This is a genomic window from Pseudonocardia autotrophica (genome assembly GCF_003945385.1).
Lineage (GTDB): Bacteria > Actinomycetota > Actinomycetes > Mycobacteriales > Pseudonocardiaceae > Pseudonocardia > Pseudonocardia autotrophica.
Genome location: NZ_AP018920.1, coordinates 624794 through 682464, shown reverse-complemented (window position 1 = coordinate 682464; position 57671 = coordinate 624794). Strand labels below are relative to the sequence as shown.

The following is a 57671-nucleotide window of genomic DNA, read 5'->3' as shown; positions in this document are numbered from 1 at the left end:
TCCGCCGTCGCCGACGACGATCCTGCAGATGGAGCGGATGGGCTTCCGGATCGTGCACGTCTACGGCCTCACCGAGACCTACGGGCCGTACACGGTGAACCAGTACCAGCGGGACTGGGACGCGCTCGACGGCGAGGAACGGGCCCGGTTGCAGGCCCGCCAGGGCGTCGGGATGGTCTGCGCCGACCGGGTCCGGGTGGTCGACGAGCAGATGAACGATGTCCCGCGCGACGGCGCGACGATGGGCGAGATCGTGATGCGCGGTAACAACGTGATGAAGGGCTACTACCTGGACCCGGAGAAGACGGCCGAAGCGTTCGCGGGTGGCTGGTTCCACTCCGGCGACCTGGGAGTCGTGCATCCGGACGGCTACGTCGAGCTGCGCGACCGCGCCAAGGACGTGGTGATCTCCGGCGGCGAGAACATCTCGACCGTCGAGGTCGAGCAGGCGATCGTGTCGCACGACGCGGTGCTGGAGGCGGCGGTGGTCGGCGTCCCGGACGAGAAATGGGGCGAGGTCTGCAAGGCGTTCGCTGTGCTCAAGCCGGGACACACCGCCGAGCCGGCCGAGCTCATCGAGCACGTGAAGTCCCGGATCGCCCGCTACAAGGCGCCCAAGCACGTCGACATCGTCGACGAGCTGCCGAAGACCTCGACGGGCAAGGTGCAGAAGTTCGAGCTGCGCGAGAAGGAGTGGGCCACGCACGGCGGCGCCTCCCGCATCCAGGGTTAGGTCACGTTCGTTCGAGGTGGAACGGCCAGTCGGTTAGCATTGCTCAAGTGACTGTCGCGAGCAGGCTCCCGGTGCCCACCCCCGCGGGGCCCTCCGCGTTCCGGGTGGCCGCCGGGGCGGTGACCGTGACCACGGTGTCGGTGCTGCCGGTGTTCCTCACCGGCGCACTGGCCGTCCAGCTCTCCGCCGATCTCGGATTCGACCCGGCCGGCCTCGGCCTGGTCGTGGCCCTCTACTTCGGGGTCAGCGCCCTGTTCTCGCTGCCCGTCGGGATGGTCGTCGAACGGGTCGGATCTCGGCTCACCAGCCGGATCGCGGTCGCCGGCGCCGCGGTGCTGATGGCCGTCATGGCGGTGGGCGCGCGGTCGTACTGGTCGCTGGTTGCACTGCTGCTCTGCGGGGCGTGGTGCAACGTGATGGGCCAGCTGTCGTCGAACCTGACACTCGCCAGGACGGTGCCCGCGCACCGGATGGGGCTGTCGTTCGGCGTCAAGCAGGCGGCGATCCCGGCCGCGACCCTGCTCGCCGGACTCTCGGTCCCGGCGATCGCACTGACCGTCGGCTGGCGGTGGGCGTACGTGATCGGCGCGGTGCTCGCGCTGGCCGCGCTGGCCGCCTGCCCCCGTGCGGACGCCACCCCGCCCGCGCGACCGGCGAAGGGCGACCGGGCCACCGGCGCGCTCGCCGTGATCGGCGTGGCGGCCGGGCTGGCCGCCGGGACCGCGACCGCGCTGGGCATCTTCCTCGTCGCCTCCGCCGTCGACCGGGGCATCGATCCCGGTCTGGCCGGCCTCATCCTGACGATGGGCAGCATCGTCGGGCTCTCGGTCCGGATGCTGCACGGCTGGCTGGCCGACCGGCGCAGCGGCGGGCACGTCGCCGTCGTCGCGGGCAGCCTCGCCGCGGGCGCGATCGGATTCGTGCTGCTCGCCGTCCCCGGCACCCCGGCCCTGGTCATCGGCGTCGTCCTGGCGTTCGGGCTCGGCTGGGCGTGGCCGGGACTGCTGCAGTTCGCGGTGGTGCGGCTGAACCCGTCCGCCCCCGCCGCGGCCACCTCGATCGTGCAGCTCGGCGTCTACGCGGGCGGGTTCGCGGGACCGATCCTGTTCGGCTGGCTGGCCACGCACGAGGGTTTCCCGGTGGCCTGGTCGTTCAACGCGGGCGTGATGCTCACGTCGGCCGTACTGATGCTCGTCGGACGGCGGATGCTGCTCTCGCACGCGCGTCGCGCCGGCGGCTGAGCGGGTTCCACGACGGCCGAGCCGGGTCCACGACGGCTGGGCGGGTTCCACGACGGCTGAGGCCCTCCCCGGATCTCCGGGGAGGGCCTCGTCGTGCACCGGGCCGCGCTCGTGCGTGACCACCGGGTGCCGCCGTCGGCGGCACCGCTGCGCGCGGGTCGGCGCGCGTGTGGGGAATCGTCAGGTGCCGGAGCAGGAGACGACTGCGTACGGGCCGGAGCTGGTCGAGGAGGTGATCTCCTCGCCGTTGCGCAGGATCCGGCAGGTGATCTCGTCACTGCCACCCGAGTCGGACTGCGCGACCAGCGAGAGCGGCTGGAAGGACAGCGCACCCGCGTCGAAGGTGACCTCCGTGGTCCACGGGAGGGCGACCCCGTTCGCCTGCTCCTGACCGAAGTTCTCGTCCTTGATGTAGGTCACGCTGCCCGCACCACCGGAACCGGTGACCTCGTAGGTGATGACGTCGCCGTCCGCCGCGGCGACCGGCGCCGCGGGGGCGGCCGCGGCGTCGTCGGACGCCGGTGCCGTCGCCGCCGGAGCGGCCGCGGAGATGTCCGATGCCACCGACGCGAACGCCGAGACATAGACCAGGCAGACCAGCAGCCCCAGCGCCGAGAGCACCGTCCCGGCGATCGCGACGCCCCGGTTGTTCGCCTTCCCGCGGCTCACCCGCACGATCCCCAGCACACCGAAGATCAGGCCCAGGATCACCAGCGGCCAGGCGATCACCCCGACGAACGGGATCAGCGAGAACAGCAGCCCGAGGATGCCCAGCACCAGGGCGGTCGTCCCGAACCCGTTGCGCGGCAGCTCGACGAGGGCCTGCGGGCCGGAGCTGCCCCGCTGCTGCGGGACCGCGGAACGCTGAGCGGCCGTCGGCCACGCCTCGGTACCGGCCGGCGGAACCGGCGCGCCGGGGCGGGGGTTCCCGTACGGCGGGCCGCCGAACGGCACCTGCGGGTGGCCGTCGTAGTACGGGCCGGGCTGCCCGGGCGGGCCGTACTGCGGGGCCTGCGGATGTCCGGCCCGCTGCTGCGGGCCGGTGTGCCGCGGGTCCGGCCCGTACGGCTGCTGCTGCGGCGGCGGGTACTGGCCCTGGGCGACGTGGCGGGGGTCCTGCTGCGGCGGGCCGGGCTGGGCCGGGGCGCCGGAGGGGTTCTGCGAGGTGGTCACGCCATCCGTGTCGACCGGGTCCCGTCGGCCGTGTCACCGATCCTCTCGGTCTCAACAAAGTTGACGACCAATTCGGCCTCCGATCACCCGTTCAGGCGACCATGCACTGCTGGGTGGCAGCACGCAATGAAGACCGGACGGCCGCATCGGCCACCGCGTGCCCTCGGCATGCCGGGGTGCCACGATGCCGGGATGAGTCACACCGTTGTCGTCACCGGCGCTGCCGGGGCACTGGGCCGCGCCGTCGTGGAGGAGTTCCGGGCACGCGGGCACCGGGTCGTCGCGCTCGGCCGGCCGGGGCCCGGGCTCGACCGGATCGCCGCCGACGGCGTCCATCCGATCGGCGTCGATCTGACCGACCGCGGGGCCGTCGGCGAGGCGTTCGACCGGATCGACGACCTCCCCGGAACCGTCGGCACGTTGGTCGCGGTGGCCGGCGGCTACGCGCCCGGCGGACTCGCCGATGCCGACCCGGACACCCTGCACGGGCTGTTCGACACCAACTACGCCTCGGTCGTGTGGGCGGCGCAGGCCGCGGCCCCGCGGATCGCCGGCGCGGGCGGCGGCGCGATCGTCACCGTCGGGGCGAAGGCCGGTGCCACCGGACCGGCCCAGCTCGTGCACGGCACCAGCAAGGCCGCCGTGCACCGGCTGACCGAGCTGCTCGCCGACGAGCTGCGCCCGCAGCGGATCCGGGTCAACGCGGTGCTGCCGTCGGTGATCGACACCCCCACCAACCGGGAGTGGATGAGCGACGACGCGGTCGCCCGCGCCGTCACCCCGGCCGCGATCGCCCGGGTGGTCGCCTTCCTCGCCGGTCCGGACGCGGCCCCGATCTCCGGCGCCCTGATCCCCGTGCACGGCGACTCCTGATCCCGCCCCCACACGGCTGCGAGGATGGCCGCATGAGTACCCGACCGCTTCCCCTGTCGTGACCGGACTCGCACCGGCGGTACGCCGGGTCCTGGACTGGCCGGTCGACCACGTCGCGGCCACCGTCGTCGCCGCGGACGGCGCCGTGCTCGCCGAGGCCGGCGACACCGACCGGGAGTTCCCGCTCGCCTCGGTGACCAAGCTGCTGTCCGCCTACGCCGTGCTCGTCGCCGTCGAAGAAGGCGCTCTGGACTGGGCCGACCCGGCGGGCCCCGAGGGCTCGACCGTCCGGCACCTGATCGCGCACACCTCCGGGCTGGCCTTCGACAGCGACCGGATCCAGGCCGCCCCCGGCGAGCGCCGGATCTACTCCAACACCGGGTTCGCCGTGCTCGCCGACGCCGTCGCCGAGGCCACCGGGATCGGTTTCGCCGACTACCTGCACCAGGCCGTCTGCGAGCCGCTCGGCCTGAGCCGGACCAGGCTGGAGGGCGCGGCCGGCGCCGGCGCGGTCTCCACCGCGCAGGACCTGTCCCGGTTCGCCGCGGAGCTGCAGGCGCCCCGGCTGCTGGATCCGCGCACGGTCGCCGAGGCGACCACCGTCGCGTACCCGGGGCTGGACGGGCTGCTGCCCGGCTACGGCCGGCAGAAGCCGAACGACTGGGGGCTCGGTTTCGAGATCCGCGACGGGAAGTCGCCGCACTGGACCGGCGAGGCCTCCTCGCCCCGCACGTTCGGCCACTTCGGACAGTCGGGGACGTTCCTGTGGGTGGATCCGGCGGCGGGGTTCGCCGCCGTCGTCCTCACCGATCGGGACTTCGGGCAGTGGGCCGTCGACGCCTGGCCCGCCTGGACCGACGCCGTCCTCGCCGCGCAGCGGGCCTGACCGGGCACCTGCCCCGCCGCGGCCGGTCGCGCACGTCGCCGCCGCGCCGGTCGCGCACGTCGCCGCCGCGCCGGTTGCGCACGTCACAGTGCGCGCGGGACGATCGCCGTGTGACGGCGTGGTCGGCGGGTTCGGCAGGCTCCACCGTGCTGGTCGTGGACGACGACGAGCGCGTCCGCACCCTCGTCACCTGGCAGCTGGAGGCCGACGGTTTCGCGGTCGTCGCCGCCTCGGACGGCGCCGCCGCGCTGGACCGGATCGCGGCCGACCGCCCGGATCTGGTCGTCCTGGACCTGTCGCTGCCCGGCGTCGGCGGGTTGGACGTGCTGCGCCGGGTCCGCGGGGCGGAGAGCGCCCGCGGCGGGGCCGCGCTGCCGGTGATCGTGCTGTCCGGGCGCAGCGGCGAGACCGACCGGATCGTCGGTCTCGATCTCGGTGCCGACGACTACCTGGTCAAGCCGTTCTCCCCCGGCGAGCTCGCGGCGCGGGTGCGGTCGGTGCTGCGCCGCTCCGTGCCGGCCCGGCTCGACGACGCGGCCGGACCGGCGAGCGGGCTCCGGGTCGACGAGCCGACCCGGGAGGTGACCGTCGACGGCGTCCCGGTCGAGCTGACCGCCCGCGAGTTCGATCTCCTCGCGTTCCTGGCCCGGCACCCGCGGCAGGTTTTCAGCCGCGCCCAGCTGCTGGAACAGGTGTGGGAGGCGGCGCCGGACTGGCGCAGCGAGGCCACCGTGACCGAGCACGTGCACCGGTTGCGGCACAAGCTCCCCGGCGGGGACCGGATCCTGCGCACCGTCCGCGGCGTCGGCTACCGGCTGGAGAGCGGATGATCGGAACCGGAACCGCCTTCGATCTCGACCACGCCGACACGGTCGTGCTGCTGCAACGGCAGACCGAGCTGCTGGAGCGGATCGCGGCGGGCACCGCACTGCCCGAGGTGCTGGGCGGGATCACGGCGGCACTGGAGTCGCTCGTCCCCGGCGCGCGGTGCTCGGTGCTGCTGCTCGACGAGGCCCGCAGCACGCTGCACCACGGTGCTGCCCCGTCGCTGCCGCCGGAGTACTCCTCGGGCATCGACGGGATGACGATCGGTGCCGAGGCCGGCTCCTGCGGGGCCGCCGCGTTCCTGGGCAGTGCGGTCGTCGCCGAGGACATCGGGACCGACCCGCGCTGGCGGGGGTTCCGCGAGCTCGCCGCCCCGCACGGTCTGCGGTCGTGCTGGTCGTCCCCGATCACCGGCCGGGACGGCGTGCTCGGCACGTTCGCGGTCTACCACGACCGGGCGCACCGGCCGTCCCCCCGTGAGGAGCGCCTGGTCGGGCGGCTGACCCATCTCGCGTCGGTCGCGATCGAACACGCCGGGCTGTACGGAGCGCTCGCCGAGAGCGAGGAACGGTTCCGGCGCGCGTTCGCCGACAACGCGACCGGGATGGCGCTGACCGCACCGGACGGCACCGTCACCGAGGCCAACCGGGCACTGACCGAGCTCCTCGGGCGCGACGTCCGCGGCAAGACCGTCGGCGACGTCCTGGTCCCGGCGTCGGGCGGCGAGGCCAGGGCCCGGCGGCCGGACGGCACCGAGCTGGAGCTGGCCGTCACGGCGTCGGAGATCCGAGGTCCGGACGGCCTGCCGGTCCAGCTGTCGGTCGCCGTACTCGACCTGACCCAGCGCCGCGCCGCGCTGCGCGAGCGGCAGGCCCGGCACGAGGCCGAGGTCGCCCGCGCCGCGGCGGAGGCGGCGAGCCATGCCAAGTCCCGCTTCGTCGCCGCACTCGGCCACGAGCTGCGCACCCCGCTGCAGGCGATCTCCGGGTTCGCCGAGCTGCTCGGCACCCTCGACCTGCCGGCGGACCGGCGCGACGCGGCACTCGAGCACATCTCCGGTGCGACCACCCACATCCTGTCGCTGGTCGACGACGTCCTCGACGTCGCGCGGATCGAGGCGGGCGCGCTGCCCACGCAGCCGGTGGATCTCGACGTGCGGACACTCGCCGACGAGGTGCTGGAGCTGCTCCGGCCGATGGCGGACGAGCGCGGCGTGACCCTGCACCACGACGGCGGCGCCCCGGTGACCGTCCTGGCGGATCCCCGGCGGCTGCGTCAGGTGCTGATCAACCTGGTCGGGAACGGCATCCGCTACAACCGGCCGGACGGCCGGGTGGCGGTCACGGTGACGGCCGGGGCGACGGTCCGGCTCGTGGTCCGGGACTCCGGCCGCGGCATCCCCGAGGGGACCGCCGACCGGCTGTTCGTCGCGTTCGACCGGCTGGATCGCGACGAGCCCGGCGACGAGGGGGTCGGGCTCGGGCTGCCGCTCGCCCGCGGTCTGGTGGAGGCGATGGGCGGCTCGCTCACCCTCGACTCGGTACTCGGGACCGGGACGAGCGCGGTGGTCGTGTTGCCCGCCGCGCCGCACCGCTGACCGGCGCCGTACCGACCGGTTCGCTGTCGGCCGATCCGATCCGGACGGCCCTGGCGCGGGGTGCGTGTTCAGGCCGCCCCCGGGTGCGCGGTGCCGGCGAGCAGGGCCCGGACCTCGGCGGCGAACTGCTCCGAGGCCTCCAACTGCGCCCAGTGCCCGCACCCGGGCACCAGGACCAGTCGCGCGGCGGGCATCGACCGAGCGGCCCGACGGGAGCCCTCCGGATCGACCATCGGATCGTCGGCGCCGTGGAAGAACAACGCGGGAACGTCGATCCGGCCGACCTCCGACTGGAGATCGTTGCGCATCGACCGCGGTCCGAGGGTGGCCCGGTTGTAACGGAGGTACCCGAGGAATGCGCCCGGCCGCCGCGCCTCCCGCAGGAACTCCGCCAGCACCTCGGGCGGCAGGCTGTCCGGATCGGACACCACGCCGCGGACGGCGGACTGGACGAACGAGTTCGCCGTGCGGGACAGCGCGAGCAACACGCGTTCGGGCAGCTGCGCGGCCAGCCACGCCGCGAACTGGGTGAACCGGTTCCGCAGCACCGGGATCAGCCCGCCCGGCCCGATCAGCACCAGCGCCTCGACCAGCTCCGGATGCCGGAGCGCGAGATTCAGCACGACGTCGCCGCCCATCGACACTCCGACGGCGACCACCCGGGTCAGTCCGAGCCGGGCCGCCACCCGGGCTGTGAGGTCGGCCGTCCGCCGCGGGTCACCGACCGGATCGATCCCGGTGGTCCCGCCGAACCCGGGGAGATCGATCGCGAACACCTCACGGTCGACGCCGAACGCCTCGAACGCGTGGAACCAGGAGATCGCCGCATTGTCGGTGCCGCCTCCGTGCACCAGCAGCAACGGCGTGCCCGCGCGCTCCGGTTCGGGCACGGTGACCGAGCGCAGCACCCGGACCCGGCCGCCGTCGATGTCGATCGTGCCGGTACCGGAACCGGCCGGGACCAAGGTCATGACGCCCCCCGTGACTCGATGACCAGATTAGCAAAACTGGTCACAGATCGGACGACAATACCCGTACCGGGCCGGATCGACGCGGGGCCCGCACCGTCCCGGATCTCTCCCGGTCCCGACTCCTGCGCCGGGAATGATCCGGCGCAGGAGCCCGTTGGAACGACTGTCCGAGCCGGGCGACACGAGTCCCCGGGCCGCAACAGATAAAAGCCGCCGCGGAATACCGTCCGGCAGGAGCCGCGGTGCGCCACTCGCCGCGAGGCGACCGGCGCCCGGTTCGGACACCTCATCGAACCCGCCGACCCCTTGTCGAAAACCGCTTGCTCGCCGCTGCGAGCCCGATCACCATGGTCGGCGTCCGCCCGGTCCCGGGCGAGCAGGCACACTGAGTGAACGATGTCCAGCGAACCCGCCCCGTCCGCCGACGACCGTCCCGCACGCGGGACCGGTAGGCCTCCGCGTCCGCGCCGTCCCCGCAGGGACCCCGCCGACCGGCAGCCCGACATCAGAACCCTGTCGACCAACGACGAGGCCGCAGCACAGGCCGCCCCCGGGACGGAGGGCGCCGCGCGCGGCCGACCGGCCCGTGAGCAGCAGCGCCGACCGCGCCGCCGCGGGCCGCGGGGCCGGAACGCTGCCGTCACGGCGCCCGGCCCCACCCTCGTGGGTGGTCGTGGCGGTCCCGATCGCGACGACCACCCACGAGTGGCACCGCCCATCAGCTATCCCCCGACGCTGCCGGTCTCCGCGCGTCGCGAGGAGATCGCCGAAGCCATCCGGGACAACCAGGTCGTGATCGTGGCCGGCGAGACCGGCTCGGGGAAGACCACCCAGCTCCCGAAGATCTGCCTGGAGCTCGGCCGCGGCGTGCACGGCATGATCGGCCACACCCAGCCGCGCCGGCTCGCCGCGCGCACGGTGGCCGCCCGTATCGCCGAGGAACTGGGGGTCGAGCTCGGCAGCACGGTCGGCTGGAAGGTCCGGTTCACCGACCAGGTCGGCGACGCGACCATGGTCAAGCTGATGACCGACGGCATCCTGCTCGCCGAGCTGGCCGGCGACAAGAACCTGCGCCGCTACGACACGCTGATCATCGACGAGGCGCACGAGCGCAGCCTCAACATCGACTTCATTCTCGGGTACCTGACCCGGCTGCTGCCCCGCAGGCCCGACCTGAAGGTGATCATCACCTCGGCGACGATCGACCCGGAGCGGTTCGCCCGGCACTTCGGCGGCGAGCAGGCTCCCGCACCGATCGTCGAGGTGTCCGGCCGCACCTTCCCGGTCGAGGTGCGCTACCGCCCGGTCGTCGATCCCGACGACGCGGACGCCGATCCCGACCGGCAACTGGACGACGCGATCGGCGACGCCGTCGTCGAGCTGCAGCGCGAGGGTCCGGGTGACGTGCTGGTCTTCCTCCCCGGCGAGCGTGAGATCCGCGACGCGGCCGAGGCCCTCGAACGGCGCAACCTGCGCGGCACCGAGATCCTGCCGCTCTACGCCCGGCTGTCGACGGCCGAGCAGCAGCGGGTCTGGCAGTCGCACACCGGCAACCGGGTGGTGCTCGCGACCAACGTCGCCGAGACGTCGCTGACCGTCCCCGGCGTCCGCTACGTCGTCGACACCGGTACCGCGCGCATCTCCCGCTACTCGCGCCGGCTCAAGGTGCAGCGGCTGCCGATCGAGAAGATCTCCCAGGCCTCGGCGAACCAGCGCTCCGGCCGCTGCGGCCGGACCAGCGACGGCATCGCGATCCGGCTGTACTCCGAGGACGACTTCGACGCCCGCCCGGAGTTCACCGACCCGGAGATCCTGCGTACCAACCTGGCGTCGGTCGTGCTGCAGATGATCGCGCTGGATCTGGGCGAGATCTCCGAGTTCCCGTTCGTCGAGCCGCCCGATCGGCGCGCCGTCGCCGACGGCCTGGACCTGTTGCACGAGCTCGGCGCGCTCCGCCCGGACCGGCGCTCGCTGACCGCCGTCGGGCACTCGCTGTCCCGGCTGCCGGTCGATCCGAGGCTGGGCCGGATGCTGGTCGAGGCACATCGCAACGGCTGCCTGCGCGAGGTGCTCGTCATCGCCGCGGCGCTGTCGGTGCAGGACCCGCGTGAGCGGCCCACCGAGCAGCGCCAGGCCGCCGACGACCGGCACCGCCGGTTCACCGTCGACGGCTCGGACTTCCTGGCGCTCCTGCGACTCTGGGACCATCTCGGCGAGCGGCGGGACGCGCTGTCGGGCAGCAAGTTCCGCCGGGAGCTGCGTGAGGACTTCCTGCACTACCTGCGGGTGCGCGAGTGGTGGGACCTGCACGGGCAGCTCCGCCAGGCCGCCCGCAGCGCGGGAATGGACCGCAACGACCCCGATTCGCGCGCAGCCGGCACACCGCCCGTCGACGAGCCGCTCGACGCCGGGCGCGCCGACGTGATCCACCAGTCCCTGCTGGCCGGACTGCTCTCCCAGGTCGGCATGCAGGATCCGCTCGCCGAGAAGAACGCCCCCGGCAAGGCCGCCGCGAAGAAGGAACGCAAGGGGCCGAAGGACTACCTCGGCGCCCGCGGGGCGAAGTTCGCGATCTGGCCCGGTTCCGGGCTCGCGAAGAAGCCGCCGCGCTGGGTGATGGCCGCCGAGCTCGTCGAGACGACGAGACTGTGGGCGCGCACGGTCGCGCCGGTGAAACCGGAGTGGGTCGAGCCGCTCGCCGGACATCTCGTCAAGAAGACATATTCGGAACCGCGCTGGTCACGCAAGCGCGGCAGCGCCGTCGCCACCGAGCGGGTCACCCTGCACGGGCTCCCGCTGGTCGCCGACCGGACCGTCGCCTACGGCCGGGTCGATCCCGAGGTGAGCCGCGACCTGTTCCTGCGGCACGCACTCGTCGAGGGCGACTGGGAGACCCGGCACGCGTTCTTCCACGCCAACCGCGAACTGCTCGACGACGCCGAGGAGCTCGAGCACCGGGCCCGCCGCCGGGACCTGGTGGTCGACGAGGACACCCTGTTCGCCTTCTACGACGAGCGGGTGCCGGCCTCGGTGGTGTCCGGCAAGCACTTCGACCGCTGGTGGTCCGAGGAGGCGCGGCGCAGCCCCGATCTGCTCGACTACTCCGAGGAGCTGCTCACCACCGAGGCCGCGCGCGGCGTCGATCGCGAGCAGTACCCCGACCACGTGGCGGCCGGTGGGCTGTCGCTGCCGCTGTCGTACGCGTTCGAGCCGGGCCACCACACCGACGGCGTGACCGTCGACGTGCCGGTGGCGGCGCTGCACCAGGTCGATCCGACGCCGTTCACCTGGCAGGTACCCGGCCTGCGGGAGGAACTGGTCACCGCGCTCATCCGCACCCTGCCGCGGAACCTGCGCCGCAACTTCTCCCCCGCCCCCGACCATGCCCGCGCCGTGCTGGGCCGGCTGCGCGAGCACACCGCCGAACCGCTGCTCGACGGCCTGGAGCGCGAGCTCGGCCGGATGCGCAACGTCGAGATCCGGCGGGCCGACTGGGAGCTGGACCGGCTCCCCGACCACCTCACCGTCACTTTTCGGATTCTTGACGAGAACGACGTGGAGCTGGCCCGCGGCACCGACCTGGACCGGCTCCGGCGCGAGCTGGCGCCGAAGGTCCGGGAAGAGCTGGCCGCGGCCGGCACCGGGATCGAGGCCACCGGGCTGACGTCCTGGACGATCGGCGAGCTGCCCCGGGAGCTGCCGATCCGGCGCGGCGCGCACGTCGTCACCGGATACCCGGGCCTGCGTGACCGCGGCACGACGGCCGACGTCCGGGTCTACGCGACCGCCGCCGAGCGCGATCCGGCGCACCACCGCGGGGTCCGGCGGCTGCTGCTGGGCAACACGCCGAGCCCGGCGAAGCAGGTGCTGCGCGGGCTGGACAACCGGGCGCGGCTCGCACTGTCCCGCAATCCGCACGGCTCGCTGGACGCGCTGCTGGACGACTGCACCACGGCCGCCACCGATCACCTGATCGGCCGAGGCGGCGGTGACCCGTTCGACGAGCCGCAGTACCTCCGCCTCGCCGAGCTGCTGCGGATGCGGCTGCCCGCGACGACGCTGCAGGTGCTCGACGCCGTCCGCGGGGTGCTGGAGGTCTGGCACCGGGTCGGGGCGGCGCTCGCCGACCTGCGCGGCCCGGCCGCCCGGGACGGCGTCGCCGACGCGACCGTGATCATGAACCGGCTGGTCCGTCCCGGCTTCGTCACCGACGCCGGCGCCGTCCGGCTCGGCGACGTCAAGCGGTACCTGCAGGCCCTGGAGGTGCGGCTGGAGAAGCTGCGCACCGAACCCACCCGGGACGCCCGGTGGACCGCGGAGATGGCGCCGGTCGAGGCCGAGTACCGCGGCCTGCTCGTCGCCCTGCCGTCGGGGACGGAGCCGTCACCGCAGCTGCGCGAGATCGGCGCGATGATCGAGGAACTGCGGGTGTCGCTGTACGCGCACCCGATGAAGACCCGGTACCCGATCTCCGTGCAGCGGGTCGAGCGCGCGATCGACGAGCTGCCGCCGCCCGCCTGAGAAAACCGGCGGAGACTGTCGGGGGTCGGCGGCACACTCCATCCCATGAGCACCGACGCACCCATCGCCAGGTTCGCACTGTTCGCCCTGGACTGCCCGGAGCCGCTGGAGCTGGCCCGGTTCTACTCCCGGATCACCGGCTGGCCGATCGCCGAGCAGACCGACGCCGACTGGGTCGAGCTCGACTCCGGTGGCGCCGGGCCGACGCTGGCGTTCCAGCAGATCACCGAGGGCGGGTTCACCCCACCGGAGTGGCCGGGCCAGGAGCGCCCGCAACGGGGCCACGTCGACTTCGACGTACCGGATCTCGAGGCGGGTGAGGCCGCCGTGCTCGCCATCGGGGCACGCAAGCACCCGACCCAGCCGATGCCGGACAGCTTCCGGGTCTACCTCGACCCGATCGGCCATCCGTTCTGCCTGGTCAAGGCCTGAGCCCGGGCGGGGAGGGGCCGCGCGTCACCGAGCGGAGCCGGACCGGTGGTGTGAAGATCGGCGTCGACTCCGACGGCGAGGGGGCCGCGCACCATGTCCGCACCGACCACTCCGTACACCGAGCTCGGCGAGGCGCTGGGGACCGACTTCTTCTCGGTGCGCGACCAGTTCACCGAGGAGCAGTGGCGCCGGTTCGCCGACACCCGCTCGTTCGTCGACAGCGAGGTCCTGCACGACATCAACGACTACTGGGAGCGGGCCGAGCTGCCCTGGCACCTGTTCCGCAGGCTGCCCGAGCTGGGGATCGTCGGTGAGGACATCAACGGCTACGGCGCCGCCGGGATGAGCCCGCTCGCGCTCGGCCTGGTGCACATGGAGCTGCACCGCGGCGACGGCTCGCTGGGCACCTTCCTCGGTGTGCACGCGGGGCTGGCGATGAAGGCGATCGCGATGTGCGGCTCCGAGGAGCAGCGGCAGCGCTGGCTGCCCTCGATGTCCACGATGGACAAGCTCGGCGCATTCGCGCTGACCGAACCGGACCACGGATCGGACTCGGTCGCGCTGGAGACCACCGCCACCCGCGACGGCGACGGCTGGGTGCTGCGCGGCTCCAAGCGCTGGATCGGCAACGGGACCGTGGCCGACCTGGTGATCGTCTGGGCCCGGGACACCGACTCCGGTGAGGTGCTCGGCTTCGTCGTGGAGACCCCGGCGGAGGGCTACTCGGCCACCGTCATCCCGGGCAAGGTGTCGCTGCGCGCGCTGTGGCAGGCCGACATCACGCTCGACGGTGTCCGGGTGCCCGACGACAACCGGCTGGCCGGCGCCCGCACCTTCGCCGACTGCGCCGCGGTGCTCGCCACCACCCGCAGCACCTGCGCCTGGATGGCGCTCGGCCACGCCACCGCAGGCTACGACGCGGCGCTGCGCTACGCGACGGAGCGCGAGCAGTTCGGCAAGCCGCTCGCCGGGTTCCAGATCGTGCAGCAGCGGCTGGTCCGGATGCTCGCCGACCTGACCGGGATGCAGCTGTACTGCATGCAGACGGCCCGGCTCGCCGAGGCCGGGAAGCTCTCCCCGACCGTCGCCGGCCTGGCGAAGATGCACAACACCCGCACCGCCCGCTCGATCCTCGCGGAGGCCCGCGACCTGCTCGGCGGCAACGGGATCCTGCTGGAGCACCACGTCGTCCGGCACTGGGCGGACATCGAGGCGATCCACACCTTCGAGGGCACCGAGACGATCCAGACGTTGATCGTCGGGCGGGACATCACCGGCATCGGCGCCTTCGTCTGAGCCCGCCGCCGGTGCGTCCGGTCAGGCCGGCAGGTCCCGCGGTCCCGGCTGCTCGACCCCGAAGCGCAGGGCGAGATCCGCCCGGACCCGGCGGTCCGACCGCTCCTCCAGCCACCGCCGCCCGCGCTCGGAGCGCACCACCACCGTCGACTGCACGAGATTGCGCAGCACCTGCGACGGCACGATCCACGGCAGCGACACCGGCAGCTCCAGATCGCGCATGCCCTCGGCCCCCAGGAACAACCGCAGCAACGACAGCAACCGGCGCCGCTCCCACCGCCCGCGCAGCCCGGGCCGCTCGTCCCGCAGCCCGCCGACCAGTGCCCCGGTCAGCTCGGCCCCGCTCGGTGTCACGTCGCCCTGAGCCAGCAGCACGTGATGGTTGAACGCGTTCTGCTCCCGCTCGGTGGTGTACAGCCAGTCGTCGTCGACGCCCATCAGCCAGCCGATGTAGCGCCAGAGGTGCATGATCGCGTCGGCGTCGGCCCGCGGGACGTGCGTGCCGAGCAGCCGGCAGCCGAGGATCGCGGTGCTGTTGAACAGCCCGAGGGTGGACGCGAGATCGGACCGGTTGATCGGCAGTCCGTGCTCGGCGGTGTCCCACCGGTCACCGCGCTCGAACCGGTCCGCGACGAGCGCGTGCATCGCCCGGACGTGCAGTGTCGCCCGCCAGCCCTCCCCGCCACGGGCCATCCCGCCGGGCCGGCTCACCGCGAACCCCCACGCCTGGGTCTCGCCGAGCCGGCGCATCGCCCCGGCGCCGGTCAGTCCACCGGTCCGTACCAGCAGCTCCGTGGGGCCGCCGTAGCGGTAGCCGCCGATCAGCGACAGTCCGAGCAGCACGTCGTCCCGGCTGCGGCCGAGCCGCCGGTAGGCGCGTCCACCCCGTTCCAGCCGGTCGTGGTCGACCCAGTCCGGTTCGGGGGTGACGGCGGCGAAGAACTCCCGCAGTGCCTGCGGCGCGTCGTCCGATGGCCCGCCGGCCTCCAGCGACCGGTGGAACGCCCGCATCGTCACCCGCTCGGGATCGGAGCGTTCCCGGCCCATCGCGCGGGCCAGCGCGGCCCCGGTCTCGTCGCGGAGCAGCATCCGGCGGCCGATCTCGTCGAGCAGCTCCGGATCGGGCTCGCGCACCCCGGCCACCAGCGCGAGCGGCCGGGCGATCCGCGCGTTACGTTCCGGTGAGCTGCGAAAACGGCGGGGGTACACCGGGGAGATCGACGCCTCTGCCACCATGAACGCATGCTGACACGAGCAAGTGCTCGCGTTCAATGCGCGTACCGGGATCCGGCATGACCGCCCGCACCGGACGCCGGCGGGAGCCCCGCCAGGAACGCTCCCGGCAGATGGTGGAACGGATCGTCGAGGCCGGCCGCGAGGTGCTGGTCACCCGCGGATACGACGGTGCGTCCACCAACCGGATCGCGGCCGCCGCCGGCATCTCGCCGGGCTCGCTCTACCAGTACTTCCCGGGCAAGGACGCGGTGCTGGCCGAGGTGCTCGACCGCTACCTGGACGCGATGGAGGCTCGCGTCTCGCGCGCGTTCCTCGACGCCCTGAGCGGTGCGCCCGGGCCGGAATCAGGCACCGCACCGGCGGTCCGGGCCACCCTGGAGGCACTGCTCGACGCGTTCGCCGAGCAGCCCGACCTGGTCCGGGTGATCGCCGAGCAGCTGCCGCGGGCACCCGGCGGGCGGCGGGCCGCATTCGCCGGGCGGATCGACGACCTGGTCGCCACCGCGCTGCTCAGTCGTGGCGCGGCCGACACCGGCACCGTGCGGGCGGCCGCCTGGACCGTGGTCCGCACGGTCGAGCACCTGGCGACGAGCTACCTGCTGGAGTCGCCCGACTTCGGCCGCGACGTCGTGCTCGACGAGCTGACCGCGCTCGTCTCCGGCTACCTCGACGCGCGGTGGAGCGGCGGGCGGGTCGCGTCCGACGGGCCCTCCTGACCGGGCTCGGTCGGCAGTCCGGCGGCCGCCCACGCCCGGAAGCCACCGTCGATGTCGGTGGCCCGGTGCAGGCCCAGGTCCTGTAGCGACGCCGCCGCCAGGCTGGAGCTGTACCCCTCGGAGCAGAACAGCACCCAGGTGACGTCGTGGTCGACGGCCTGCGGGATGCGGGCGTCCGAGGTCGGGTCGAGGCGCCATTCCAGGTGGTTGCGCTCGATCACCAGTGCGCCCGGGATCGCGCCCTCCTCGACGCGCTGCCAGCCCGGCCGGGTGTCGACGAGCAGCGCGCCGTCCCCGGCGAGCGCCGCCGCCCGGCGCGGATCGGGCCGGTCCAGCCGGGCCCTGGCCGCCGCCAGCAGATCACCGACCGCCGTCATCCGACGCCCTGTCCGGGCTGGACCAGCTCGGTCCTGGTGCGGCGCAGACGCTGGTGCCCGGCGGTGGCGGGCACGTCCTCGACGTCGTAGTACGACATCGCCGACAGCGGCGGCGAGTAGGCGTGCACGCTCACCGCGGCCTCCTCGGCCGTGTTGGCGACGTCGTGCACGTGGCCGAGCGGGAACCCGGCGCCGCGGCCGTGCCGCAGGGTGCGGGTGCGCAGGCCGGACGGGCCGCTCCACCGGCGCTCGGTCAGCGACCCGGACACGACGGTCAGCGCGCCGAGCGAACCGGCGTGGTCGTGCAGCTCGGCGATCTGCTCGGTCGCCCAGCTGATCAGCCAGACGTCGCAGAATCCGTCGCTGCGCAGCAGCCGGTGCCAGCGGCGGTCGCGATCGACGACGACCTCGTGCCGGCCGGCCCGGACCTCGGCGGCGATCTCCCGGGTCAGCTCGGTCAGGTCGTCGAGGTCGTAGGGGGTGGGCGCGGTGACGGGGCGCGCGTGCACGGTGGCGGGGCGGACGCGGGCGGGTCGGGACGCACGGACAGGCGCGGACACGGTGGTACTCCAGGGATGTCGGGAGAGCGGGAACGGATCCTCAGCTCGGGCGACAGCCCTGATCGAAGTGGTCGGCGCGCCGGGTTCCCCACAGGGGTCCGAGTGTCGCTGCCTGACTCACGACACCGATGTCACCACACCGCAACACTCGCTTCAAGGAGCCGTCCGGCGGGCGGGACGTGACCACACCCTGTCCGGACACCATAGCCGTGACCTGCGTGTTCGCCGTCACAATAGATCCGGTCGGTCCTTCAGCCCTCGTCGGACATCCCGATCACGGTGTCCAGCCCGGAGAGCACCAGCGAGCGCCGGGCCTGGCTCCCGGCAGCCGCGACCAGGGTCAGCGGCACACCGTCGGTGCGCATCCGGCGCGCGACCTCGGACAGCAACGCGATCCCGGCACTGCTGACGAACGAGTCGGACGCCAGGTTCAGGGTCACCGGCAGCCCACGGTCCAGGTGCTCATCGAGTGGGCCGCGGATCGCCGCGACCCCGCTCGGGTCGAGATCCCCGATCACGGTGAGCCGCACCCCGTGCGCATCCGGGGCCACCCGCAGCCGGGTCCGTTCCGCGCGCCCGTCGTCACCGGCGGCCCCGGTGACTCCGGCGGCTCCGGTGGCGAGGTCGCGGTCCGGTTCCGGCTCACCGGCGACGAACTCCACCGGCGGGCCCGCGCCGGGCGTCCCGACGTCCACCGGGGTGGCGGGCAGCCGGAACCGCACCGTGGTGCCGGCGTCGGACGGCTCGATGGCGACGTCCTCGGCCAGCTCCCGGATCAGCGCGATCCCGCGGCCCCGGTAGCCGGGATCGGCCGGGGCCGGGCGCCACCGGCCGCGGTCGACGACCCGGACGGTGACCGAGCCGTCCGAGGCCACGGCGAGCTCCAGGTCGACCCCGGCGGCGGCGTCGACGTCGTCGGGCAGGTACGCGTGCTCGATCGCGTTGGTGACGGCCTCGCCGACGGTCAGCTGCAGATCGCTGACCGCGTCCGCGCCCATCCCGCAGGTCGCCGCCCAGCCGCCGACCGTGCGGCGCAGCGCGGCGAGCCGCTTCGGATCCGCCTCGATCACCGTGTGCAGCGGCGGCGGCATCAGCCGGGCCACCACGACCACCGTGTCGTCCGGCACCGACGAGCCCTCGGACATCCGGTTCAGCAGCGGATCGGCCATGTCCCGGGGCTGGGCGTCGGCGAGCTCGCCGAACGCCTCGGTGAGCCGGGCCAATCCGTCGTCGATCACCTCGTCGCGGCGCTCGAACAGGCCGTCCGAACACAGCAGGATCATCTCCCCCGGCTCGATCCGGTCGGTGGCCTCGGCGAACGGGGGGCGGCCGGAGATGCCCAGCGGCACCCCGCGTCCCTCGGACAGCATCCGTACCCCGTCCGGCCCGGCGAGCAGCGGCGGCGGGTGTCCGGCACTGGCGTAGCGCAGCTCCCCGGTGCCGATGTCGACGAGCGCGACGGCCACCGTGCTGGCGGTCGCCCCGCGCACCCGCAGCGCGAACTGGTCGAGCTGTTCGAGCGCCCCGGCCGGGGGCTGGCCGTTGACCAGGTTCGCGGCGACCGCGCTGCGCAGCTGCCCCATCACGGCCGCGGCCGACGGGCCCCGGCCGACGACGTCGCCGACCACCAGCGCGACGATGCCGTCGTCGAGGTCGAGCACGTCGAACCAGTCGCCACCGGCCTCGGTCCCCTGGGTCCCCGGCCGGTAGCGGGTGGCCAGCGACAGCCGTTCGATGTCGGGCAGTTTCTGCGGCAACAGGCTGCGTTGCAGGGTCACCGCGACCTCGTGCTCGGCCTGGTGCAGCTGGGCCCGCACGATCGCCTGCGCGCACTGGTTCGCCATGGTGCGCACGAAGCTCTGCATCTCCGGCGTGAACGTCGGCTCCTGGCCGAAGCGCATGCCGAGCACGCCGATCGGCCGGGCCGCGACCATCAGCGGCACCGCCGTGTGCACCGGGTAACGCAGCACATCGGACATGTCCTGGGCGTTCCAGATCGGCTCACCGCCGCTGATCGCCAGGCTCAGCGGGTGGCTGCGCGACGGCGTGCGCATCGGCGGCCCGTCGTCCGGCCAGCCCGCCTCGTCGAGCAGCGTGAGCACACCGTTGTCGTCGATCACCAGCAGCGCGACGGCGGCCGCCCCGATCGAGCTCCGCCCGTGCTCGACGACGACCGCCGCGACCGAGTCCAGGTCGGTCGCCCTGGCCAGCCCGGTCGCGACCGCACCGAGCCGTTCGGCGAGTCGCCGGGCCTCGGTCTCGGCGTCCAGCATGGACGCGCGGTCGAGGGCCTGTGCCGCCAGCTCCGCGACCGCGATCGCGGCCTCCCGGTCGCCCTCCGAGAGGGTGCGCTCGGCCAGCATCGACACGGCGAGCACGCCGAGCGTCCGGCCGCCCGCCACCAGCGGCAGGTAGCCGAGGGTCTGCGAGTTGTCCGGCACCACGCCGATCTGTGCCGGGTAGCGGGCCGCCCACTCCCGGGCGGCGGAGAACCACAGCGGCTCGCGATCGGCGAGCACGTCGGCGAACGCCATCGGTGCGTCGGCCCGGATCCGGCCGGCCCGCCGCCACATCTCGCGGTCCCAGCCGTGCCCGGTCAGCGCCTGCAGCCACTCGCCGCGGATCTCCCACAGGCCGGCGAAGTCGGCGTCGAGCAGGTCCACGATGTGGTCGGCGGCGATCGCCGCGACCTCGCCCGCGGTGGCCGCCGCGGACATCTTCGCGGTCGCCCGGTGCAGCAGACCGAGCCGCTGGGCCGAGGACCGTTCCTGCTCCAGCAGCCGGGCGTTGTCGATCGCGAGCCCGGCCCGGCGGCCGATCTCGGAGAGCAGGTCCAGGTCGTCGGCGGTGTAGGGGGCCCCGGCCTCGGTGCGCACGGCGGTGAGCACCGCACTGGTCCGGCCCCGGGCGGGCAGCGGGACGACCATCACGGAGCGGATCTGCAACCTGCTCCAGGCGCGGCGCTGCGCCGGGGGCAATCCGTCGAGGACGTCGTCGAGCCGCTCGGCCGCGATGATCTCCGGGCGGCCGAGCCGCTCCTGCATCGGCACCAGCGGGCCGAGCCTGCGCAACGACGGCTCCAGTGCGGCCCGGTCGGCGGCGACGGCGAGTGTGACGCCGTCCTCGGCCGGTTCGGCGTCGTGCACCAGCGCGACCTCCGCCAGTCGGTCGTCGACGACCGCACGGACGAGCTGATCGGTGCGTCCGGTCCGGGTGATCTCCCGCTCCAGCGACTCGGCGACCTCGGAGTAGATCCGGTGCCTGCGCTGCTCCCGGTGCTGGACGTCGATGTCCAGGCAGCCGCCGACGTACCCGGCCGACCGTTCGCCGTCGCGGACCGGGGCGCCACGGTCGAGCACCCAGCGGTACCGCTCGGTCCGGTCCAACAGCCGGTACTCGACCTCGAACGGGGCGTGCGCGCGAGCGGCGGCCTCGGTGACCGAGCGGTAGCGCTCGCGGTCGTCCGGGTGGATCCGGCGCCGCCACGCCGGCCCCAGCTCGTCGGCGGGGTCGTCGACGCCGGTGAAGTCGAGCCATCCCCGGTTCACGAACAGCCGGTGCCCGCCCGGGTCGTCGACCCAGATCAGTGCGGGTGTGGAGTCCGCCATCGCACGGAACTGCAGCTCAGCGGCCCGGCGGACCCGGCCGAGCTGCAGGTGGTTGGTGACCCGTGCCAGCAGCTCGCGGGCGGAGAACGGCCGGACCAGGTAGTCGTCGGCGCCCGCGGCGAAGCCCTCGACCGCGGCCTCCTCACCGGCCCGCGAGGACAGCAGCACCACCGGAACCCCGACCGTCCGCGGATCGGAGCGCAGCGCCCGCAGCAGCTCGATACCACCGCTCGCGGGCAGCGCCGCGTCGGCGACGACCAGATCGGGTGGGTCGGTGCGGGCCGCGTCCAGCGCGGCCGCGCCGTCCGCGACGACCTGCACCGTCCACCGCTCGGCGAGCAGGTCCCGCAGGTAGCCGCGCATCTCGCGGTCGTCGTCGACGACCAGCACCCGGTCCCGGTGTTCCAGGTCGAGCCCGTCGATGACCGACGCGTCCACGGAGCGGCCCCGGGCCGGGACCGTGCCGTCCGGACAGACACCGTCGGGCGGGTCGGGCAGCCAGCGCAGCGCCTCCGCCACGTACGGGCCGGCGAGCCGCGGGGTGCTGCGGGCACCGGTCCGGGACCGGACCAGCCGGTCCTGGGCCAGGTGCGCGAACCCCAGCGGGACCCGGACGGTGAACGTGCTGCCGACGCCGGGTGAGCTGTCGACGGCGATGCTGCCGCCGTGCAGCCGCACCAGCTGGCGGATCAGCGGCAGCCCGAGGCCGCTTCCCTCGCTGGTCCGGCCGCGGGCCCGGCCGGGCCGGCGGCGGCGTTCGAACACCGTGTCGATCTCGTCGTCCGGGATCCCGGCGCCGGTGTCGGCGACGGTCAGGACCACCTGCTCGCCGTCCTGCCCGAGCTCGACGCGGACCCCGCCCTCGACGGTGTACTTCAGGGAGTTGCTGAGCAGGTTGAGGACGATCTTCTCCCAGGCGTCCCGGTCCACCCACGCCGGACGCCCGGTCGGCGGGCTGTCCAGGGTCAGCTCCAGGCCCGCCCGCTCCATGACCGGCGCGAACGCGGCGACGAGCTGCGCCGTCGTCGTGCCGAGCTCGGTCGGCGCGAACATGCCCTCCTGCTTGCCGGAGTGCAGCGCCGAGGCGTCCAGCAAGCCGTCGACGAGCTTCAGCATCCGCTGGGCGTTGCGCTGGGCGATGTCGATCTGAGCGCGGACGGTCGGGTCGGTGTGGTCGCGCAGCCGTTCCAGCGGACCGAGTACCAGGGTCAGCGGGTCCCGGAACTCGTCGCCGAGACCCGCGTAGTAGTCGGCGCGGGTGTGTTCGGCGGAGCTGATGTCCTCGCGGCGGTCGCGCTCGCGGTCCCGGGCGAGTGCGGCGACGAGGACGGTCCCGACGTGCCCCGCGACCAGCCGCAGGAACGCGCGCTGCGACTCGTCGAGCGGCAGCAGCGGCGGCACGCCGATCGCCACCGCGATCCCGGTGCCGCCGTCGGGGGTGTGCATGACCGAGCGCGCCACGTCGGTCACCGGGCCGTCGGCTCCGGGCACCGGTGCGACGGTGACGAACTCGACCGCGGCCCCGGCGTCCGGGCCCTCGTCGGTGGGCAGCCACCCCTCCGGCGGTGCGGTCACCCGGACCGTGGTGAGGGTCCGCGGCTCCGGGCCGGCGACGGCGACGACCGCGCAGGCGATGTCCTCGACGGCGTCGCCGAGCACCGCCTGCAGTCGTTCGACGGCGACGTCCATCGTCGGGGAGTCCCGCACGACCTCACCGAGCGCGGCGAGTACCGCCATCCGGCGCGACGCCACGACGCTCCCGGTGACCTCGGTGATCAGCGTGATCAGGCCGCGGACCTCACCGTCCGGCCCGCGCACCGGCGTGGCCGAGTAGTTCCACCAGCTGGCCTCCGGATGCCCCCACCGGTTCAGGACGATCTTGTCGTCGGCCCGGTAGATGCCCTCCCGGCCGCCGGCCAGCAGCTCGACCAGCTCGTCGGCGAGATGATCGGTGATCTCCGGCCAGCCCTCCCGCATCGGACGTCCGAAGGCCGACGGGTGCCGCAGTCCCGAGCGCTCGGCGAACACGTCGTTGTAGAAGAGCACCAGCTCGGGGCCCCACCACACGACCAGCGCCTGCCGGCTCTCCAGCATGAACCGGATCGAGTCCTCCAGCTCGCGGTCCCAGTCCGGGCGCGGGCCGAGCGGGGTCGACGACCAGTCGATCGTCTCCAGCAGGGTGCGCACGGGGACGGCGGCGTCCGCCGCCTGATCGTCGGACCTGGTCACCGTGCGCGCCACCTCGTTCGCCGTTGCTGCGCCCACGATTCCACCATCCGGCGGGCCGTGCCGCCGGAGCGGATCAGGCCCGCTGCCCCGCGGCGGCGTCGCGGCGCTCGCCCAGCCACTGCCGCAGGTCGGACAGCGGCCGGTCACGGCCGGGCTCGTGGAAGATCTCGTGCCAGAAGCCCTCGTACCAGCGCACCGTGGTGTCCGGCGAGCCGCTCGACTCGTCGAGTGTGCGGGTACCCGCCGGGTCGGTGAGCCGGTCGGCGGTGCCGTGCTGCACCAGCAGCGGCAGCCGCAACTCGGCCGCCCGCGCCGGGAGGGTGTCCATCGTCGCGTAGACCGCGGCCCCCAGCGCGAGGGTCGGATTGCCGTGGTGGACCAGCGGATCGGCCCGGTAGTCGGCGACGACGGCGGGATCGGAGCTGATCGCGTCGGTGTCGATCCCGACCGGACGCACCGTGGGCAGCACCCGGGACACCAGCGACAGCACCGGGACGAGCACCGCCGGGACCGTGTCCGAGGCCAGCGCGGGCGCCGACAGCGCGAGCCCGGTGAGCCGGTTCTGGTGCCGCAGCGCGTAGGCGAGCGCGATCTGCCCGCCCAGGCTGTGCCCCAGCAGGAACACCGGGAGGCCGGGATGGCGGGCGACGATCTCCCGCCGGAACGTCTCGAAGTCCTGCAGCAGATCGTCGTAGCGGCGGACGTGCACCCGGGGCCCGCCGGATCGGCCGTGCCCGCGGTGGTCGAGCCCGTACACCGCCCAGCCGTCGGGTCGCAGCGCGTCGACGACGGAGCCGTAGCGGCCGGAGTGCTCGCCGATGCCGTGACTGACGAGCAGCACGCCGGTCGGATCGCCGTCGGGCAGCCAGCCCTGCCAGAAGAGCTCGATCCCGCCGACGCCGGGCAGCCTGCCCTGCACGTCCGGCTCGCCGGTCACGACGCCGTCACGTCCTGCTCGACGTCACCGCCCGCGGGCACCTCGACGTCCACTCCGGACGCGGTGGCGCCGGTGCCCGTGACGAGCCGGTACCGGCCAGGGTCCAGATCGGTGAGCCGGAACGTGCCGTCCGGGCCGGTCCGGGTCTCGGCGACCGGTTCGCCGTCCTGCTCCAGCGCGACCGGGACGTCCGCGGCTGCTCCGTCGTCCGTCCGGACCGTGCCGTGCACGGAGGCGGAGGGCCGCAGCCGCACCGTGACCGCGGCGGCGGTGTCGGCCACCGAGAAGGCGGCGACGCCGGGCCGGTGCCCGTCCAGGCGTGCGACGACGGCGAACTCGCCCGCCCCGGGTGCCGGGATCCGGGCGATGCCGTCGGCGCCGGTCACGGCGGATCCGGTCGGGCTGCCCGCCCGGTCCCGGAGTGCGACGGCGGCACCGGGCAGTGCCGCGTCGTCCGGTCCGAGTACCCGGATCTCGACGTCCTGTGGGGCGGTTCCGGGGACGACCGCGTCCGGCGCGGGGCCGGAGCGGCGCACCGTGAGTGCGACGTCCTCGGCCCGGTCGCCGGCCTGGACCGCGGGGTTCACCGGGTCGACGGCGGCGGTGCGCACGGTCGGCGGGGCCTCCGGTTCGGGTGCCGGTGTCGCCGGCGGCGGCACGGGATCGGCCGCGGGCGGCGGCTCCGGACGCTCCGCGACCGGGCGGGTCGACCGCAGCAGGCGCGGGGCGGGCCGGGGCGGCGGTTCGGGGTTCTCACCGGACTCCCGGGGGCCGGTGGCCGCCAGCCCGATGCTCGCGATCCGGGCCTCGCTGCCGATGCGCTCCGAGGCACTCGCCTGCTCGGGCACCCGGCTGCTCCAGTTCGGCTGGCCGGTGATCCGGTCCCGCGCCTCACGGAACTCGCGTTCGGTGTCCGGGGTGGCCTGGCCACGAGGGATCGGACGCTCCGCCGGGACCGCGGTCACCCGCTTGACCAGGTCGGGATCGACCGGGGACCGCGGGTCGGACCGGACCGGGAGGACGGTCGGGGCGCCCGCGATCACGGCGGCCCCGGTGTCCTCGGGTTCCTCGGATGCCACGGCGGCCGCGGGGAGCTCGGTCTCCCCGACGGTCCGGGCGGGCTCGGTGTCCCCGGTGGCCAGGGCGGGCTCGGTGTCCTCGGTGGCCAGGGCAGGCTCCGTCTCCCCGGCGACCGGGGCGGGCTCGGTCTCCCCGGCAGCCGGAGCGGGCTCGATCTCCCCGGTGGCCCGGTCCGCCTCGGTCGCCCCGTGGGCCCGGGTGGGCTCGGCGGGGTCCTCGGTCCCTCCGGGAGTCGCGGACAGCTCGTCGGTCTGCGCGGACCGCTCGGTGTCCTCGGACGGCTCGGAGCCGGCGGCCTCGTCGGTGGATCCGGCGCCGTCGCCGGCACGCCCCGCGGTCACCACCGCGGCGGTCGCCGTCGCGGCGACGGCCCCGCCGGCGAGCGCGGCAATCCGACCGGCACCGATTCCCGGTGCAGCGTCGTCGCCCGACGCAGTGTCCTCGCCCGGTGCGGCGTCGTGGCCCGGTGCGGCGGCGGCGCTCAGCGCAGCATCCCCACCCGGCGCGGGGTCCTCGCCCGGCGCGGCCCCATCCATCGGCGCGGCCGCAGCAACCGGCACAACCTCGCCGACCGGCGCAGTCCCAGCAGCCGGCGCGGCATCTCCGACCGGCGCGGCCACAGCTCCCGATGCAGCGTCACCCACCGACGCAACCTCATCCGAGCCGGCAGCCTCGTCCGACACAGCAGCGTCATCCAGCACAGCAGCGCCATCCGAGGCAGCACCCGCGTCCGGTCCCGCCGCTCCGGCGGCCTGCACACCGCGCCCGAAGTCGATCGGCTCAGCGCCCACCCCGTCGTCGGCGCGCACCCGCGACGCGGTGACCGCGTCGACCTCCACCTCGGGCACCGGGGCGTTCGGGTCCTGCCCGGCGTCGTGCTCCTGGATCAGGTCCTCGTCGACCGGCAATCCGGCACTCGCGGCGGGGCGCACCGGGGCGGCACCGTCCGGCCCGGGGCGTTCGCCGCGGGCCGCGCGGAACGCCGCGATCGAGGCGAGCCCACCGGCCGTCGGCGCAGCGACTCCACGGTCCGGCGTGCTGATGTCCGGCGCCGAGCTGTCCGGTCCGAGAACGTCGGAGTCGGTACGGGGCCGCTCGATCGGGCGCCTGCGGGCGATCGGGGTCGGGCTCGGCACCGGCCGGGTCGGCGCCGTGGGCGGGTCGACCGGCTCGACCGGCTTGCCGTCCTTGAATCCACGCGACCACGGCGGACCGACCGGCCCGGCGCTCACGTCCGGGGTGATCCGCGGCTCGGCGGAGCGGACCTCGGGGATCCGGTCGGTCGTCTCGTCCTCCGCGGTGTCCGCGGCGGCGTCGGTGATGTCGGGCGCCGACGAGACCGCTACACCGAGCGACCCGAGCTCCGACCGCGGCACCTCGCGGCCGACCGGCTCCGGATCGTCCGGGTCCGCAGTCGTGCCGGCGACCGCATCGGACTCGGCGACCGCAGCCGTCCCACCGGCCTCGATGGGCCCGGTGGGATCGGCGTCCTCGGGCTCGGCGTCCTCGGGCTCGGTGTCCTCGGCGACCGGATCGGCCGGGGCGGGCTCGGGGAACTCGGGTTCCCCGGCGTGCTCCACGGCCGGCTCCGGCGCGGGGACGTCGTCGTCGAGCCCACGGGCCCGGCGATCGACCAGGTCCGCGACGGTCCTCGGACGTGCCTCGTCGTCGTGCGACGTCGGGTTGTCGTCCCGGCCCCGCCCCCACCGCAGGAACGCTGCGATCCCGACGGCCACCAGCACCACCACCAACAGCCCCAGCAGGGCCCACGTCGACATCTGGAGATCCTCCTGCCGGAACACCACGGACCGGTCCCATGACACGGTCGAACCGGGGACGCCCGGCGCCGCGTCGGGTACCTGCGGCTCCGGTGACCCGGTCGGCATGTCCGGCGACGCACCGTAGCACCGTTGACCTCCTGTCCGGTGCGGCTGAACCCTGCCCGCGTGTCGGTGTCGGCGCTGGTGGGACCACCGCCCCGCGCCGCGTCCGGACGGATCGGTCAGGATCTCCCCATGACCCGCGACCCGGTGGACCCCGAGCTCGCCGAGATCGCCGACGCGTACGGCGTCGCGACCTCCTACCTCGACGGCACCCGCACCGAGAAGCCGATCGACGCCGCCGTCGTGCGGAACGTGCTGGGCCTGCTGGAGATCGACGTCTCCGGCCCCGGCGCGCAGCGGGTCGCGCTCGCCGGCGCCCGGCAACGCGCACCGCTCCCGGCGACGATCGGGCACCGCGCCGACCGGTCCAGGCCGCTCCCCGGCCGGGGCCGGCTGACCGCCACCGACGGCGACGCGATCGGCCGGGCCTCCGATGTGGACGGCGTGCTGCCCACCGGTCTCGAACCGGGCCGGTACCTGCTCGAGACCGACGCCGGCCGGTCGGCGGTGGTCGTCGCACCGCCCGCACTGCCCGACCCGCCACGGACGTGGGGCTGGATGCTGCAGCTCTACGCCCTGCACTCGCAGCGCTCCTGGGGCATCGGTGATCTCGGTGACCTGACCGAGCTGGTGCGCGGTGGGCACGGCGCCGGCGCGGTGCTGCTCAACCCGCTGCACGCGATCACCCCGGTGCCGCCGGTGCAGCCCTCGCCGTACATGCCGTCGTCGCGCCGCTACACGACGCCGCTCGCGCTGCGGGTCACCGACCTGCCCGCGTACGCCGCCGCCGATGCCGCCACCCGCGCCGAGGTCGACGCGCTGCGCCCGGAGACCACCGGCGACCGGATCGCGCACGACCGGGTGTGGGCGGCGAAGCGCTCGGCGCTGGAGGCGTTGTGGCGCAGCGCAGGCCACCCCGACGGCGAACCCGATCCGGACCTGACGAGCTTCGCCACCTACTGCGCGCTGGCCGAGCGCTACGGCGCCCGCTGGTCCCGCTGGCCGAGCGACCTGCGACGGCCGGACGGCGCCGGGATCGCCGCCGCGCACCGGGCACTGGCCCCGCGGATCGCGTTCCACACCTGGGTGCAGCGCCAGGCCGAGGCGCAGCTGGCCGGCGTCCGGTCCGCGGCCCGCGAGGCCGGGATGCCGGTCGGGGTGATCCACGATCTGGCCGTCGGCTGCGACCCGGAGGGCGCCGACGCCTGGATGTGGCAGGACGTGCTGGCCCTCGACGCGAGCGTCGGCGCCCCACCGGACGCGTTCAACCAGCGCGGGCAGAGCTGGGGCCTCCCGCCGTGGCGGCCGGACCGGCTGGCCGCCACCGGTTTCGGCGCGTTCGGCGACATGGTGCGGGCGCTGCTGCAGCACGCCGACGGTCTGCGCATCGATCACGTGATGGGGCTGTGGCGACTGTGGTGGGTGCCGGCGGGCGAGAGCGCCGACCGTGGCACCTACGTGCACTACGACGCCGACGCGATGCTCGCCGTGCTACTGCTGGAGGCGCACCGGGCCGACGCCCTGGTCGTCGGTGAGGACCTCGGCACCGTGCTGCCCCGGATCCGCGAGGACATGACCGAGCGGAACCTGCTGGGCTCGACGGTGCTGTGGTTCTCCCGCGATCCCGATCCGGTGACCGGTGGCGACGACGGCCCGCTGCGCCGCCCGTCCCGCTGGCCGGAGCGTTCGGTCGCGACGATCTCCACCCACGACCTGCCGACCGCATCCGGTTTCCTGCGAGGCGAGCACGTACGGGTCCGGGCGGAGCTGGACCTGCTCGACGACCCGCGCGCCGAGGAGGTGAAGGCGGCCGTCGAGCGCGACGAGCTGCTCGCCCTGCTCGCGGCAGAGGGGCTGCTGCCCTCCCCGGACGTGACCGACGAGGACGAGATCGTCGTCGCCCTGCACCGTCTCCTCGCCGCGGCCCCGTCGCGGCTGGTACTCGCCTCGCTCTACGACATCCTCGGCGAACCCCGGCAGCCGAACCTGCCCGGCACCCTCGACGAGTACCCGAACTGGCGGATCCCGCTGCCGGTGACGCTGGAGGAGGCGCTCGCCGACGAGCGCGTCCGCCGGATCGCCGAGGTCCTCGACGGGCGCTGAGGCGGGACCTGGCAGGATCCCGCCCCGATGACCGCACACAGTCACACCGACCGCGGCGAGGTCGAGCCGTCCGCCGTCGATCTCGTCCGCGCCGACGGCACCGCCGGTGCACTGTGGCAGGCCTGGACCACCGGCGAGCGGCTCGCAGCGCTGCCCGAGCTGCTGCGCCCGCGCACCCTCGCCGAGGGGTTCGCGGCACAGCGGAGGCTCTCCGAGCGCGCCGGGCCGGCATGCGGCTGGAAGCTGGCCGCCACCGCGAAGGCCGGCCAGGCACACATCGGTGTCGATGCGCCGCTGCCCGGCATCCTGTTCGAACGGTTCCGGCACGCCCCGGGTGACATCGTCCCGTCGGACGGGCTGCACATGGCCGTCGCCGAGGCCGAGTTCGCGTTCCGGATGGGCGCGGCCGTCGGCGCCGGGGCGTCCCGGGAGGAGCTGCGTGCCGCGGTCTCGGCCGTGCACTGCGCAGTGGAGCTGCCGGATTCCCGGTTCGACGACTTCGTCGCCGCCGGCGGGCCGTCGCTGCTGGCCGACGCGGCCTGTGCCGGCCGGTTCGTCCTCGGCCCGGAGATCGACGGGGCGTCCGATCTCGACCTGGCCGCGACGCCGACCTCCCTGCAGGTGGACGACGACGTCGCCACCGGCACCGGCGCGGCCGTCCTGGGTGATCCGTGGGCGGCCCTGGGCTGGCTGGCCGACACGCTCCCGCAGTACGGCGCCCGGTTGGACGCCGGCGATCTGGTGATCACCGGCACGACGACGGTTCCGGTCGGCACCCGGGCGGGCGCGAGCGTCCGCGCGACGTTCGGCGACGCGGGCGCGCTCGGGACGGTCGAGTTCACCCTGGCCGGGCGCTCGGACTGATCAGCGCACGACGTGCAGCGCGCCCGCCGCGCAGCGCACCCGCACCGCGGTGCCCGCCTCGACGTCGGAGAGCTCGCCGTCGATCTGCACCGGCATCGGGCCGCAGGTGGTGAACCGGAACTCGCGGGTCGCGGGCTGCCGGCCGAGGCCCTTCACCGCGGCGCGCACGGCGATCGCGATCTGCTTCCACTTCGGACGGTGCTCGAGCAGGACGACCTCGAACCGGCCGTCGTCGGGCCTGCTGGTCTCGCTGAGCTCGGCGACCTTCGCCATCTCGCCGATGTTCGCGAACACCAGGTTGTCGATCCGCCGCCGGTCGCCGGGGCCGAACTCGATCTCGAACGGGGTGAACGCCCAGAACGAGCGCACCGTCGTGATGATCTCGCGCAGCGTGCCCTTGCCGCCCTTCTCGATCTGCAACGCGACCACCGGGGTCAGGCCGAAACCGATGTAGGAGTGCGCGTAGTGCGGCGGATCGTCGCCGCGGTGCAGCTCCAGCAGGTCCATCCGCTCGGTGCGGCCGTCCAGCACGGCTTCGGCGAGCGGACGACGGCTGGTGACGCGGTCGTGGTCGTTGGCGTTCCCGGCGGCGAGCACGGCGGCGGCCGCCTCGGTCCCGGGCACGTCCATGATCCCGTTGACGACCTCGTTGTAGCCGCCGTCGCCGCTGGCGGACACGATCAGCGGACGCCCCGGGCCGGACGCGGCCTCCCGGGCGATCTCCCGGGCGTGCCCGGCGTACTCGGTCGGGCGCAGCTGCACGGGCAGTTCGGGCCGGGCCTCGGCGAGCTCGTCGCGCAGAGCTCGGGCGAGCACGTCGGCGTCGCCGGTGCTGCCCGGGTTGAACACGAGGAGAACGGAATCAACGGGCTCGGCCACACCGCACACCGTAGCCAGGTGCGCGGCACCGACCGTTGCGGCACGCTCGGCCGTATGGATCTGCATCTGGCCGGGCGGCGGGCGATCGTGACGGGTGGGAGCCGCGGCATCGGATTGGCGACGGCCCGGGCCCTCTCCGCCGAGGGGGTCCGGGTCGCGCTGGTGGCCCGCGATCCGGACCGGCTCGCCGACGCGGCCGGGTCGCTGCGCGGGTCCGGTGCTCCGGACGTCCTCACGGTGACCGCCGACAGCGACGACGACGCGGCGGTGCGGGCCGCGGTGGACACCGTGGCGGACCGCTTCGGCGGCGTCGACGTGCTGGTGAACGCGGCCGCACGACCGGCGAGCTCGGGGGTACCGACCGGGCTGGGGTCGATCACCGATGACGTGGTGCGTGCCGAGCTGGAGACGAAGCTGCTCGGCTACCTGCGCTTCGCCCGCGCCGTCGCACCGCTGATGACGGCGCAGGGCTGGGGGCGGATCGTGAACGTCAGCGGGCTGAACGCGCGGAAGTCGACCTCACTGGTCGGGTCGGTGCGCAACGTGGCCGTCGCCTCGATGACGGCGGCGCTGGCCGAGGAGCTCGGTCCGCACGGGGTGAACGTGACGGTCGTGCATCCCGGGCTGACCGAGACCGAGCGGACCGCAGGCCTGGTGCAGGAGCGGGCGGACGCGCTCGGCACCGACCCGGCCACCGCACGGGCCGCCCTGGACGCGACGACGACCATCGGGCGGATCACGACCGCGGCCGAGGTCGCCGACGTCATCACCTTCCTGTGTTCGCCGCGTTCGGTCGCGATCAACGGAGACGCGGTCGCGGCCGGCGGCGGCACCCCGGGGGTCACCCACTACTGAACGACGCGCGCCCGGCGGCCCGGCGATGGCACGATGTCCGGATGGACGCGACCCGCGTGGACCGCTGGCTGTGGTCGGTGCGCCTGGCGAAGACGCGTGCCGACGCCGCGACGGCCTGCCGTGGCGGGCACGTGCGGATCAACGACCGGCCGGCGAAACCGGCTGCCCCGGTGCGGGTCGGCGACCGGGTCCGGGCCCGCGTGTACGACAACAACCGGATCGTCGAGGTCACCCGGGTGATCGAGAAGCGGGTGGGCGCCCCGATCGCCCAGGAGTGCTACATCGACCACACCCCGGTCGAGCCGACCGGGCCCGGGGTGCCGGTGTTCGCGCGTCGCGACCGCGGCGCGGGCCGTCCGACCAAGCGTGACCGCCGGATGCTCGACCAGCTCGGCGTGGCACGGCGGACTCCGTAGCGGCGCATCGGATCGGTCCTGTGAGGATGGGGCCATGTACGACGCCCTGATGCGCACGGTCCTGCGGCACGTCCCGTCCGAACCCGCCCACCGCGCCGGGTTCGCCGTCGTCCGCGCCGTCGGCGGGGCGCCCGCGGTCGGTCCGCGGGTCGCCGAGGCACTCGTGCCGTCCGACCCGGTGCTGCGCACCCGGGTGCTGGGTCTCGACTTCGCCGGGCCGCTCGGGTTGGCCGCGGGCTTCGACAAGGACGCCCGGGGCGTGCTGGCGCTGGGCCGTCTCGGCTTCGGCGCGGTCGAGATCGGAACCGTCACCGGACGCCCGCAGCCCGGCAACCCGAAGCCGCGGCTGTTCCGGCTCGTCGAGGACCGGGCGCTGCTGAACCGACTGGGCTTCAACAACGCGGGCGCGGCGGCCGTCGCCCCGCGGCTCTCCGCACTGCGGGCGCGCTCTCTCCCCGGGATGCCGGTGCTCGGGGTGAACATCGGGAAGAGCAAAGCCGTTCCCGCCGACGACGCCGCCGCCGACTACCGGGCGAGTGCCGCCGCGCTCGGCGGCTACGCCGACTACGTGGTCGTGAACGTCAGCTCCCCGAACACCCCGGGCCTCCGCGATCTTCAGCAGGTCGACGCGCTGGAGCCGCTGCTGGTCGCGGTCCGCGAGGAGCTCGACCGGGTCTCGGCCGATCGCCGGGTGCCGCTGCTGGTGAAGATCACGGTCGACCTGAGCGACGACGACATCGACGCGGTCGCCGATCTCGCGGTACGTCTGCAGCTCGACGGGGTGGTCGCGACGAACACCACGCTCGCCCGGGACGGCCTGCGCACCCCCGCCGACGAGGTCGCCGCACTCGGTGCGGGTGGACTCTCCGGCCGCCCGCTGGCGCAGCGCGCGCTCGCCGTGGTCGGACGGTTGCGGGCCCGGCTGGCCGAGGACCAGACGATCATCTCCGTCGGTGGGATCGAGGACGCCCTCGACGCCTACCAGCGGATCCGGGCCGGCGCCGCGCTGGTCCAGGCCTACACCGGGTTCGTCTACGGGGGGCTGCTCTGGCCCTCACGGCTGCACCGCGATCTCGCCGCCCTGCTGCGCCGCGACCGCTTCACCGACATCAGCCAGGCCGTCGGTATCGACGCGCCCTGACCCACGCCCCGGTGCGGCCGAGCTCTCCACTCCCCGCCAGCACCCCACACACTCGGCCCACTCCGAGCCCAGTGGGCCCCGCCCACCATCCATCACACTCCGACAGTCACACCAGTGCTGTCGGCGGGGCCCTCCACGACTCTGGTGTACCCCTCGGAACCGGCTCCCTCGCGGGGGTGGCCCTCCGGGAGGGGCACACAGCGGACGCCACCGCCGCCACGCCGGGCACGCGTCGCACGCATCCCAGGCCTGCACCGGGGCGCTGGGCACGCACCGCCACGCTCGTCCCGCAACGGCAGGCTCGTCACGCAACGGCACGCTCGGCTCTCACCACAACGCGCGACACGAACCACCACCCTCCGCACCCAGCAGCACGCTCCGCACTGAGCAGCACACTGCACACGAAACAGCGCTGCGCACGCACCGGCATACACCGGCCGCGCGCCGGCACAGACCGGGTGTGCAGCACCTGCGCACCGGAGCTGTCGCAGCTCCCGCGGCGGCACCGCTCCGCCTGTCCGCTCGGTTATATAGCGATCGTGTCACCGACATCCGCCGGGCCGGCGCCATCGACAAACCGAGCCTCGCCTCCGCGCCTCGAGCCGCGCACCTGCCGACGGTCACACCAGTGCTGTCCGCGGGGCCGTCCAGGACTCTGGTGTACCTCTCGCAACATCCGCCCCCGCAGGGATCCCCGCGGACGGGCACACATCTGGTGCGCACCAGCGCCCACCAGGGCGTGCACCGGGGCGGCACCGGGGCAGCAGCCGCGCGCGGGCCCGAACTCGGGCATGTAACTGGCCGGCAGGCGCGCGCGGGCCCGCATCCGGGCGTGCGCCTGCGCACCGGGTCTGTTGGGGTCCCAGCGGCTGGGCTGCGACCTGGCCGCTCTGCCGTATCGCGACGGTGTCACCGGCGTCGGCCGGGCCGGCGTCGACACGCTGCCTCGTCCCCGCGCCTCCGACTCACGCACCGCGCACCGCGCACCGGTCGACCGTCACACCAGTGCAGTCCACGGGGCGTCTCACGACCCTGGCGTAGCCCTCGGAACTCCCGGCCACGTGGGGACGCCCGTCCACTGACGGCCGCGCCCCCGGGCGCCCACCGGCACACACGCACTGGGGGGAGCGCACTGGGAGCGCACTGGCGAGCCGGCGCATCGGCGCATCGGGCGGGCATCCCCATACCGGGTGCGCGCTCCGCGAGCATCAGGCCGACACCGTGCGTCCATCCGGGCGGGCAACCCCGCAGTCATCCGGGCCGGCCAGCATAAAAAAGGCCTGGAAATGCGGAAATGCCCCGGACCGAAGTCCGGGGCATCCCCTACACATGTTGAATGTCGGCAGCGACCTACTCTCCCACACCCTGTCGAGTGCAGTACCATCGGCGCGGAAAGGCTTAGCTACCGGGTTCGGAATGGGACCGGGCGTTTCCCTAACGCTATGACCACCGACAACACTATCAACTTCTCTTCAACCCACCACACAACCAAAAACTGGTTGTGGGCTCAGGGTCACACAGTGGATGCGAACAAAATGTTGTGAGCAAGCCCTCGGCCTATTAGTACCGGTCAACTCCACCCCTCACAGGGCTTCCATCTCCGGCCTATCAACCCAGTCATCTCCTGGGAGCCTTACCCACTCAAGGTGGTAGGAGACCTCATCTTGGAACAGGCTTCCCGCTTAGATGCCTTCAGCGGTTATCCCTCCCGAACATAGCCAACCAGCCGTGCCCCTGGCGGGACAACTGGCACACCAGAGGTTCGTCCGTCCCGGTCCTCTCGTACTAGGGACAGCCTTCCTCAAATCTCCAACGCGCGCGGCGGATAGGGACCGAACTGTCTCACGACGTTCTAAACCCAGCTCGCGTACCGCTTTAATGGGCGAACAGCCCAACCCTTGGGACCTACTCCAGCCCCAGGATGCGACGAGCCGACATCGAGGTGCCAAACCATGCCGTCGATATGGACTCTTGGGCAAGATCAGCCTGTTATCCCCGGGGTACCTTTTATCCGTTGAGCGACACCCCTTCCACAAGGTGGTGCCGGATCACTAGTCCCGACTTTCGTCCCTGCTCGACCCGTCAGTCTCACAGTCAAGCTCCCTTGTGCACTTACACTCAACACCTGATTGCCAACCAGGCTGAGGGAACCTTTGGGCGCCTCCGTTACTCTTTGGGAGGCAACCGCCCCAGTTAAACTACCCACCAGGCACTGTCCCTGAACCAGATCATGGCCCGAGGTTGAGACACCCAATTCGACCAGAGTGGTATTTCAACAACGACTCCACACCCACTAGCGTGAACGCTTCACAGTCTCCCACCTATCCTACACAAGCCGAACCGAGCATCAATACCAAGCTATAGTAAAGGTCCCGGGGTCTTTCCGTCCTGCCGCGCGTAACGAGCATCTTTACTCGTAGTGCAATTTCGCCGAGTCTGTGGTCGAGACAGCGCCCAAGTCGTTACGCCATTCGTGCAGGTCGGAACTTACCCGACAAGGAATTTCGCTACCTTAGGATGGTTATAGTTACCACCGCCGTTTACTGGCGCTTAAATTCTCCGCTTCGCCCCGAAGGACTAACAGGTCCTCTTAACGTTCCAGCACCGGGCAGGCGTCAGTCCGTATACATCGTCTTGCGACTTCGCACGGACCTGTGTTTTTAGTAAACAGTCGCTTGGGCCTGGTCTCTGCGACCACCCACCCCTAGCCTGCAAGAGGCCTCAAGGCAGATGGCCCTCCTTCTCCCGAAGTTACGGAGGCATTTTGCCGAATTCCTTAACCACAGTTCTCTCGATCGCCTCGGTATTCTCTACCTGACCACCTGTGTCGGTTTGGGGTACGGGCCGCAACAGCACTCGCTAGAGGCTTTTCTCGACAGCATGGGATCACCCTCTTCGCCTCAATCGGCTACGCATCACCTCTCACCCTTCACGATCCCCCGGATTTACCTAGGAAATCAGGCTACAGGCTTACACCACGACAACCACCGCGTGGCGGAGCTACCCTCCTGCGTCACCCCATCACTTGCCTACTACCAGATCGGATCCCACGCTCCCCCACAAACACAACTCCCGAAGGAGCCGAGGTGGGTTCGGATGGTTAGCATCACCAGATTCAGCATGGACGCACTATCACGAGCACGGGAATATCAACCCGTTGTCCATCGACTACGCCTGACGGCCTCGCCTTAGGTCCCGGCTCACCCTGGGCGGAACAACCTGGCCCAGGAACCCTTGGTCATCCGGCGGCAGAGATTCTCACTCTGCATTCGCTACTCATGCCTGCATTCTCACTCCCACACCCTCCACCCGTAAATCACTCCCGGGCTTCACCAGATGCAGGACGCTCCCCTACCCAACAACACTCTACGTGTCATTGCCACGGCTTCGGCGGTGCGCTTGAGCCCCGCTACATTGTCGGCGCAGGACCACTTGACCAGTGAGCTATTACGCACTCTTTCAAGGGTGGCTGCTTCTAAGCCAACCTCCTGGTTGTCCGGGCGATCCCACATCCTTTCCCACTTAGCGCACGCTTAGGGGCCTTAGCCGGTGATCTGGGCTGTTTCCCTCTCGACCACGAAGCTTATCCCCCGCAGTCTCACTGCCGCGCTCTCACTCACCGGCATTCGGAGTTTGGCTGACTTCGGTAAGCTTGTCGGCCCCCTAGGCCATCCAGTGCTCTACCTCCGGTGAGAAACACACGACGCTGCACCTAAATGCATTTCGGGGAGAACCAGCTATCACGAAGTTTGATTGGCCTTTCACCCCTACCCACAGCTCATCCCCCAGGTTTTCAACCCTGGTGGGTTCGGGCCTCCACGACGTCTTACCGACGCTTCACCCTGGCCATGGGTAGATCACTCCGCTTCGGGTCTACACCCCGCGACTCCACCGCCCTATTCGGACTCGCTTTCGCTACGGCTACCCCACACAGGTTAACCTCGCCACGAAGCATAACTCGCAGGCTCATTCTTCAAAAGGCACGCCATCACCCTGCCCCACAAAGAGACTTCAGGCTCTGACGGCTTGTAAGCACACGGTTTCAGGTACTATTTCACTCCCCTCCCGGGGTACTTTTCACCTTTCCCTCACGGTACTTGTCCGCTATCGGTCATCAGGTAGTATTTAGGCTTGACGGGTGGTCCCGCCAGATTCACAGCGAATTTCACGGGCTCGCTGCTACTCGGGAACAACATTCATGACAGACACTGCATTTTCGCGTACGGGGCTCTCACCCACTCCGGCGACCCTTCCCAGAAGTCTTCCGCTAACACAGCACCACATCATCCCACCCTCGGCAGAAGGTGAACAACACGTCCCAACAACCCCGCACCCGCAACACCTGCCGGCTTGACACGGACACGGTTTAGCCTCTTCCGCTTTCGCTCGCCACTACTCACGGAATCACTATTGTTTTCTCTTCCTGTGGGTACTGAGATGTTTCACTTCCCCACGTTCCCTCCACGCACCCTATGAATTCAGGTACGGGTAACACCCCATGACGGGTGCTGGGTTTCCCCATTCGGACACCCTCGGATCACAGCTCGGTTGACAGCTCCCCGAGGCCTATCGCGGCCTCCCACGTCCTTCATCGGCTCCTGATGCCCAGGCATCCACCATGTGCTCTTAACAACTTGACCACAACAAGATGCTCGCATCCACTATGCAACACTCAACCCACAACCACACCAACCCGGACAGCAACCACCACACCCCACACAAGGAACGCGTTAGGAAACCACCAGACGGACGGCCAGAAGACAACACCCAACCGGATGTCCCCTCAGGACCCAACAGTGTGCCGAACTCAGCCTTGACGCCTCATGTTCCACCCAGACACACCCCGGAACACGAACGGCCCCGACAGGCATGATCTCGAATAAGGAACCAACACAATCCACACAAAACAACGTGCGTAAAACGTTGGCGCCCCACCACTCGGTGAGACTCCTTAGAAAGGAGGTGATCCAGCCGCACCTTCCGGTACGGCTACCTTGTTACGACTTCGTCCCAATCGCCAGTCCCACCTTCGACAGCTCCCTCCACAAGGGTTGGGCCGCCGGCTTCGGGTGTTACCAACTTTCGTGACGTGACGGGCGGTGTGTACAAGGCCCGGGAACGTATTCACCGCAGCGTTGCTGATCTGCGATTACTAGCGACTCCAACTTCACGGGGTCGAGTTGCAGACCCCGATCCGAACTGAGACTCACTTTAAGGGATTCGCTCCACCTCACGGTCTCGCAGCCCTCTGTATGAGCCATTGTAGCATGTGTGAAGCCCTGGACATAAGGGGCATGATGACTTGACGTCATCCCCACCTTCCTCCGAGTTGACCCCGGCAGTCTCCCATGAGTCCCCACCATTACGTGCTGGCAACATGGAACAAGGGTTGCGCTCGTTGCGGGACTTAACCCAACATCTCACGACACGAGCTGACGACAGCCATGCACCACCTGCACACAGGCCACAAGGGAAACGACATCTCTGCCGCGGTCCTGTGCATGTCAAACCCAGGTAAGGTTCTTCGCGTTGCATCGAATTAATCCACATGCTCCGCCGCTTGTGCGGGCCCCCGTCAATTCCTTTGAGTTTTAGCCTTGCGGCCGTACTCCCCAGGCGGGGCGCTTAATGCGTTAGCTGCGGCACAGAAACCGTGGAATGGTCCCCACACCTAGCGCCCAACGTTTACGGCGTGGACTACCAGGGTATCTAATCCTGTTCGCTCCCCACGCTTTCGCTCCTCAGCGTCAGTATCGGCCCAGAGACCCGCCTTCGCCACCGGTGTTCCTCCTGATATCTGCGCATTTCACCGCTACACCAGGAATTCCAGTCTCCCCTGCCGAACTCAAGTGATGCCCGTATCGACCGCACGCTCAGAGTTAAGCCCCAAGTTTTCACGATCGACGCGACACACCGCCTACGAGCTCTTTACGCCCAATAATTCCGGACAACGCTCGCACCCTACGTGTTACCGCGGCTGCTGGCACGTAGTTGGCCGGTGCTTCTTCTCCAGGTACCGTCAATTGCTCTTCGTCCCTGGCGAAAGAGGTTTACAACCCGAAGGCCGTCATCCCCCACGCGGCGTCGCTGCGTCAGGCTTCCGCCCATTGCGCAATATTCCCCACTGCTGCCTCCCGTAGGAGTCTGGGCCGTGTCTCAGTCCCAGTGTGGCCGGTCGCCCTCTCAGGCCGGCTACCCGTCACCGCCTTGGTAGGCCATCACCCCACCAACAAGCTGATAGGCCGCGGGCCCATCCCCCACCGAAAAAACTTTCCACACGAAGACATGCATCAACGTGTCCTATCCGGTATTAGACCCAGTTTCCCGGGCTTATCCCAGAGTGGAGGGCAGGTCACCCACGTGTTACTCACCCGTTCGCCGCTCGTGTACCCCCGAAAGGGCCTTACCGCTCGACTTGCATGTGTTAAGCACGCCGCCAGCGTTCGTCCTGAGCCAGGATCAAACTCTCCAACAAAACCCTGACAAACACCATGACCAGCCGACGGGATCGACCAGCCACAGCCAAACAAACTGGCATAAAAACGCCAAAACTATATAAATAGCTCGACACACTGTTGAGTTCTCAAAAGACACCCGCACCACACCACCGGCCTCACAACCGGATCCGAAGGCGGATCGCCTTGACCCCACCACCATAAACACCCGAGAAACTCGGACATCCACCGGGGGGACCTCTGTGGCCAGCGGGCCTGTTGACCGGGCCCTCAGGCCCGTTCTGTCCGGCTCACTCGCTGACAAGAAAGAAGTTACGGCACGGTGTCCGGCATGGTCAAACCGGGGGGGTACCTCTGGCGAACAACAGGAGTCATCCCAGGTCAGCGACCATGAGCTCGACGCGTCCACAGTTTACGACCGGGACTCGCAAGCAGTTTCGGCCGTGAACGGACTTCTGTGACGCCGGGCACTTCACGGCCGACAGGCCGTGCAGGCGTGGTGTTCTCGGTGGTCGGGTCGCCGGTTCCACTCCGCTGTCTCCGCCCTGACCAGCATCGTTACCCGGATCAATGGTCGACGACGGCGCACGGACCGTCCTCCGTGGCGAACGGTTCGCCCTGGACCCCACCCGTTCCGGCCCTGTGGTGCGGCCCGGCGGCCGCGCTCCCGGGCCGACGGCGCCACCCCTGCTGAGCTGCACGGCCGGCCCCGGCGAACCGGGCAGCACCCGGCGGTGCGGGCTCGGCGCCCGGCGGTGGGCGCTCGACTCCCGGATCCGCGGAACCCAGCAGCGCAGGAGTGGCTGGCGGTGGCGCCCAACCGCCGGAACCGCCGAACTCCAGCAGCGCAGCAGCGCCCGGCGATGGCGCCCGACCGCCGGATCCGCGGAACCCCGGCGGCGCAGCAGTATCCGGCGGAGGGCGCCCAACCGCCGGATACGGGGAAGTCCAGCGACGCAGTGCCCGGCGGTGCGCCCCGGCTGCCGGACCCGCGGATCTCCGTCGACTCGGTCCCGGCGGTCGACATCCAGCTGCCGGATCCGCGGAACCCCGGCAGCCCGGTACCCGGCGGTGCTCCCCCAGCCGCCGGATCCGCGGTTCTCCGGCGACTCGGTCCCCGGCGGTCGACATCCAGCTGCCGGATCCGCGGCTCTCCGGCGGCGCGGTGCCCGGCAAGGTCGAGGCGCTCGAGCACCGTTCCGTCGCTCCGGGTGGCCGGTGTTCCGTGCCATCACCGCATCAGGGGGTATCCGAGCCGGGGGCCGACGCGTTGACCCGACGAGTGCTCCTCGTCGGGTCCTGCAGCGCGTCGGGGGCGAATGCGCGTCGCGATCCGGCGAGGAGCACTCCCTGTACCGGCTCAGCCGGCGGGCGGTCGGGCCGCGTCCACCGCGTCGCGCACCGCAGAGGTGGTCGTCGGGAACACCTCCCCGACCGAGCCCAGGATCCGGCTCTGTCCGCCGAGCGATTCCACCAGCGAGGTCACCGGAGCGAGTGCGGCCGGGTTCACCAGGGACGGGACCACCCAGGACACCAGCCACATCACGAGCAGCGCAGCGATACCGCCTGTGATGCCCCCGACCGCCCGGTCCAGGAACGACAGCCGGGCCCCGGCGAGCAGCCTGCTGATCAGGCCGCCCAGGAATCTCCCGACCAGCGAGCCGAGCAGCAGGCCACCGAGGATGCCGAGCAGCCCCCACAGCCAGGCCGATCCCGGGGTTCCGCCGAGACCGGCCAGCTGCGAACCCCAGGCGGCACCGAGACCGGCACCGACCACCAGGCCCAGCAGGCTCCCGGCCCGGGCGACACCGCCGAGCCTGCGGAACCCACCCACCACGGCGGCGAGCAGCACGATCAGGACGAGTACGTCGAGCAGCGTCATGGATCCTCCCCCCGGCGGGCGTCCGCCGCCGTCGTTCCCGACCGACGGTGCCCGCCGGACCTGAGAGAGAGCTGAGGTGGCGCACTTTTCTCAGCGCGGACTCAGCGGCACCGGCCCACCGCGCCGCACCGGGGACCACCGGGGACCGCTCGAAGGGCCCGCTCGACCAGCCGACGCCGAACCGCTCGTCACTCCCGGTGGCGGCACCGGTGAACAACGCCGCACGCCCGCCGAGGTGACCCGATCCGCGGTCTCCCCTGGTGTCGCCGCGCTCGCGCGGAGGTACTCCGGCCGGGGCACCCCAGCGGCGTGACCGGCGCGCTCCCGCTGATCGGGCGGTACCGTGCGATCCCCTTCCCGACCCGGAAGGCAAATCGAGCAGCAGGGAGACCGGTAGTCGACGTGACGGAGATCCAGCAGGCCACCGACGAGCGGACGTCCGCCGCCGACGCCAGGTGGGCAGGGGCTCCGTGCGCCGCACTGACCGTGGGCCCCGACGGGACCGTGCTCGAGATCAACGATGCGGCGCTCCTGCTCGTCCCCGCCCTCCGGACCGGCGCCGGGCTGAGCCGGGTCGCACCGTGGCTGTCCGGCGCCCACCCGGTCCCGGGCACCGAGCCCGTCACCTTCTCCGACGTGGTGGACGGCCGGGCGCTGGAGGCCACGCCGAGCAGGCACGACGACGGCTCGGTCACCTGGTGGCTGATCGACGTCACCGACGTCCGTTCCGTCCGCGACGAGCTGCGGATCGAGCAGTCCCGCGCGGTCTTCCTCTCCGACGCATCGGCTGCGCTGCTCGGTTCGCTGAACCTGCAGCGGTGCATGGAGGTGATCGCCGGGCTGGCGGTCGACGCGCTGGCCGACGCCGCCGTCGTGCTCACCCCGGCGACCCGCCGTCAGTTCCGGGTCGTCACCGCCGTCTCCGGGCACGGCGCACCGCGGTCGGCCACCAGCCGGCTCGATCCGGACGAGGTGCCGGGCCTGGCCGAGGCGTTGCAGGGCTTCCCGCCCGTCCCGTCCCGCTGGATCGACCCGGCGGCGGCGCCGTCCTGGCTGGTGCCGCCGGAGATCGGCGAGGCCGGATCGATCGTGGTCACCCCGCTCCCGGGACACGGCATCCCCGCCGGTGCGCTGGTGCTGCTGCGCCGGCCCGGCTCCGGCCCCTTCAGCGAGGGCGAGGAGTCGACCGCGCGCGAGTTCGCCGCCCGTTCCGGCCTGGCGATGTCGGCCGCCCGGATGTTCGCCCGGCAGGCGTCCATCACCGAGACGCTGATGCGTGACCTGCTGCCGCCGAAGCTGCAGGAGATCGCCGGCATCGAGTTCGCGGGCGGCTACCGGCCCGCCGAGGACGGCGATCGGGTCGGCGGCGACTTCTACGACGTGCACCCCTGCGCCCCCACCCCGGACGGTGCGGCACAGACACTCGCCGTGCTCGGGGACGTGTGCGGCAAGGGTCTCGAGGCGGCCGTGCTGACCGGGCGGATCCGCAGCACGCTGCACGCGCTGCTCCCGATGGCCGACGACCACGTCCGCCTGCTCGGCCTGCTCAACGACTCCCTGGTCAGCGAGGACCACACCCGGTTCGTGACGCTGGTGCTGGCGTCGGTCACCAGGGACGGATCGGACGTCCGGCTGCGGCTCACCGCCGCCGGGCACCCGCCGCCGCTGATCGTCCGGGCGGACGGCCGGGTCGAGGAGGCCGACACCCGGGGCACGCTGGTCGGTGTGCTGCCGGTCGTCGAGGCGACCACCTACGAGACCCGGCTGGCCCCGGGCGAGACCTGCCTGCTCTACACCGACGGAATCACCGAGGCCCTCGGCGGCCCGATGGGCCGCGACCAGTTCGGGGAGCAGCGCCTCCAGCGGGTGGCCGGCGAGTGCGCCGGGCTGCCCGCCGAGGCGGTCGTGGAGCGGATCCAGATGGTGACCACCGAGTGGGTCGGCCGCAACGCGCACGACGACATGGCGCTGCTCGCCGTCTCCGCCCCGCGCGGCCGCCATCTCTCGGCGGTGGGCGGGCACGGGCGCGGCCGGTACACCGCATGACCGGAGGACACCGGGACCCGATCGCACGGTGCACGGCGCTGCTGCGGGATGCGGTGCTGCGCGGCGACGAGTACACCGCGGTCGACGTCGTCGTCGATGCGCTCCACGAGGGGATCGCCCCTGAGTCGGTGCTGCTCGAGGTGATCGGTGCGGTGCAGGCGTCGATCGGCGAGGACTGGGCCGCCAACCGCATCTCGGTCGCCCAGGAGCACGCCGCGACCGCCATCAACGACCGAGTGATCTCCACGCTGGCGCTGTCCGTCCCCCGGGGCCGGGGCGAGCGCGGCCGGATCACCGTCGCCTGCGTCGACGGCGAGTGGCACGCGTTCCCGGCCCGGCTGCTGGCCGAGGTGCTGCGGCTGCGCGGGTTCGCCGTCGACTACCTCGGCGCCCAGGTCCCGTCCGCGCACCTGATCACCCACCTGCACCGCACCGGGCCGGACGCGGTGGCGCTGTCGTCGTCGATCGCGACCCGGCTCCCGACCGCGCACGCGACGATCTCGGCCTGCCAGGCCGCGGGCGTCCCGGTCATCGTCGGCGGGGCCGCGTTCGGCGCGGACGGCCGGTACGCCCGGCTGCTCGCCGCCGACGCGTGGGCCCCCGATGCGCGGGCGGCCGCGGACACGCTGGACGGCGGTCTTCCGGCACCGGCCCGCCCGCACTCCCAGCCGACCGACGATCTGCCCCACCTGTCCGACCAGGAGTTCACCCTGGTCGACCGGAACGCGACGGCGCTGGTCGCCGGCGTCGTCGACGGGCTGTCCGGCCGGATCCCGGAGATGGCGCGCTACGACGACACCCAGCTGCTGCGGACCGCCGAGGACGTCCGGCACATCGTCGACTTCCTCGCCGTGGCGCTGTACACCGGCGATCCGGACCTGTTCACCGGGTTCCTGGACTGGACGGCATCGGTGCTGTCGGCCCGATCGGTGCCGCAGCACGTGCTGCCACCGGTCCTCGACCTGCTCGCCGACGAGCTGCGCGAGTTCCCCAGGGCGTCGGAGCTGCTGGCGACGGCACTCACCACCCGCGCCCGCGACGCCCACGGTGCCGGGAGACCGGCGTGAACGACGAACGAGGATTGTCCGTGACGTACTCCGAGCCACGACCGGGCGTCGTGCGGGTCGCGCTGTCCGGGGATCTCGACTACGAGACCTCCGACGAGCTGGCCGCCACCGCCGACGCCGCGCTGCAGGCCGCCGTCGACCCGCACGAGCTTCGGCTCGACTGTTCCGAGCTGGGGTTCTGCGACTCGTACGGGCTGGCGGCACTGCTGATGCTGCGCCGTCGCACCGCGGCCGCCGGGATCGCACTGCACCTGGACCACCGCGGCAACGCACTGGACCGGCTGCTGCACATGACCAGCACCTGGGAGCACCTCACCGGCGAGCGTCCGGCCGACCGCGCGAAGCAGCTCGACACCTGAGGCCGGGCCCCGGCCGGCTGGTTGCACTCACCACGGCCACGGCGGCCGATGGCGCACCCGCCGGAATCGGACCGGCCGCGTCGTACATGAACCCGCGCCGAGCGGGTACCCGAATCACATGACGACGCCCGACGCGCCCGGTGTGGGGACCGGTCCGGTCCCGACGGAGCAGAGCGACACACCCGTCGACGAAAGCCCCGACGGCGATGGTGTGCACCTCGCCGAACAGCCGGTCGAGCCGGACGGCACCCGTCCCGCGGCGTCCTGAGACCCGCCCTGCACCACGATCACCACACGGAAGGACAGCGATTCATCATGGCCACCATCCGCTACACCGTTCCCGGGCTCGAGCGGGGCGACGCCGAGCAGGTCGTGGAGCTGCTGCAGAACCGTCTGCACGCGCTGAACGACCTGCAGCTGACCCTCAAGCACGTGCACTGGAACGTGGTGGGCCCGAACTTCATCGCCGTGCACGAGATGCTGGACCCGCAGGTCGACAGCGTCCGGGCGATGGTCGACGACGCCGCCGAGCGGATCGCCACCCTCGGCGGATCGCCCGACGGAACCCCCGGCGCGCTGGTGCGCGACCGCACCTGGGACGACTACTCGATCGGCCGGGACGAGGCGATCGCTCACCTCGGTGCGCTGGATCTCGTCTACACCGGTGTCATCACCGACCACCGCACGCAGATCGGGAAGCTGGAGACGCTCGACCCGGTCACCCAGGACATGCTGATCGCGCAGGCCGGCCAGCTGGAGCAGTTCCAGTGGTTCGTTCGCGCGCACCTGGAGAGCTCGGACGGCTCGCTGCGCTCGCAGTCCTCCGACACCGAGACCGGCGCGGCCGACGCCGTGCGCTGACCAACACCGGCAGCTCCCACGGCACTGCGGGTGCTGCCGGCACCGACAGCACTGCCGGCAACGGGCCCGGTTCCGCATCCCGCGGGGCCGGGCCCGTTCGCGTGTCTCAGAGTTCGCCGCGTCGCCGTGCCCAGATCAGGCAGCCGGCGGGCACCAGAACCAGCTGCACCCCGAGCACCACGGACAGCGCCAGCACCGGTGGGAGCATCACGATCACCAGCGCGTAGAGCACGGCCACCGTCATCACTCCGAGTACGAGCGGCCATGCCAGTGGGGTTCCGGTCTGTGCCACCGGTGGGTGCAGCCGACCTTCCACGCCGTCCAACCGGTGCACCAGACCGGGATCGTCGCGCAGGGTGGCCGCCGAGATCTCGGCCAGAACACGCATCTCACACGGGTCCAGCGGACGGGCGGGGCGGTCCTCGAGCACGACGCTCCTCGTCAGTGTCCGGCGCGGTCGCGATGGCTCTTCAGGGTAGGGCGCGGCGGTGGTGCGGGCCACCCGAGCGTGCCCCGCGCTGTGCGGAAGCCTCGAGTGGACCTACAGTGCCTCCGATATGACGCAAAGGTCTGAATCGTGACTGTGGTCGTCATCGCGACGACCCGGGCAGTCTGGGGGGAATCGAGTTGATCGTCCGATATCTGCGGGAGCACACCAGCCCTCCCGTCTTCATCAGCTCGGCCGTACTGGCCGTGGCTTTCGTGTTGTGGGGCGTGATCTCGCCGACGTCGCTCGGTAGGGTCGCGAGTGCGGTCAACGGCTGGATCACCGACACGCTCGGCTGGCTGTACATCTTCTCCGCCACCGGGTTCCTGATCTTCGTCCTGTTCCTCATGATGTCCCGGTACGGCCGGGTGAAGCTCGGGCCGTCGGACTCCACACCGGAGTACGGCAACACCTCGTGGTTCGCCATGCTGTTCACCGCGGGTATGGGCATCGGCCTGGTGTTCTACGCGGTCTCGGAGCCGATCTCGCACTTCACCGAGCCGCCGACCGGTGAGGGGAGCTCGCCGGAGGCCGCCCGCGACTCGATGCTCTACACGTTCTTCCACTGGGGCCTGCACCCGTGGGCGATCTACATCGTGCTCGGTGTGTCGCTGGGCTACTTCGCGTTCCGCCGGGGGCTGCCGCTGCGTCCGGCCGCGGCGCTGTACCCGCTGCTCAAGGACCGGATCAACGGCTGGCCGGGCTACCTGGTCGACGTGCTCGCCGTGTTCGGCACGCTGTTCGGCCTGGCCACCTCGCTCGGCATCGGGGCGCAGCAGGTCGCCGCCGGACTCGACGTGCTGTTCGGCTGGGAGAACACCACTACCCTCCAGGTGCTGCTGATCCTGGGGATCACCGCCGTCGCGATCGCCTCGCTGATGCTCGGCCTCGACAAGGGCATCCGGCGGCTGGCCCTGCTGAACCTGTGGCTCGCGCTCGCGCTGATGCTGTTCGTGTTCTTCTTCGGCCCGACCCGCGACCTGCTCAACAGCCTGGCCGCGAACATCGGCAACTACGTCCAGGAGGTCCCGGGGCTGAGCTTCGAGACCTTCCCGGACGGCGGTAACGGCACCGCTGACGGGTGGCAGAGCGGCTGGACGCTCTTCTACTGGGGCTGGTGGATCTCCTGGTCGCCGTTCGTCGGCATGTTCCTGGCGCGGATCTCCTACGGCCGCACCATCCGGCAGTTCGTCGCCGGCTGCCTGTTCGCCCCGGTCGGCGCCTCCATGGTGTGGCTGACCGTCTTCGGCAGCAGCGCGCTGGAGCTCGTGCAGAACGACCCGCAGCACCCGCTGGCGACCGCAGAGCCGGAAACCGCGATCTACGTGCTGCTGGCCCAGTTGCCGGTCCCCTCGTTCCTGATCACGCTGGCGTCGATCCTGACGGTGTTCGTGGTCGTGCTGTTCTTCGCGACCTCCTCGGACTCCGGCTCGCTCGTCGTCGACATACTCACCAACGGTGGCGACCCGAACCCGCGCTGGCAACAGCGACTGTTCTGGGCCGTCCTGGAGGGCGTGATCGCCGCGGTGCTGCTCGCCGCCGGCGCCGCGACCGGGGCGGACGCACTGTCCGCACTCCAGACCGCGGCGATCGTGGCCGGGCTCCCGCTGGGCATCGTGCTGATCCTGATGGCGATCGGCCTGTCCACGGCCCTGCGTGACGAGCGGTTCGTGGTGGCGCTGCCGCCGGAACCCTCACCGCTGGACTCGCTGCGCCGCAGCACCAGCCGAGCGGAGCCCGGTGAAGCCGAGCAGCCGGCCGCGCAGCAGGAGGAGACCGATCCGCTGATGTGCGAGACCGCCGTCGCCGAGTTCGCGACGACCCCCTCGAACGGGGTGGACGACCCCGGGAGAGCACCCGGGTCCGGCGACGACCGGAGCTGACCGACCGGCGGGGCCGGGGGATGCGATCCCCCGGCCCCGCCGCCGTCGCAGGGCGGATCAGACCGGGGCGCCGGACCCGACCCAGAGCGCCCGTGCCAGCGACGGACCCCACTCCTCGTCGGTGTCGGCACGACCGTCACCGGGACGGGTCAACCGCACCACGAACGGGCCGTCGAAGGGCTTGCGGGCGACGAGCAGCACCCGGTCGCCGAGCCGGACGTCGTGCGCGTCGAGATAGCGGAGCACCTCGGGATCCGTGTCGTCCACCCGGACGAGCTCGCCACCCTCGCCGAAGCGGAGCTCGGGCAGCCGGCGGGCGAGCACCTCGGGCAGGTCCCCGTCGCGGCCCGGGATGGGATCACCGTGCGGGTCGAACCGGGGATGCCCGAGCCGGTCGTCGATCCGGTCCAGCAGGCGGTCGGAGACGGCGTGCTCCAGCGCCTCGGCCTCCTCGTGCACCTCGTCCCAGGCCAGATCCAGCTCGGTGACCAGGAACATCTCGATCAGCCGGTGCCGCCGGACCACGGCCAGCGCGGACGCCCGGCCGGCCGGGGTGAGGGTGATCCCGGCGTACCGGGCGTGATCGACGAGCCCGGTGTCGACCAGCTTGCGGACCATCCCCGACGCTGACGGCGAGGACACCTGCAACCGCTCGGCCAGTGCGGAGATGCCCACCGACCCCTCCCACCGCTCCCCCAGCAGGAAAATGGTCTTCAGGTAGTTCTCCACGGACTCCGAATGTCGCTCGCCGGTGGGAACGGTGTTCATGACACCCACGGTATCCGCCCGCAGCAGGGCTCGTGCGCAGACATCTGGAACCATGCGGGCCATGAGCGACGGCCGGTCCCCGGGCAGCGCACCCGATCACGGCGCCGCCGCCCGCCAGCCCACGGCCCCGGCAGCCCACGGATGGCGAGCCCGCTACCACGGCGCGCAGACCCGCTACCGCGGCTTCCGCGACGGCCTGCGGCACCGTCCGGTCGTGGATCGCTGCTGGCGCTGGGGCATCGGGGTGCTCGGCACCCTGATCGTGATCGTCGGCATCATCCTGATCCCCTACCCCGGCCCCGGCTGGCTGGTCGTGTTCACCGGGCTGGCCGTACTGGCCTCGGAGTTCGAGGGGGCGCGCCGGCTGCTGCACTTCGCCCGCGGGCGCTACGACCGGTGGAACGAGTGGCAGAAGCAGCAGCACATCGTCGTCCGGCTGCTGCTGTTCGCCGCAACCGGCGCCGTGGTGCTGGTGACACTCTGGTTGCTCGACGTGTTCGGCCTGGTCGCCGACTGGTTCGGGATCGACGCGGGATGGCTGGACTCGCCGCTGGAGCCGTTCGCCTGAGTCCGGCCCTCAGATCCGCAGGAGCACCGACGGGTCGCCCGGCGACCCGAGGACCGCGGCCAGGCAGAGCCCGTTCACCCCGGCCACCAGCAACGGCCGCCGCTCCGGCGCGTCGGGCAGCAGCCGCACGGCCGCCGCCTCCAGCGCGTCGTCCCACCGGCGCAGCTGCGGCGTCAGCTCCGGCCGGCGAACGGCGAGCAGCAGCAGCTCGTACTCGGCGACCGTGAGCAACAGGTCCTGCCTGCTCCACTCCCGGAGCACCTCGACCAGCTCGGCGAGGGTGCCCACGCCGGCCAGCCGGTCGACGTACCGGTCGTGCACCGTGGTCAGGGCGGCCAGCAGCAGCTCGTCGACCGAGGCGAAGTAGTACAGCACCGCACTCGGCGGGACCCTCGCTTCCGCGGCGACCCCCCGCTGGGTGACCGCACCCGCCCCGTGCCTGCCCACCAGCCGCAGCGTCGCCTCGAGCAGCGCGCGCCGGCGACGCTCGCCCTTGCGCAGCCTGCCGTCGGCGGGCTCAGGCATGTGCGACCGATCCGCCCAGCTCCAGTGCGAGCACCCCGCCGATGATCAGCACGATCCCGCCGACCTGCACCCAGGTCAGCGACTCGCCGAGGAAGAGCACCCCGAGCACCGCGACGATCGCGACCCCCGCGGCGGCCCAGACCCCGTAGGCCATGCCGAGCGCCATCCCCCGGGTGAGCGCCTGGGCCAACGACCAGAACGCCAGGCCGTATCCGGCAACGGTCAGCAGCGACGGCAGGAGCCTGCTGAACCCTTGCGACGCCTTCAGCGACATGGTGGCCGTCACCTCGGCCCCGATCGCGAGTGCGAGCCATCCCCACATATCGGCGCCCTCCCCTGTTCGGCGGTGTCCGGCCGGACGGTACGCCGATTCTGGAGCACATGCTCAGGTTTCTCGACCACCCGGTCGACCCACATGCATAACGATTGTCATTGGTTACTGTGGATCATCGTGACCACGCAGAGCAGTCAAGCGATCACTGCCATCGGTGTCCCGGCGCCCCGGGCGCCGCGCGACGGCGGCGGCGCCGCCGACCGAACCGCCGACCGGCTGGTGGCGCTGTGCGAGGAACTCGAACGGACCGACCTGCGTCCGAGCCCGGTCGTCGATGCCGCGTTCGGCGAGCTGGTGCGGCTCTGTTGCCATCCCCCGGCCGGCGTCATCGGGCAGGTCCTCGATCGGCTCGCGCCGCACGTCGACCGGTTGCGGAGGCTGAGCTCGGCCGGCGAGGGCCTGATGGAGCGGTACTGGGCCGATCGGATCGTCGGCGCACCGGACCCGGCCGCCGAGCTCGAACAGTTCCCCTACCTGGGGAACTATCTCGACCTCGTCCGCCTCGAGCTCGCCGCGCTCGACGCGGTCGGGCTCGGCGTGCCACGCCGGGTCGTCGTACTGGGATCCGGGCCGCTGCCGCTGACCGGGCTGGTGCTGGCCGCACGGCACGGCGCCGAGGTGCTGCACGTCGACCGGGACCCGGCCGCGCTCGCCGCCGGCACCGCGGTCGCCGAGGCCATCGGGACCCGGACCCGCGCCATGGTGGCGGACCTGTCGTCCGCGGCGTTGCCCGCCGAGCTGGTGGCCGAGATCGGGTGTGCCGATCTCGTCCTGCTGGGTGCGCTGGTGGGGGCCGACGCCGCCGCCAAGGATGCGATCACCACCCGGCTGGCGGACGTCGCCGGACCGGACACCGGACTGCTCGTGCGCACCGCGGCGGGCCTGCGGACCCTGTTGTATCCGGAGGTGCTTCCGGCCGACCTGCCCGGCCTGGACGTGCTGCTGGAGGTGCACCCGCGCACCGACGTCGTGAACTCCGTCCTGGTGGCGCGTGCGCCGGGCTGAGCGGGGATCCCAGCGGGCTGGACGACGGTGCCCTGCGGTGGTCCGATGGCGGCATGTCCGAGACGGCACCGGAACGCCGGGACCCCGAGCCCGCCGAGGAGGAGATCGGGGACCCGGTGTGCTGGCTGGACCGGCTCTGCCCGGAGTGCGGCGCCATGCCGTCCGAGGACGACCGCTTCGGCCCGCGACGCTGCTGGCGCTGCGGCAGCTGACCCGTTCGCGCGAGGTGCACCCCGGCCGCGGTCTGCTTACGATCACCTGACGATCGCCGCGGGCGGACCCGGTGGTTCGACCTCACGTCGTCGATCGGGTGGAATCGGGGTCATCATGGTCGAGCTCGAGGTGGCACAGGGCGGAGTCGGTTCCCGGACCCGGGTGCTGATCGTGGACGACGACGTGCGCATCGGGCAGGCGCTCGGTCTCGCTCTCGACGACGAGGGCTTCGACGTCGACGCGGTGCACACCGGCGAGGAGGCACTCTCCCGCGCCGGCGCACCGGAGATCGACCTGGTGCTGCTGGACCTGATGCTGCCCGGCATCGACGGGCTCACCGTCTGCCGCAGGCTGCGCGACGCCGGTGATCTCCCGATCATCATGGTGACGGCGCGATCGGACTCGGCCGACGTGATCGCCGGGCTCGAGGCGGGCGCCGACGACTACGTGACGAAGCCGCTGGTCGCGGGCGAGCTGGCGGCCAGGATCCGGGCCCTGCTGCGGCGGCGCAGGCCGGCACCCGCGACTCCGCGCCGGCTGCTGCTCGGCGATGTCGAGCTCCGCCCGGACGAGGGCGTGGTGCTGCGCGCCGGTGAGCCGGTGCACCTGACCCGCACCGAGTTCCGGCTGCTCGCCGAGCTGGCCGCGGCCGGCGGCCGGATCGTCACCCGGGACGAGCTGCTGTCCCGGGTCTGGGGCTACGAGTACCACGGCGACACCCGGCTGCTGGACGTGCACGTCCGCCGGCTGCGGCGCAAGGTCGAGGCCGATCCGGACCGGCCCACCGTGGTATTGACCGTACGCGGGGCGGGCTACAAGGCCGGCCAGGTCGAGCGGCGGCCCGATCCGGCCGTCCCGGACACGGAGCCGGTGCCCGGCTGGCGCGGATGACCCCTCCCGGCGCGCCCCGCCGGTCGGTGCTGGATCGCCTGCCGCTGCGGCGGCTGCGCCTGCGGCACCGGGTCGGGGCCGCGTTCGCGCTGGTGTCGCTGGTGGTGACCGGCCTGTTCGCGACCGTGACCTGGAACCTGGCGTCCTACTACCTGGTCGAGCAGCGGGTGGAGGGCGCGGTCCGGCAGGTGGAGGTCAACGTCCGGCTGGTCGAACGGGCGCTCACCGCGCGTCCGCGCTCCGACGGCCTGGACGACCTGCTGACCGGCCTGGCCGGGACCCCGAACACGACCGTCGCCCTGCGGCACGACGGCAACTGGATCACCAGTGGTCGCGACATCGACGTGTCGCAGCTGCCGAAGCCGCTCCTGGACATGGCCCGGTCCGGGATCGGGGCCCGGCAGCGGATGCTGGTCGAGGGCATGCCGAGCCTGGTCGTCGCGGCGCCGATGCCCGACGAGGCGGTGTTCGTCGAGGTCTTCCCGCTGCAGCTGCTGGACGCCAACCTGCGCTTCCTCAGTTCGGTTCTGATCATCGGGGTCGCGGTCAGCACGGTGCTCGGGCTCGGGCTCGGGCACTGGGCGGGGCGACGGGCGCTGCAGCCGCTGACCGAGCTGACCGAGGCCGCCGGGCGGGTCGCGGGCGGTGATCTCGCCGCCCGGCTGCCCGGCAGCTCCGACGCCGAGCTCGCGCCCCTGGTCGCGACCTTCAACCGGACCGCCGACGCGCTGGAGCAGCGGGTGGCCCGGGACGCGAGGTTCGCCGCCGACGTCAGCCACGAGCTGCGCTCCCCGCTGACCACCCTGGTGAACGCGGTCGCGGTGTTGCGGCGGCGGCGCGGCGAGCTGCCGCCGACCGCGCAGCAGGCGGTGGACCTGCTCGACGGCGACATCCAGCGGTTCCGCCGGATGGTGCTCGACCTGCTGGAGATCTCCCGCAGCGACACCCTGGAGCGCGAACCGTGGGAGCTCGGCGATCTCGTCCGCGGGATCGTCGGGGTCCGCGGCGGGACGCCCCCGGAGATCGACGCACCGGAGCCGGTGACCGTCCGGGCCGACCGGCGCCGGATCGACCAGATCCTCGGCAACCTGCTCGACAACGCCGAGGCGCACGGCGGGGGTGCCGTGCGGGTCGGGGTGTCGGCGCGGTCCGGCCGTGGCCGGATCGAGGTCGACGACGCCGGGCCGGGGGTACCGGCCGCGAAGCGCGCCGAGGTGTTCGAACGGTTCTCCCGGGGCGCGCGGGCGGGCAGCCGTGGCGACGGCGCCGGTACCGGGCTGGGGCTGTCCCTGGTGGCGGCGCACGTCCGCAGGCACGACGGTGCGGTGTGGATCGAGGACCGGCCCGGCGGCGGTGCGCGGGTCGTGGTGGAGCTTCCGGGGGTGGCGGGATGAAGCGCGCAGCGGTGGCGTTCGCCGTCGGGCTGGTGATCGTGCTCGGTGCCTGCGGGGTGACCCTGGAGGACGAGCCGGAGCCCTACGGCCCCGCCACGGAGGCACCCTCGCCCGCGCCGACCGTCAGCGTTCGGCCGGACGATCTGCCGGCGGACGATCCGCCGCCGGCACCCGCACCGACCTCCACCTCCGACCCCACCCCGACGCCCACCGAATCGGCCCCGGTTTCCCGCCCTGACCAGGGCGAAGATGCCTGACGGTTGTCTGACGATCCGGTTCGCCGGCCCCGGCCGTGACCTGCCGGGGGCAGAATCGGAAGCGGGTGATCGGCGGCGGAGTGCGCGGCTTCTGGGGAGCGGTCGCGCACGGCCCCACCGGTACGGCCCCACCGCGGGCGGGACTCCCGGGTTCCCGTACCGCGACCGGGGACGGCGACGGCTCACCGGCTCGTCGCCGCCCCGGGTGGCCCGGGCCCGTGCCGGATGCGCCCGGCGGGCCGCCGATCACCACAGCGGCGGGCCGCCGATCATCGCGGCCCCCGGCGGGGATCCGCTCAGGTACCGGCCCCGGTACCGGGCAGCGGGGTGGAGCCCGCGCCGCCGTCGAGGGCGGAGACCATCGCGAACCACGCGCGCGCCGGCACCGCACCACCGGTGAGGTTGCCGGATCCGCAGGTGCGCAGCGGCCCGGTGCACACCGGGCGCGGCGCCCCGGTCGGGAGCGTCATGACCGAACCCGCGCGGTCGCCGGTGGCGCCCAGGAACGCCGCCGACGCGTAGTTCTGGGTGGTCCCGGTCTTCGCGATCACCGGCCGGTTCCAGCCCACCGCGGCCGCGGCGCCTGCCGCCGTACCGGAGGTCGCGTCCCCGGACAGGGCGGTGACCAGGTCGCGGGCGACCGACTCGTCGATCACCCGGTCGCAGCGCGGACCGGGGAGCGCGACGTCGCCGCCGTCCCGGTCGGACACCGACTCGACGAACAGCGGCGTGCAGTGCACCCCGCCGGACGCGATCGTGGCGCCCACGGTCGCCAGCTCCAGCGGGCTGGTGCCCTCCGGCCCGAGGGTGAACGACGCCCGCCGCTGGGCGATCACCGCCTCCCCGACGGTGCCGCCGTCGCGGGTGGGCGCCTCCAGCGACGTCCGGAGCCCGAGCCGCCAGGCCATGTCGACCACCGGCTGCAACGAGCCGATCCGGTCGGTGAGCTCGATGAACGGGGTGTTCGGCGAGCTGGCGAGTGCCTGTCGCAGCGTCAGCGGGCCGCTGCTCGAGTTGCCGTAGTTCGCGACGGTGTAGGGCGCGCTGCCGTTGCGGAAGTTGCGTGAGGTGTAGCTCGCCGGGTTGCCCAGCACGCTGTCCGGCGTGACGATCCCGCTCTCCAGCGCGGCCGCGGCGGTGAAGACCTTGTAGACCGAGCCTGCGCCGTGCAGTGGCAGCGTGGCCAGCGGATAGGCGGTCTCACCTGCGTCGGCGTCGAAGCCGTACTCACTGCTGGAGACCAGCGCGTCCACCCGTCCGGTGCCCGGCTCCACCAGCGCCGCGACGTTCGCGACCGACGACGAGCCCTCGGCGCCGCCGGTCCGGCGGACCGCGGTCAGCGCCTCGTCGGTGGCACGCGGGTCGAGGGTGGTGCGGATCGTGTAGCCGCCGTTGCGGAGCACACCCGCCCCGATCCCCGACCCGTCGAGCGCCTCGACAACGGCCTGGCAGAAGTGCCCGGTGCCCTCGCGGGCTCCGGCGCAGCCCTGGGCCGGGACACCGGCGTCCGGCCGGACCTCGACCGGAGTCGCCCTGGCTTCCTCGGCCTGTGCCGGGGTGATCGATCCGACCTCGACCATCGCGGCGATCACCGTGTTCCGGCGGTTCTGCGCGGCCTCCGGGTTGTTCAGCGGGTCGAACCGCTCGGGGGCCTGGATCATCCCGGCCAGCAGCGCGGCCTGCGGCACGGTGAGCTGGTCGGCCGTCGTCCCGAACCAGGTGCGGGCCGCGGTCTGCACGCCGTAGGCGCCGCGGCCGAAGTAGATCAGGTCGAGGTAGCCGGCCAGGATCTCCTCCTTGTCCAGCACCGCCTCGACCTGGTGTGCCAGCCGGACCTCGGCGAGCTTGCGGGCCGGCGTGTTCGCGGTGGCCGCGCGCTCCTCCTCCGGTGTCGAGGCCAGCACGTTGAGCCGGAAGTTCTTGACGTACTGCATGGTCAGCGTCGAGGCGCCCTGGCCCTCCAGAGCCGAGCCGCCGGCCGCGTTGCTGACCAGCGCGCGGCCCATGCCGTACCAGTCCACGCCGTCGTGCTCGTAGAACCGGCGGTCCTCGATCGCGACGATCGCGGCGGTCATCGTGTCCGCGATCCCGTCCGGACCGACCGGCTCACGGTGCTGGTCGTAGAGATGCGCGAACGGCTCGCCCGCGGCGTCGAGCAGCACCGAGGTGGCGCCCATCCGACCGTCGCCGAGCCGGGCGCTGGTGGCCTGGTCGGCGACGCCGCTGATCCCGTCGGTCGCGACCGCGGTCGCGACCGCGACCGGTGCCAGCATCCCGGCGAGCAACACCCCGGCCAGCACGCTCGCCCCGATCCCCTGCAACAGCCTGCGCCGTACGAAACGCGCGCGGTCACCGGCTGGAGGGGAGTCGGGCATGCCCCCAGGTTCCCCGGAAGATCGTGACAGGGTGGTGAGGCCATCCTGACGGTTACCTGACGATCCGCGGGTCAGCCCCGGGTTCGACGCCCGGATCCGGAGCGCCGGAGCGAGGCGCAGCCGATGCAGGTGCGGGTCGCGGGCAGCGCCTCCAGCCGCTCCGCTGCGATCGGGCCGCCGCACCGCGCGCAGGCGCCGTAGCTGCCGTCCGCGATCCGGCGGGCGGCGTCGTCGAGGTCGGCACGGTCCTGTTCCGCGGCGGCGAGCAGGCCCTGCAGCTGCGCACGCTGGACCGCGATCGTGACCCCCTCCGGATCGTGCTCGTCGTCGTGGCTGGTGAGGGACTGCTCCTCGGCGAGCGACGCCAGCTCGTGGCGCAACGAGGCGACCCGGTCGTCGACCCGGGTGCGCTCGGCGGCGACTGCTGCTGGGTCCATGCCGACCAGGGTCCCCCGGCGTGGCAGATTCGTCGTCATGGATCTTCCCCGTCCGGTGTCGGGTGTCGGTGTGGTGCTGGAGCGCGACGACGGCCTGGTCGCGATCGGCCACCGCGTCACCGCGGGCGAGGACCCGAGCTGGTCGTTCCCCGGCGGCCATCTGGAAGGCGGCGAGACGCCGGTGCAGGCCGCGCTGCGCGAGCTGGCCGAGGAGACCGGCGTCGTGGTGGAGCGGGGCTCGGTGTTCGCGGTCTGCGTGCGGACCGGTGGCAGCGGTGTGACGTTCGCGGTGCACGTCGCCGCCCCACCCGGTGCCGTGCTCACGGTCCTCGAGCCGCACGCCGTCGATGCCTGGCGCTGGGCCGATCCGGACGATCTGCCCGGGCCGGTGTTCGCGCACACCGCCGCCGTGCGGCACGTCTGGCGACACCC

The 57671-nt window shown here is 72.4% G+C and carries 44 protein-coding genes and 3 rRNA genes (2 of these 47 running past the window's edge); 28 read left to right on the top strand and 19 right to left on the bottom strand.

The window, feature by feature from the left end; genetic code table 11:
* Together Pdca_RS03315 and Pdca_RS03310 are read left to right on the top strand one after the other, a co-directional pair.
* A protein-coding gene (locus Pdca_RS03315) for an acyl--CoA ligase family protein (RefSeq protein ID WP_373865548.1) crosses the window boundary here: on the top strand, window positions 1-733 show its 3' portion. 902 nt of this gene lie to the left of the window's left edge; only the last 733 of its 1635 coding nucleotides appear in the window; its start codon lies off the left edge, out of view; its stop codon occupies window positions 731-733.
* A 47-nt stretch (window positions 734-780) separates the two neighbouring features.
* Complete coding sequence (locus Pdca_RS03310) at window positions 781-1974, top strand: MFS transporter (protein WP_085916182.1); 1194 nt, start codon at window positions 781-783, stop codon at window positions 1972-1974.
* 180 nt (window positions 1975-2154) lie between these two features.
* Here Pdca_RS03310 and Pdca_RS03305 read toward each other — a convergent pair whose 3' ends face one another.
* Window positions 2155-3147 carry an MmpS family transport accessory protein gene (locus Pdca_RS03305; protein WP_085916183.1) on the bottom strand — a complete coding sequence of 331 codons (993 nt, stop codon included), beginning with the start codon at window positions 3145-3147 and terminating at the stop codon, window positions 2155-2157.
* A 192-nt stretch (window positions 3148-3339) separates the two neighbouring features.
* Between Pdca_RS03305 and Pdca_RS03300 the strand changes: the two genes are divergently transcribed.
* The 4 genes from Pdca_RS03300 to Pdca_RS03285 all read left to right on the top strand — a co-directional run bounded on the left by Pdca_RS03300 (window position 3340) and on the right by Pdca_RS03285 (window position 7328).
* Window positions 3340-4020, top strand: a complete 681-nt coding sequence (locus Pdca_RS03300; protein WP_085916184.1) for an SDR family NAD(P)-dependent oxidoreductase — start codon at window positions 3340-3342, stop codon at window positions 4018-4020.
* Between the two features lie 58 nt (window positions 4021-4078).
* Complete coding sequence (locus Pdca_RS03295; RefSeq protein WP_085916185.1) at window positions 4079-4906, top strand: serine hydrolase domain-containing protein; 828 nt, start codon at window positions 4079-4081, stop codon at window positions 4904-4906.
* A 110-nt stretch (window positions 4907-5016) separates the two neighbouring features.
* Entirely contained in the window at window positions 5017-5736 is a 720-nt protein-coding gene (locus Pdca_RS03290; RefSeq protein WP_085916186.1) for a response regulator transcription factor, read from the top strand.
* On the top strand, window positions 5733-7328 hold the full coding sequence (locus Pdca_RS03285) for a GAF domain-containing sensor histidine kinase (RefSeq protein ID WP_085916187.1): 1596 nt from the start codon (window positions 5733-5735) through the stop codon (window positions 7326-7328). Before Pdca_RS03290 ends, Pdca_RS03285 begins: the two co-directional genes overlap by 4 nt.
* Window positions 7329-7396: 68 nt before the next feature.
* Here the strand turns inward: Pdca_RS03285 and Pdca_RS03280 are convergent, their stop codons facing one another.
* Window positions 7397-8299 (bottom strand): alpha/beta fold hydrolase, encoded by a 903-nt coding sequence (locus tag Pdca_RS03280; protein WP_085916188.1) that lies wholly within the window; start codon window positions 8297-8299, stop codon window positions 7397-7399.
* A 705-nt stretch (window positions 8300-9004) separates the two neighbouring features.
* On the opposite strand from Pdca_RS03280, the gene hrpA reads away from it, so the two are divergent.
* The 3 genes from hrpA to Pdca_RS03265 all read left to right on the top strand — a co-directional run bounded on the left by hrpA (window position 9005) and on the right by Pdca_RS03265 (window position 14548).
* The gene (gene hrpA, locus Pdca_RS03275) at window positions 9005-12820 is read left to right on the top strand and encodes an ATP-dependent RNA helicase HrpA (RefSeq protein ID WP_232021395.1); all 3816 of its coding nucleotides are present in this window, start codon (window positions 9005-9007) and stop codon (window positions 12818-12820) included.
* 45 nt (window positions 12821-12865) lie between these two features.
* Window positions 12866-13252, top strand: a complete 387-nt coding sequence (locus Pdca_RS03270) for a VOC family protein (protein ID WP_085916190.1) — start codon at window positions 12866-12868, stop codon at window positions 13250-13252.
* Window positions 13253-13345: 93 nt separating this feature from the next.
* Window positions 13346-14548, top strand: coding sequence for an acyl-CoA dehydrogenase family protein (locus tag Pdca_RS03265; protein ID WP_085916191.1), 1203 nt, complete (start codon window positions 13346-13348; stop codon window positions 14546-14548).
* A 21-nt stretch (window positions 14549-14569) separates the two neighbouring features.
* On the opposite strand, the gene Pdca_RS03260 is transcribed toward Pdca_RS03265, so the two are convergent.
* A complete protein-coding gene (locus Pdca_RS03260) occupies window positions 14570-15784 on the bottom strand; it encodes an oxygenase MpaB family protein (protein ID WP_085916192.1) in 1215 nt (404 codons plus the stop codon).
* 56 nt (window positions 15785-15840) lie between these two features.
* Between Pdca_RS03260 and Pdca_RS03255 the strand changes: the two genes are divergently transcribed.
* Entirely contained in the window at window positions 15841-16500 is a 660-nt protein-coding gene (locus tag Pdca_RS03255) for a TetR/AcrR family transcriptional regulator (protein ID WP_197719906.1), read from the top strand.
* Here the strand turns inward: Pdca_RS03255 and Pdca_RS03250 are convergent.
* The 5 genes from Pdca_RS03250 to Pdca_RS03230 all read right to left on the bottom strand — a co-directional run bounded on the left by Pdca_RS03250 (window position 16446) and on the right by Pdca_RS03230 (window position 27069).
* Complete coding sequence (locus Pdca_RS03250) at window positions 16446-16877, bottom strand: rhodanese-like domain-containing protein (protein ID WP_085916193.1); 432 nt, start codon at window positions 16875-16877, stop codon at window positions 16446-16448. The two genes, Pdca_RS03255 and Pdca_RS03250, sit on opposite strands and share 55 nt — an antisense overlap.
* Entirely contained in the window at window positions 16874-17437 is a 564-nt protein-coding gene (locus tag Pdca_RS03245) for a cysteine dioxygenase (RefSeq protein ID WP_085916194.1), read from the bottom strand. Before Pdca_RS03245 ends, Pdca_RS03250 begins: the two co-directional genes overlap by 4 nt.
* Window positions 17438-17688: 251 nt before the next feature.
* A complete protein-coding gene (locus Pdca_RS03240; protein WP_125911235.1) occupies window positions 17689-23310 on the bottom strand; it encodes a SpoIIE family protein phosphatase in 5622 nt (1873 codons plus the stop codon).
* Window positions 23311-23347: 37 nt separating this feature from the next.
* The gene (locus Pdca_RS03235) at window positions 23348-24211 is read right to left on the bottom strand and encodes an alpha/beta hydrolase (protein WP_085916196.1); all 864 of its coding nucleotides are present in this window, start codon (window positions 24209-24211) and stop codon (window positions 23348-23350) included.
* Window positions 24208-27069 (bottom strand): carboxypeptidase regulatory-like domain-containing protein, encoded by a 2862-nt coding sequence (locus tag Pdca_RS03230; protein WP_125911234.1) that lies wholly within the window; start codon window positions 27067-27069, stop codon window positions 24208-24210. The genes Pdca_RS03235 and Pdca_RS03230 overlap by 4 nt, the downstream gene beginning before the upstream one ends.
* Window positions 27070-27306: 237 nt before the next feature.
* Between Pdca_RS03230 and malQ the strand changes: the two genes are divergently transcribed.
* Window positions 27307-29277: a 4-alpha-glucanotransferase gene (gene malQ, locus Pdca_RS03225; RefSeq protein WP_085916198.1), complete on the top strand. Its 1971-nt coding sequence runs from the start codon at window positions 27307-27309 to the stop codon at window positions 29275-29277.
* Between the two features lie 27 nt (window positions 29278-29304).
* Window positions 29305-30141, top strand: a complete 837-nt coding sequence (locus Pdca_RS03220) for a 2-keto-4-pentenoate hydratase (protein WP_232021394.1) — start codon at window positions 29305-29307, stop codon at window positions 30139-30141.
* On the opposite strand, the gene Pdca_RS03215 is transcribed toward Pdca_RS03220, so the two are convergent.
* Window positions 30142-31020 (bottom strand): diacylglycerol/lipid kinase family protein, encoded by an 879-nt coding sequence (locus Pdca_RS03215; RefSeq protein WP_197719905.1) that lies wholly within the window; start codon window positions 31018-31020, stop codon window positions 30142-30144.
* 54 nt (window positions 31021-31074) lie between these two features.
* On the opposite strand from Pdca_RS03215, the gene Pdca_RS03210 reads away from it, so the two are divergent.
* Genes Pdca_RS03210 through Pdca_RS03200 form a run of 3 tightly spaced genes read left to right on the top strand, consistent with a single transcriptional unit; the run spans window position 31075 to window position 33432 of the window.
* Complete coding sequence (locus Pdca_RS03210; RefSeq protein ID WP_085916206.1) at window positions 31075-31875, top strand: SDR family NAD(P)-dependent oxidoreductase; 801 nt, start codon at window positions 31075-31077, stop codon at window positions 31873-31875.
* 41 nt (window positions 31876-31916) lie between these two features.
* Entirely contained in the window at window positions 31917-32291 is a 375-nt protein-coding gene (locus tag Pdca_RS03205) for an RNA-binding S4 domain-containing protein (RefSeq protein ID WP_085916200.1), read from the top strand.
* Between the two features lie 34 nt (window positions 32292-32325).
* A complete protein-coding gene (locus Pdca_RS03200; RefSeq protein ID WP_085916201.1) occupies window positions 32326-33432 on the top strand; it encodes a quinone-dependent dihydroorotate dehydrogenase in 1107 nt (368 codons plus the stop codon).
* 1337 nt (window positions 33433-34769) lie between these two features.
* Here Pdca_RS03200 and rrf read toward each other — a convergent pair.
* The 4 genes from rrf to Pdca_RS03180 form a co-directional block, all read right to left on the bottom strand.
* Window positions 34770-34886, bottom strand: a 5S ribosomal RNA gene (rrf, locus tag Pdca_RS03195).
* An 86-nt stretch (window positions 34887-34972) separates the two neighbouring features.
* Window positions 34973-38072: ribosomal RNA gene (locus Pdca_RS03190) — 23S ribosomal RNA — on the bottom strand.
* Between the two features lie 315 nt (window positions 38073-38387).
* A 16S ribosomal RNA gene (locus Pdca_RS03185) occupies window positions 38388-39907 on the bottom strand.
* Together the 16S, 23S and 5S rRNA genes form the textbook arrangement of a ribosomal RNA operon.
* Before the next feature lie 1340 nt (window positions 39908-41247).
* Window positions 41248-41769 (bottom strand): CvpA family protein, encoded by a 522-nt coding sequence (locus Pdca_RS03180; protein WP_085916518.1) that lies wholly within the window; start codon window positions 41767-41769, stop codon window positions 41248-41250.
* A gap of 402 nt (window positions 41770-42171) precedes the next feature.
* Here Pdca_RS03180 and Pdca_RS03175 point away from each other — a divergent pair, with 402 nt between their 5' ends.
* The 5 genes from Pdca_RS03175 to Pdca_RS03160 all read left to right on the top strand — a co-directional run bounded on the left by Pdca_RS03175 (window position 42172) and on the right by Pdca_RS03160 (window position 46102).
* On the top strand, window positions 42172-43815 hold the full coding sequence (locus Pdca_RS03175) for a PP2C family protein-serine/threonine phosphatase (protein ID WP_307724088.1): 1644 nt from the start codon (window positions 42172-42174) through the stop codon (window positions 43813-43815).
* Window positions 43812-44882, top strand: a complete 1071-nt coding sequence (locus Pdca_RS03170; protein ID WP_085916519.1) for a cobalamin B12-binding domain-containing protein — start codon at window positions 43812-43814, stop codon at window positions 44880-44882. Before Pdca_RS03175 ends, Pdca_RS03170 begins: the two co-directional genes overlap by 4 nt.
* Before the next feature lie 20 nt (window positions 44883-44902).
* Window positions 44903-45241, top strand: a complete 339-nt coding sequence (locus Pdca_RS03165) for an STAS domain-containing protein (protein WP_197719904.1) — start codon at window positions 44903-44905, stop codon at window positions 45239-45241.
* A 118-nt stretch (window positions 45242-45359) separates the two neighbouring features.
* Window positions 45360-45509 carry a hypothetical protein gene (locus tag Pdca_RS35270; RefSeq protein WP_158092356.1) on the top strand — a complete coding sequence of 50 codons (150 nt, stop codon included), beginning with the start codon at window positions 45360-45362 and terminating at the stop codon, window positions 45507-45509.
* 47 nt (window positions 45510-45556) lie between these two features.
* Entirely contained in the window at window positions 45557-46102 is a 546-nt protein-coding gene (locus Pdca_RS03160; protein WP_085916521.1) for a Dps family protein, read from the top strand.
* A gap of 106 nt (window positions 46103-46208) precedes the next feature.
* On the opposite strand, the gene Pdca_RS03155 is transcribed toward Pdca_RS03160, so the two are convergent.
* Window positions 46209-46532, bottom strand: coding sequence for a hypothetical protein (locus Pdca_RS03155; protein ID WP_085916522.1), 324 nt, complete (start codon window positions 46530-46532; stop codon window positions 46209-46211).
* A gap of 197 nt (window positions 46533-46729) precedes the next feature.
* On the opposite strand from Pdca_RS03155, the gene Pdca_RS03150 reads away from it, so the two are divergent.
* Window positions 46730-48472: a BCCT family transporter gene (locus Pdca_RS03150; RefSeq protein ID WP_085916523.1), complete on the top strand. Its 1743-nt coding sequence runs from the start codon at window positions 46730-46732 to the stop codon at window positions 48470-48472.
* Between the two features lie 57 nt (window positions 48473-48529).
* Here the strand turns inward: Pdca_RS03150 and Pdca_RS03145 are convergent, their stop codons facing one another.
* Window positions 48530-49240 carry a metal-dependent transcriptional regulator gene (locus Pdca_RS03145; protein WP_085916524.1) on the bottom strand — a complete coding sequence of 237 codons (711 nt, stop codon included), beginning with the start codon at window positions 49238-49240 and terminating at the stop codon, window positions 48530-48532.
* 61 nt (window positions 49241-49301) lie between these two features.
* Between Pdca_RS03145 and Pdca_RS03140 the strand changes: the two genes are divergently transcribed.
* Complete coding sequence (locus tag Pdca_RS03140; RefSeq protein ID WP_085916525.1) at window positions 49302-49808, top strand: TIGR02611 family protein; 507 nt, start codon at window positions 49302-49304, stop codon at window positions 49806-49808.
* A gap of 9 nt (window positions 49809-49817) precedes the next feature.
* On the opposite strand, the gene Pdca_RS03135 is transcribed toward Pdca_RS03140, so the two are convergent.
* Together Pdca_RS03135 and Pdca_RS03130 are read right to left on the bottom strand one after the other, a co-directional pair.
* Entirely contained in the window at window positions 49818-50333 is a 516-nt protein-coding gene (locus tag Pdca_RS03135) for a TetR/AcrR family transcriptional regulator (protein WP_085916526.1), read from the bottom strand.
* The gene (locus tag Pdca_RS03130; protein WP_085916527.1) at window positions 50326-50655 is read right to left on the bottom strand and encodes a DMT family transporter; all 330 of its coding nucleotides are present in this window, start codon (window positions 50653-50655) and stop codon (window positions 50326-50328) included. The genes Pdca_RS03135 and Pdca_RS03130 overlap by 8 nt, the downstream gene beginning before the upstream one ends.
* Before the next feature lie 129 nt (window positions 50656-50784).
* Here Pdca_RS03130 and Pdca_RS03125 point away from each other — a divergent pair, with 129 nt between their 5' ends.
* The 5 genes from Pdca_RS03125 to Pdca_RS03105 all read left to right on the top strand — a co-directional run bounded on the left by Pdca_RS03125 (window position 50785) and on the right by Pdca_RS03105 (window position 54427).
* Window positions 50785-51672 (top strand): nicotianamine synthase family protein, encoded by an 888-nt coding sequence (locus Pdca_RS03125; RefSeq protein ID WP_158092357.1) that lies wholly within the window; start codon window positions 50785-50787, stop codon window positions 51670-51672.
* Between the two features lie 53 nt (window positions 51673-51725).
* Window positions 51726-51884: a hypothetical protein gene (locus Pdca_RS03120; RefSeq protein ID WP_158092358.1), complete on the top strand. Its 159-nt coding sequence runs from the start codon at window positions 51726-51728 to the stop codon at window positions 51882-51884.
* A 115-nt stretch (window positions 51885-51999) separates the two neighbouring features.
* Window positions 52000-52776, top strand: a complete 777-nt coding sequence (locus Pdca_RS03115) for a response regulator transcription factor (RefSeq protein WP_085916529.1) — start codon at window positions 52000-52002, stop codon at window positions 52774-52776.
* Entirely contained in the window at window positions 52773-54170 is a 1398-nt protein-coding gene (locus Pdca_RS03110; protein ID WP_085916530.1) for a sensor histidine kinase, read from the top strand. Before Pdca_RS03115 ends, Pdca_RS03110 begins: the two co-directional genes overlap by 4 nt.
* Window positions 54167-54427, top strand: coding sequence for a hypothetical protein (locus tag Pdca_RS03105; protein WP_085916531.1), 261 nt, complete (start codon window positions 54167-54169; stop codon window positions 54425-54427). The genes Pdca_RS03110 and Pdca_RS03105 overlap by 4 nt, the downstream gene beginning before the upstream one ends.
* A 296-nt stretch (window positions 54428-54723) precedes the next feature.
* Here Pdca_RS03105 and Pdca_RS03100 read toward each other — a convergent pair whose 3' ends face one another.
* Both Pdca_RS03100 and Pdca_RS03095 read right to left on the bottom strand, forming a co-directional pair.
* Complete coding sequence (locus Pdca_RS03100) at window positions 54724-56802, bottom strand: transglycosylase domain-containing protein (RefSeq protein ID WP_085916532.1); 2079 nt, start codon at window positions 56800-56802, stop codon at window positions 54724-54726.
* Window positions 56803-56873: 71 nt separating this feature from the next.
* Entirely contained in the window at window positions 56874-57239 is a 366-nt protein-coding gene (locus Pdca_RS03095) for a TraR/DksA family transcriptional regulator (RefSeq protein ID WP_085916533.1), read from the bottom strand.
* 37 nt (window positions 57240-57276) lie between these two features.
* Here Pdca_RS03095 and Pdca_RS36650 point away from each other — a divergent pair, with 37 nt between their 5' ends.
* A protein-coding gene (locus Pdca_RS36650) for a nucleotide triphosphate diphosphatase NUDT15 (RefSeq protein ID WP_158092359.1) crosses the window boundary here: on the top strand, window positions 57277-57671 show its 5' portion. 46 nt of this gene lie beyond the right edge of the window; only the first 395 of its 441 coding nucleotides appear in the window; the start codon lies at window positions 57277-57279; the stop codon falls past the right edge of the window.

Excerpts from the sequence above, each read along its gene's own strand:
- Pdca_RS03250 (WP_085916193.1), bottom strand. The coding sequence starts at position 16,877 with ATGACGGCGGTCGGTGATCTGCTGGCGGCGGCCAGGGCCCGGCTGGAC.
- Pdca_RS03140 (WP_085916525.1), top strand. The coding sequence starts at position 49,302 with ATGAGCGACGGCCGGTCCCCGGGCAGCGCACCCGATCACGGCGCCGCC.
- Pdca_RS03110 (WP_085916530.1), top strand. The coding sequence starts at position 52,773 with ATGACCCCTCCCGGCGCGCCCCGCCGGTCGGTGCTGGATCGCCTGCCG.
- Pdca_RS03115 (WP_085916529.1), top strand. The coding sequence starts at position 52,000 with ATGGTCGAGCTCGAGGTGGCACAGGGCGGAGTCGGTTCCCGGACCCGG.
- Pdca_RS03180 (WP_085916518.1), bottom strand. The coding sequence starts at position 41,769 with ATGACGCTGCTCGACGTACTCGTCCTGATCGTGCTGCTCGCCGCCGTG.
- Pdca_RS03280 (WP_085916188.1), bottom strand. The coding sequence starts at position 8,299 with ATGACCTTGGTCCCGGCCGGTTCCGGTACCGGCACGATCGACATCGAC.
- Pdca_RS03220 (WP_232021394.1), top strand. The coding sequence starts at position 29,305 with ATGACCGCACACAGTCACACCGACCGCGGCGAGGTCGAGCCGTCCGCC.
- Pdca_RS03230 (WP_125911234.1), bottom strand. The coding sequence starts at position 27,069 with ATGTCGACGTGGGCCCTGCTGGGGCTGTTGGTGGTGGTGCTGGTGGCC.
- Pdca_RS03205 (WP_085916200.1), top strand. The coding sequence starts at position 31,917 with ATGGACGCGACCCGCGTGGACCGCTGGCTGTGGTCGGTGCGCCTGGCG.
- Pdca_RS03285 (WP_085916187.1), top strand. The coding sequence starts at position 5,733 with ATGATCGGAACCGGAACCGCCTTCGATCTCGACCACGCCGACACGGTC.
- Pdca_RS03270 (WP_085916190.1), top strand. The coding sequence starts at position 12,866 with ATGAGCACCGACGCACCCATCGCCAGGTTCGCACTGTTCGCCCTGGAC.
- Pdca_RS03255 (WP_197719906.1), top strand. The coding sequence starts at position 15,841 with ATGACCGCCCGCACCGGACGCCGGCGGGAGCCCCGCCAGGAACGCTCC.
- Pdca_RS03200 (WP_085916201.1), top strand. The coding sequence starts at position 32,326 with ATGTACGACGCCCTGATGCGCACGGTCCTGCGGCACGTCCCGTCCGAA.
- Pdca_RS03095 (WP_085916533.1), bottom strand. The coding sequence starts at position 57,239 with ATGGACCCAGCAGCAGTCGCCGCCGAGCGCACCCGGGTCGACGACCGG.
- Pdca_RS03130 (WP_085916527.1), bottom strand. The coding sequence starts at position 50,655 with ATGTGGGGATGGCTCGCACTCGCGATCGGGGCCGAGGTGACGGCCACC.
- Pdca_RS03300 (WP_085916184.1), top strand. The coding sequence starts at position 3,340 with ATGAGTCACACCGTTGTCGTCACCGGCGCTGCCGGGGCACTGGGCCGC.
- malQ (WP_085916198.1), top strand. The coding sequence starts at position 27,307 with ATGACCCGCGACCCGGTGGACCCCGAGCTCGCCGAGATCGCCGACGCG.
- Pdca_RS03265 (WP_085916191.1), top strand. The coding sequence starts at position 13,346 with ATGTCCGCACCGACCACTCCGTACACCGAGCTCGGCGAGGCGCTGGGG.
- Pdca_RS03145 (WP_085916524.1), bottom strand. The coding sequence starts at position 49,240 with ATGAACACCGTTCCCACCGGCGAGCGACATTCGGAGTCCGTGGAGAAC.
- Pdca_RS03120 (WP_158092358.1), top strand. The coding sequence starts at position 51,726 with ATGTCCGAGACGGCACCGGAACGCCGGGACCCCGAGCCCGCCGAGGAG.
- Pdca_RS03160 (WP_085916521.1), top strand. The coding sequence starts at position 45,557 with ATGGCCACCATCCGCTACACCGTTCCCGGGCTCGAGCGGGGCGACGCC.
- Pdca_RS03210 (WP_085916206.1), top strand. The coding sequence starts at position 31,075 with ATGGATCTGCATCTGGCCGGGCGGCGGGCGATCGTGACGGGTGGGAGC.
- Pdca_RS03260 (WP_085916192.1), bottom strand. The coding sequence starts at position 15,784 with ATGGTGGCAGAGGCGTCGATCTCCCCGGTGTACCCCCGCCGTTTTCGC.
- Pdca_RS03135 (WP_085916526.1), bottom strand. The coding sequence starts at position 50,333 with ATGCCTGAGCCCGCCGACGGCAGGCTGCGCAAGGGCGAGCGTCGCCGG.
- Pdca_RS03100 (WP_085916532.1), bottom strand. The coding sequence starts at position 56,802 with ATGCCCGACTCCCCTCCAGCCGGTGACCGCGCGCGTTTCGTACGGCGC.
- Pdca_RS03105 (WP_085916531.1), top strand. The coding sequence starts at position 54,167 with ATGAAGCGCGCAGCGGTGGCGTTCGCCGTCGGGCTGGTGATCGTGCTC.
- Pdca_RS35270 (WP_158092356.1), top strand. The coding sequence starts at position 45,360 with ATGACGACGCCCGACGCGCCCGGTGTGGGGACCGGTCCGGTCCCGACG.
- Pdca_RS03170 (WP_085916519.1), top strand. The coding sequence starts at position 43,812 with ATGACCGGAGGACACCGGGACCCGATCGCACGGTGCACGGCGCTGCTG.